This is a genomic window from Actinoplanes sp. NPDC051494 (genome assembly GCF_044454705.1).
Taxonomy (GTDB): domain Bacteria; phylum Actinomycetota; class Actinomycetes; order Mycobacteriales; family Micromonosporaceae; genus Actinoplanes.
This window is the reverse complement of the sequence record NZ_JBITDZ010000021.1, coordinates 1-56725: the sequence shown is the minus strand read 5'-3', so window position 1 is coordinate 56725 and position 56725 is coordinate 1. Positions and strand designations below refer to the sequence as shown.

The 56725-nt window shown below is 69.7% G+C and carries 55 protein-coding genes, 1 tRNA gene and 2 pseudogenes (1 of these 58 cut by a window edge); 26 read left to right on the top strand and 32 right to left on the bottom strand.

Translation table 11 applies throughout. The annotated features are described in order from the left end of the window. On the top strand, window positions 1-321 hold the final stretch of the coding sequence (locus ACIA6A_RS40855; RefSeq protein WP_396103536.1) for an arabinofuranosidase catalytic domain-containing protein. It extends 1173 nt beyond the left edge of the window; the window shows 321 of its 1494 coding nt (coding positions 1174-1494); its start codon lies beyond the left edge, outside the window; it ends in the stop codon at window positions 319-321. A 6-nt stretch (window positions 322-327) separates the two neighbouring features. Here the strand turns inward: ACIA6A_RS40855 and ACIA6A_RS40850 are convergent, their stop codons facing one another. The 5 genes from ACIA6A_RS40850 to ACIA6A_RS40830 are packed head-to-tail and all read right to left on the bottom strand — an operon-like array spanning window position 328 to window position 2752. After that, entirely contained in the window at window positions 328-1026 is a 699-nt protein-coding gene (locus ACIA6A_RS40850) for a WXG100 family type VII secretion target (protein ID WP_396103535.1), read from the bottom strand. Beyond that, window positions 1026-1340, bottom strand: a complete 315-nt coding sequence (locus ACIA6A_RS40845) for a type VII secretion target (protein ID WP_396103534.1) — start codon at window positions 1338-1340, stop codon at window positions 1026-1028. The genes ACIA6A_RS40850 and ACIA6A_RS40845 overlap by 1 nt, the downstream gene beginning before the upstream one ends. Continuing rightward, complete coding sequence (locus ACIA6A_RS40840) at window positions 1333-1731, bottom strand: YbaB/EbfC family nucleoid-associated protein (protein WP_396103533.1); 399 nt, start codon at window positions 1729-1731, stop codon at window positions 1333-1335. Before ACIA6A_RS40840 ends, ACIA6A_RS40845 begins: the two co-directional genes overlap by 8 nt. Then, window positions 1728-2093, bottom strand: coding sequence for a hypothetical protein (locus ACIA6A_RS40835; RefSeq protein WP_396103532.1), 366 nt, complete (start codon window positions 2091-2093; stop codon window positions 1728-1730). Before ACIA6A_RS40835 ends, ACIA6A_RS40840 begins: the two co-directional genes overlap by 4 nt. Window positions 2094-2095: 2 nt before the next feature. Then, complete coding sequence (locus ACIA6A_RS40830) at window positions 2096-2752, bottom strand: hypothetical protein (RefSeq protein WP_396103531.1); 657 nt, start codon at window positions 2750-2752, stop codon at window positions 2096-2098. Window positions 2753-2905: 153 nt separating this feature from the next. Here ACIA6A_RS40830 and ACIA6A_RS40825 point away from each other — a divergent pair, with 153 nt between their 5' ends. From ACIA6A_RS40825 to ACIA6A_RS40815, 3 genes are all read left to right on the top strand, one after another. Next, window positions 2906-3775, top strand: coding sequence for a hypothetical protein (locus tag ACIA6A_RS40825; protein WP_396103530.1), 870 nt, complete (start codon window positions 2906-2908; stop codon window positions 3773-3775). A gap of 177 nt (window positions 3776-3952) precedes the next feature. Continuing rightward, window positions 3953-5131 (top strand): hypothetical protein, encoded by a 1179-nt coding sequence (locus ACIA6A_RS40820; protein ID WP_396103529.1) that lies wholly within the window; start codon window positions 3953-3955, stop codon window positions 5129-5131. A gap of 49 nt (window positions 5132-5180) precedes the next feature. After that, window positions 5181-6416 carry a hypothetical protein gene (locus ACIA6A_RS40815; RefSeq protein ID WP_396103528.1) on the top strand — a complete coding sequence of 412 codons (1236 nt, stop codon included), beginning with the start codon at window positions 5181-5183 and terminating at the stop codon, window positions 6414-6416. Window positions 6417-6505: 89 nt separating this feature from the next. On the opposite strand, the gene ACIA6A_RS40810 is transcribed toward ACIA6A_RS40815, so the two are convergent. After that, a complete protein-coding gene (locus ACIA6A_RS40810) occupies window positions 6506-7507 on the bottom strand; it encodes an SEC-C domain-containing protein (protein WP_396103527.1) in 1002 nt (333 codons plus the stop codon). 174 nt (window positions 7508-7681) lie between these two features. Between ACIA6A_RS40810 and ACIA6A_RS40805 the strand changes: the two genes are divergently transcribed. The 5 genes from ACIA6A_RS40805 (at window position 7682) to ACIA6A_RS40785 (ending at window position 18022) form a co-directional block, all read left to right on the top strand. Next, window positions 7682-11350: a DUF4132 domain-containing protein gene (locus ACIA6A_RS40805; protein ID WP_396103526.1), complete on the top strand. Its 3669-nt coding sequence runs from the start codon at window positions 7682-7684 to the stop codon at window positions 11348-11350. Between the two features lie 85 nt (window positions 11351-11435). After that, window positions 11436-12575 (top strand): AAA family ATPase, encoded by a 1140-nt coding sequence (locus ACIA6A_RS40800; protein WP_396103525.1) that lies wholly within the window; start codon window positions 11436-11438, stop codon window positions 12573-12575. 4 nt (window positions 12576-12579) lie between these two features. Beyond that, the gene (locus tag ACIA6A_RS40795) at window positions 12580-14976 is read left to right on the top strand and encodes a DUF5682 family protein (RefSeq protein ID WP_396103524.1); all 2397 of its coding nucleotides are present in this window, start codon (window positions 12580-12582) and stop codon (window positions 14974-14976) included. Continuing rightward, complete coding sequence (locus ACIA6A_RS40790; RefSeq protein WP_396103523.1) at window positions 14973-16094, top strand: VWA domain-containing protein; 1122 nt, start codon at window positions 14973-14975, stop codon at window positions 16092-16094. The genes ACIA6A_RS40795 and ACIA6A_RS40790 overlap by 4 nt, the downstream gene beginning before the upstream one ends. Next, window positions 16091-18022 (top strand): hypothetical protein, encoded by a 1932-nt coding sequence (locus ACIA6A_RS40785; protein WP_396103522.1) that lies wholly within the window; start codon window positions 16091-16093, stop codon window positions 18020-18022. The genes ACIA6A_RS40790 and ACIA6A_RS40785 overlap by 4 nt, the downstream gene beginning before the upstream one ends. A gap of 4 nt (window positions 18023-18026) precedes the next feature. Here the strand turns inward: ACIA6A_RS40785 and ACIA6A_RS40780 are convergent, their stop codons facing one another. The 7 genes and pseudogenes from ACIA6A_RS40780 to ACIA6A_RS40750 all read right to left on the bottom strand — a co-directional run bounded on the left by ACIA6A_RS40780 (window position 18027) and on the right by ACIA6A_RS40750 (window position 23412). Next, a complete protein-coding gene (locus ACIA6A_RS40780; protein WP_396103521.1) occupies window positions 18027-18155 on the bottom strand; it encodes a hypothetical protein in 129 nt (42 codons plus the stop codon). After that, window positions 18146-18301, bottom strand: a pseudogene (locus tag ACIA6A_RS40775) (SAM-dependent methyltransferase); the annotation flags it as partial. The pseudogene ACIA6A_RS40775 and the gene ACIA6A_RS40780, both read right to left, overlap by 10 nt. Before the next feature lie 13 nt (window positions 18302-18314). Further along, window positions 18315-19781, bottom strand: coding sequence for a glycoside hydrolase (locus tag ACIA6A_RS40770; RefSeq protein WP_396103520.1), 1467 nt, complete (start codon window positions 19779-19781; stop codon window positions 18315-18317). 154 nt (window positions 19782-19935) lie between these two features. After that, on the bottom strand, window positions 19936-21099 hold the full coding sequence (locus ACIA6A_RS40765; protein ID WP_396103519.1) for an endo-1,4-beta-xylanase: 1164 nt from the start codon (window positions 21097-21099) through the stop codon (window positions 19936-19938). Between the two features lie 290 nt (window positions 21100-21389). After that, window positions 21390-22250 (bottom strand): tetratricopeptide repeat protein, encoded by an 861-nt coding sequence (locus ACIA6A_RS40760; protein ID WP_396103518.1) that lies wholly within the window; start codon window positions 22248-22250, stop codon window positions 21390-21392. Further along, on the bottom strand, window positions 22247-22669 hold the full coding sequence (locus tag ACIA6A_RS40755; protein ID WP_396103517.1) for a hypothetical protein: 423 nt from the start codon (window positions 22667-22669) through the stop codon (window positions 22247-22249). The genes ACIA6A_RS40760 and ACIA6A_RS40755 overlap by 4 nt, the downstream gene beginning before the upstream one ends. Window positions 22670-22701: 32 nt before the next feature. After that, entirely contained in the window at window positions 22702-23412 is a 711-nt protein-coding gene (locus tag ACIA6A_RS40750) for a MarR family transcriptional regulator (protein WP_396103516.1), read from the bottom strand. A gap of 223 nt (window positions 23413-23635) precedes the next feature. Between ACIA6A_RS40750 and ACIA6A_RS40745 the strand changes: the two genes are divergently transcribed. The 4 genes from ACIA6A_RS40745 to ACIA6A_RS40730 are packed head-to-tail and all read left to right on the top strand — an operon-like array spanning window position 23636 to window position 27398. After that, a complete protein-coding gene (locus ACIA6A_RS40745; protein ID WP_396103515.1) occupies window positions 23636-24307 on the top strand; it encodes a DUF4097 family beta strand repeat-containing protein in 672 nt (223 codons plus the stop codon). 13 nt (window positions 24308-24320) lie between these two features. Further along, the gene (locus ACIA6A_RS40740) at window positions 24321-25379 is read left to right on the top strand and encodes a serine hydrolase domain-containing protein (protein ID WP_396103514.1); all 1059 of its coding nucleotides are present in this window, start codon (window positions 24321-24323) and stop codon (window positions 25377-25379) included. Between the two features lie 19 nt (window positions 25380-25398). Beyond that, a complete protein-coding gene (locus ACIA6A_RS40735; RefSeq protein WP_396103513.1) occupies window positions 25399-26331 on the top strand; it encodes a hypothetical protein in 933 nt (310 codons plus the stop codon). Next, the gene (locus tag ACIA6A_RS40730) at window positions 26247-27398 is read left to right on the top strand and encodes a DUF4132 domain-containing protein (RefSeq protein ID WP_396103548.1); all 1152 of its coding nucleotides are present in this window, start codon (window positions 26247-26249) and stop codon (window positions 27396-27398) included. The genes ACIA6A_RS40735 and ACIA6A_RS40730 overlap by 85 nt, the downstream gene beginning before the upstream one ends. 9 nt (window positions 27399-27407) lie before the next feature. Here the strand turns inward: ACIA6A_RS40730 and sthA are convergent, their stop codons facing one another. The 6 genes from sthA to ACIA6A_RS40700 all read right to left on the bottom strand — a co-directional run bounded on the left by sthA (window position 27408) and on the right by ACIA6A_RS40700 (window position 34335). Next, the gene (sthA, locus tag ACIA6A_RS40725; RefSeq protein WP_396103512.1) at window positions 27408-28811 is read right to left on the bottom strand and encodes a Si-specific NAD(P)(+) transhydrogenase; all 1404 of its coding nucleotides are present in this window, start codon (window positions 28809-28811) and stop codon (window positions 27408-27410) included. 33 nt (window positions 28812-28844) lie between these two features. Further along, window positions 28845-29360 carry a hypothetical protein gene (locus ACIA6A_RS40720; RefSeq protein WP_396103511.1) on the bottom strand — a complete coding sequence of 172 codons (516 nt, stop codon included), beginning with the start codon at window positions 29358-29360 and terminating at the stop codon, window positions 28845-28847. Between the two features lie 80 nt (window positions 29361-29440). Next, entirely contained in the window at window positions 29441-31630 is a 2190-nt protein-coding gene (locus tag ACIA6A_RS40715; protein WP_396103510.1) for an ABC transporter permease, read from the bottom strand. A gap of 3 nt (window positions 31631-31633) precedes the next feature. After that, window positions 31634-32380 carry an ABC transporter ATP-binding protein gene (locus ACIA6A_RS40710; protein WP_396103509.1) on the bottom strand — a complete coding sequence of 249 codons (747 nt, stop codon included), beginning with the start codon at window positions 32378-32380 and terminating at the stop codon, window positions 31634-31636. 75 nt (window positions 32381-32455) lie between these two features. Continuing rightward, entirely contained in the window at window positions 32456-33115 is a 660-nt protein-coding gene (locus tag ACIA6A_RS40705; protein WP_396103508.1) for a response regulator, read from the bottom strand. Further along, window positions 33103-34335, bottom strand: a complete 1233-nt coding sequence (locus tag ACIA6A_RS40700; RefSeq protein WP_396103507.1) for a sensor histidine kinase — start codon at window positions 34333-34335, stop codon at window positions 33103-33105. Before ACIA6A_RS40700 ends, ACIA6A_RS40705 begins: the two co-directional genes overlap by 13 nt. Window positions 34336-34445: 110 nt before the next feature. Between ACIA6A_RS40700 and ACIA6A_RS40695 the strand changes: the two genes are divergently transcribed. Next, window positions 34446-34625, top strand: a complete 180-nt coding sequence (locus ACIA6A_RS40695) for a hypothetical protein (RefSeq protein WP_396103506.1) — start codon at window positions 34446-34448, stop codon at window positions 34623-34625. A 100-nt stretch (window positions 34626-34725) separates the two neighbouring features. Continuing rightward, a complete protein-coding gene (locus ACIA6A_RS40690) occupies window positions 34726-35679 on the top strand; it encodes a beta-ketoacyl-ACP synthase 3 (protein ID WP_396103505.1) in 954 nt (317 codons plus the stop codon). A gap of 99 nt (window positions 35680-35778) precedes the next feature. Here ACIA6A_RS40690 and ACIA6A_RS40685 read toward each other — a convergent pair whose 3' ends face one another. From ACIA6A_RS40685 to ACIA6A_RS40650, 8 genes are all read right to left on the bottom strand, one after another. After that, window positions 35779-36543, bottom strand: a complete 765-nt coding sequence (locus ACIA6A_RS40685; RefSeq protein WP_396103504.1) for a hypothetical protein — start codon at window positions 36541-36543, stop codon at window positions 35779-35781. Beyond that, window positions 36543-37112, bottom strand: coding sequence for a SigE family RNA polymerase sigma factor (locus ACIA6A_RS40680; protein WP_396103503.1), 570 nt, complete (start codon window positions 37110-37112; stop codon window positions 36543-36545). Before ACIA6A_RS40680 ends, ACIA6A_RS40685 begins: the two co-directional genes overlap by 1 nt. 634 nt (window positions 37113-37746) lie before the next feature. Further along, window positions 37747-38313: a PIN domain-containing protein gene (locus ACIA6A_RS40675; protein ID WP_396103502.1), complete on the bottom strand. Its 567-nt coding sequence runs from the start codon at window positions 38311-38313 to the stop codon at window positions 37747-37749. Window positions 38314-38322: 9 nt separating this feature from the next. After that, window positions 38323-38793: a helix-turn-helix domain-containing protein gene (locus ACIA6A_RS40670; RefSeq protein WP_396103501.1), complete on the bottom strand. Its 471-nt coding sequence runs from the start codon at window positions 38791-38793 to the stop codon at window positions 38323-38325. A 39-nt stretch (window positions 38794-38832) separates the two neighbouring features. Continuing rightward, on the bottom strand, window positions 38833-39312 hold the full coding sequence (locus ACIA6A_RS40665; protein WP_396103500.1) for a DEAD/DEAH box helicase: 480 nt from the start codon (window positions 39310-39312) through the stop codon (window positions 38833-38835). Window positions 39313-39736: 424 nt separating this feature from the next. Next, window positions 39737-40876 (bottom strand): hypothetical protein, encoded by a 1140-nt coding sequence (locus ACIA6A_RS40660; RefSeq protein WP_396103499.1) that lies wholly within the window; start codon window positions 40874-40876, stop codon window positions 39737-39739. Then, window positions 40873-41187: a hypothetical protein gene (locus tag ACIA6A_RS40655; protein WP_396103498.1), complete on the bottom strand. Its 315-nt coding sequence runs from the start codon at window positions 41185-41187 to the stop codon at window positions 40873-40875. The genes ACIA6A_RS40660 and ACIA6A_RS40655 overlap by 4 nt, the downstream gene beginning before the upstream one ends. A gap of 88 nt (window positions 41188-41275) precedes the next feature. Further along, window positions 41276-41347 (bottom strand) — tRNA-Lys (locus tag ACIA6A_RS40650). Window positions 41348-41550: 203 nt separating this feature from the next. Here ACIA6A_RS40650 and ACIA6A_RS40645 point away from each other — a divergent pair. From ACIA6A_RS40645 to ACIA6A_RS40625, 5 genes are all read left to right on the top strand, one after another. Next, window positions 41551-43074 carry an FG-GAP-like repeat-containing protein gene (locus ACIA6A_RS40645; protein ID WP_396103497.1) on the top strand — a complete coding sequence of 508 codons (1524 nt, stop codon included), beginning with the start codon at window positions 41551-41553 and terminating at the stop codon, window positions 43072-43074. Window positions 43075-43289: 215 nt separating this feature from the next. Beyond that, window positions 43290-43787, top strand: a complete 498-nt coding sequence (locus tag ACIA6A_RS40640; RefSeq protein ID WP_396103496.1) for a YcxB family protein — start codon at window positions 43290-43292, stop codon at window positions 43785-43787. 211 nt (window positions 43788-43998) lie between these two features. Next, window positions 43999-45690, top strand: coding sequence for a hypothetical protein (locus tag ACIA6A_RS40635; RefSeq protein WP_396103495.1), 1692 nt, complete (start codon window positions 43999-44001; stop codon window positions 45688-45690). Window positions 45691-45868: 178 nt separating this feature from the next. Continuing rightward, window positions 45869-46351 (top strand): hypothetical protein, encoded by a 483-nt coding sequence (locus tag ACIA6A_RS40630; RefSeq protein ID WP_396103494.1) that lies wholly within the window; start codon window positions 45869-45871, stop codon window positions 46349-46351. A 217-nt stretch (window positions 46352-46568) separates the two neighbouring features. After that, window positions 46569-46973, top strand: coding sequence for a hypothetical protein (locus ACIA6A_RS40625; RefSeq protein WP_396103493.1), 405 nt, complete (start codon window positions 46569-46571; stop codon window positions 46971-46973). A 61-nt stretch (window positions 46974-47034) separates the two neighbouring features. Here the strand turns inward: ACIA6A_RS40625 and ACIA6A_RS40620 are convergent, their stop codons facing one another. Next, entirely contained in the window at window positions 47035-47925 is an 891-nt protein-coding gene (locus tag ACIA6A_RS40620) for a hypothetical protein (RefSeq protein WP_396103492.1), read from the bottom strand. A 478-nt stretch (window positions 47926-48403) separates the two neighbouring features. Here ACIA6A_RS40620 and ACIA6A_RS40615 point away from each other — a divergent pair, with 478 nt between their 5' ends. Both ACIA6A_RS40615 and ACIA6A_RS40610 read left to right on the top strand, forming a co-directional pair. Next, window positions 48404-48715, top strand: a complete 312-nt coding sequence (locus ACIA6A_RS40615; RefSeq protein WP_396103491.1) for a hypothetical protein — start codon at window positions 48404-48406, stop codon at window positions 48713-48715. 54 nt (window positions 48716-48769) lie between these two features. Beyond that, window positions 48770-49102, top strand: a complete 333-nt coding sequence (locus ACIA6A_RS40610) for a hypothetical protein (protein WP_396103490.1) — start codon at window positions 48770-48772, stop codon at window positions 49100-49102. 21 nt (window positions 49103-49123) lie between these two features. On the opposite strand, the gene ACIA6A_RS40605 is transcribed toward ACIA6A_RS40610, so the two are convergent. Then, window positions 49124-49393, bottom strand: a complete 270-nt coding sequence (locus ACIA6A_RS40605) for a hypothetical protein (RefSeq protein WP_396103489.1) — start codon at window positions 49391-49393, stop codon at window positions 49124-49126. On the opposite strand from ACIA6A_RS40605, the gene ACIA6A_RS40600 reads away from it, so the two are divergent. Beyond that, the gene (locus ACIA6A_RS40600; protein WP_396103488.1) at window positions 49384-50064 is read left to right on the top strand and encodes a phytase; all 681 of its coding nucleotides are present in this window, start codon (window positions 49384-49386) and stop codon (window positions 50062-50064) included. The two genes, ACIA6A_RS40605 and ACIA6A_RS40600, sit on opposite strands and share 10 nt — an antisense overlap. Here ACIA6A_RS40600 and ACIA6A_RS40595 read toward each other — a convergent pair. Then, window positions 50027-51145: a glycosyltransferase gene (locus tag ACIA6A_RS40595; protein WP_396103487.1), complete on the bottom strand. Its 1119-nt coding sequence runs from the start codon at window positions 51143-51145 to the stop codon at window positions 50027-50029. The two genes, ACIA6A_RS40600 and ACIA6A_RS40595, sit on opposite strands and share 38 nt — an antisense overlap. After that, window positions 51142-52066, bottom strand: a pseudogene (locus ACIA6A_RS40590) (glycosyltransferase). The gene ACIA6A_RS40595 and the pseudogene ACIA6A_RS40590 overlap by 4 nt, the downstream one beginning before the upstream one ends. 133 nt (window positions 52067-52199) lie before the next feature. On the opposite strand from ACIA6A_RS40590, the gene ACIA6A_RS40585 reads away from it, so the two are divergent. From ACIA6A_RS40585 to ACIA6A_RS40575, 3 genes are read left to right on the top strand one after another with little or no spacing between them, the layout of a single operon-like run. Continuing rightward, window positions 52200-53978 carry a LamG-like jellyroll fold domain-containing protein gene (locus ACIA6A_RS40585; RefSeq protein WP_396103486.1) on the top strand — a complete coding sequence of 593 codons (1779 nt, stop codon included), beginning with the start codon at window positions 52200-52202 and terminating at the stop codon, window positions 53976-53978. A gap of 25 nt (window positions 53979-54003) precedes the next feature. After that, the gene (locus ACIA6A_RS40580; protein WP_396103485.1) at window positions 54004-55428 is read left to right on the top strand and encodes an FAD-binding oxidoreductase; all 1425 of its coding nucleotides are present in this window, start codon (window positions 54004-54006) and stop codon (window positions 55426-55428) included. Between the two features lie 49 nt (window positions 55429-55477). Continuing rightward, entirely contained in the window at window positions 55478-55864 is a 387-nt protein-coding gene (locus tag ACIA6A_RS40575; protein ID WP_396103484.1) for an STAS domain-containing protein, read from the top strand. On the opposite strand, the gene ACIA6A_RS40570 is transcribed toward ACIA6A_RS40575, so the two are convergent. Continuing rightward, entirely contained in the window at window positions 55801-56589 is a 789-nt protein-coding gene (locus ACIA6A_RS40570; RefSeq protein WP_396103483.1) for a hypothetical protein, read from the bottom strand. The genes ACIA6A_RS40575 and ACIA6A_RS40570 overlap by 64 nt on opposite strands. Between the last annotated feature and the right edge of the window lie 136 nt (window positions 56590-56725).

Genomic DNA, 56725 nt, shown 5'->3' with positions numbered 1-56725 from the left:
CTCGGCAACACGTGCCAGCAGTGGCGTTTCACCAACGTCGGGGCCAACAAATGGACCATCACGAACGTCAACGCGGGCAAGGTGCTCGATGCGGTCAACTGCGGCCAGGCCCTCGGCACAGCGGTCAACCTGTGGGACTCCCTCGGCAACCTGTGCCAGCAATGGGCGGTGATCCCCGCCGGCAACGGCCGTTACGAACTCGTGGTCGAGAACAGCGGCATGGTCCTCGACAACGTCAACTGCGGCACGGCGAACGGCACCAAGGCAGACCTGTGGATGTGGCTCAACAACACCTGCCAGCTCTGGGCCATCGCCCCGTGAGCCGAGCTATCCCATCAGGCGCGAAAGGTTGGTCAGGCTGCTGACCAGGGCCGTCGTGTAGCTGAGAATCCGGGCCGCCCATTTCACGACCGCGGACGCGATCTGGGCGGCAACCACCGGAATGGTCACCACCAGCAGCGACTCGGCGGCCCACACGATCACCCGGGCCACCAGATCGGCGATCAGATCACGCACGATCTCGCGGGTGAACCGGACCAGATTCCCCGCGGCCTGGGTGGCGGACGACATCGTGTACGACAGCAGCCCCAGCCCATCGAGCGCATCGACGTTGCTGGCCATCAGATCCTGGTACGTCTCGGCCGCCGGTCCCTGCCAGTCGGGCAGGTCACCGGCGAGCCGGGACTGCAGTTCCGCCGCCATCGCCTGCAACCTGCCACCCATGTTCTCCCACGTGGCCGCGTGCGAAGCGACCCGGTCCGGAATGCCGGCGAGCTGATCGAGCACCTCACGCAGCGGCTCGAAATACTCCATCGCCCACCCGAGACCGTTCGAGAGCAACGCGCTGAACGGATCCAGGACGGTGGCCGCGGCCTCGACCGCGAAAGCCCCACCGGCAAGCGCCTGATCAACCCAGCTGCCGCTGTCCACCGCCTGGTGAAGGCCCTGAAAACTCTCGGCGAGCGATGCGCCGGTCACTCCCGTACGCGTCGAGGTGACACCGGCGACCAGCGAACCGTCGGTCATCAGTGCGCTCGTCCGGCCGTACGGATGCGCTCCGCGGCCTTTTCGTCGATCCTGTCGTAATCCTGGCCGGTCGCCACCAGGGCGTCCCCCACCAGCCGCAGGCTCTCTTCGACATAGGAGATGAGCTCATCCTGCCGCCGGTGCCGCCCCTCCAGGATCCCGGAGATCCAGCCGCACAGAACTCCGTACGCGGCATCGTCTCGAGCAATGGCCGAACTGGCCACCCGCACCGACCCGAATTGCGCCGCCACGGCATCCACATTGGCTGCATGAGCACGAATCTGCTCAGCATCGACGGCAAATCCCTCAGCCATCACTCACCCCCGGCCCTCGCAATTGCCGCTCCATCCGATCGGCGACAGCCCGGGCCGCGACCGACTCGCTGCCCATACTGTCCGAGATGATCTGCCGGGTCCGCTCAGCGGCCTTGGACCGAGCCACCTCGATCGCATTCAACAGGGCCCGCGAGACCACATCCGGAGCGACCCGCTGAATCCGCTCACTGAACCGGACATCGACCAGCACGCCGGTAGAATCAATGGTGACCTCGGCGAAGCCGTTCTCGTCCTCCGCGGTGACCCGCAGCTGCCCGAGCCGGTCACTCATCGCCTGTGTGTCGGCGGCGACCCGATCAATCCGGGTCTTCCAGCCCCGCAGATAGGCCATCGACTCATCCGGATCGAGAAACGCACCCCCGTCACTCATCGCGCCCCCGACTCAGCCTCGTCGACGACGGACCGGACCAGCTGAGCAAGCTCACCGAGAAACCGCGCGGCGCCCTCGTCGGAGGGGTCATCAAGGACCCAGTTACCTTCCCAGCCGATCAGTCGGGCCAGGACCCCCGGAGCCGGCCGATCCGCAAGGACGGCCTCGATAGCGCTCAGATCCTGGCGGAGAAGAGTGACGTTGAACCCCGCGGCGTATCTGAGCTCCGCGTGCACCTCGTCGATGCTGTCGGCATCCGGAAGATACCGGCCGACGAAGTCCTGCAGGGTCTTCATCGCCGAGCGCGCGTTGAGCTCCGCCATCCGCACGCGAAGCGGCTCAGGGAGGCTTGACGTGTCCATACTTACAGTGTCCCCGACGGATACGCGGTGATGACGTAAGGCTCCGGTGGGTCCGACCCGGGCACAATCTTGATCACCAATTTGACGAAGCTCGTCGCTGCCCGATGCGCGGCGGGCTCTCCCGGCTGGCCCATGGTGGTGTTGTAGTAACCCTCACCGACCCGATGCCCCGCATCGAAGCTGGAAACATGGGCACCCCCAATTGCCAGATCGCTGCGGATGCTCTCCCAGTTGTGCCGCAAGTAATTGTTGATCTCACGGTTCATGGTCACCGGGTCGTCCCATTTGTAGGACCAGTTCTCCCGTTTGTTCCATCCGGCGTCCCCGTAGATCCGGCCCTCGACGGTTTTGGTCTCCGGGTCCCGCTCCAGCGGGATGTCGGAGCCATGTCGATCAAGGGTGTGCGCGCGAAATCCCGGGCCGAGGTTTTCGCCACCGTAGGCGTCGTCGTTCGCTGACATGCTGACTGTCGGCGGTGACTCCCCGAGCCGCTCGTAGCGATTCATGATGTCGGCCATCGGATCCGCGCTGCTGGGATCCGCGCTGCTGGGATCGGGTGCGAAGGAACCGGAGTTCGCGCCGTCGGAGTTCCGGCCCGGTCGGCCCAGTTGCGCCACCTGGCCCGTCTCCGCATGCGCGGCATCAACGTTCGCGGGCACACCACGTGCACGCCCGCCTCTTGATCGTGCCGTCGCCATCGTCTGTGCAGCGTACGTGGGCCGGCAACCGAACCGCACCCCTGAAGAACTCTAAGTAAGCGAGCAACTACCGATTGCTGAGGGCAGCTCGCCGAGAAGACCCTGAGGAGACCCATGCGCCTGCGTCACCGTGCCGCTGTCATCACTGCCGTCGCCGGTATCGCCCTGACCGGGGTGGCTGTCGCCGGGCCGGCCATGGCGGCCACCAGTGCCCCCGTCAAGGCCGCGGCCAGTGCGCCGACCCGGGCGTTCAGCGCCGAGGGCACCGTTTCCGGAGTGAGCGTCCCCAAGGGCACCGTCACGGTCGCCGGGGCCAGCGGCAGCAGCACCACCGTCGCGGTGGCGCCCAATGCTGTCGTCTCGGTCGACGGTGACACCGCCAAGCTGGCGAAGCTGCCGGTCGGCGCCCGGGTGAAGCTTTCCGGCAACGTCACCGACGGTGTCTCGGTGGCCAGCCGGGTCGACGCGACCAGCACCTGGCCGTTCGCCACGATCGGGTCGGTCGCCGCGGTCAACGCGAGTGCCTCCACCGTCACGGTCAAGCGGATCTCATTGAGCAGCAGCACCGCCACCACCACCGATGTCATCCCGGTCGCCGCGAAGGCCGCGATCAGCCTCGACGGCCGTACGGTCGCGCTCTCCGCGCTGCCCACCCGCGCGCATCTCCTGGTCACCGGCACGGTCACCAACGGAACGTACGCCGCCAGGTCCCTGACCGCGGTGTCCCGTTGGGATCTGAGCCTCTCCGGCACGGTGTCCGCGGTGGATGCCGCCGCCGGCACAGTGACCGTCACCACAGGGTCACCGGCCACCGCGGTGAAGCTGAACGTGGACCCGAAGGCCACCATCAAGGTCAACGGCGCCAAGGTTTCCCTGTCCAACCTGCCGATCGGGGCCACCGTGGGCCTGACCGGCACCGAGACCACGGTCGGCACCTCGATCTCCGGTATCGACGCGAAGGTCGCCAGCTCAAAGACCAAGTGACCCCGGCCCGACCCACGCTTGTCGGACATGACTCCCCATAATGGAGTCAACTTTGTGAATTGACGGGGCGACCGATACGGCGCTCAGTGGTTATGATTCGCCGCCATGACAGTCAATGGGGGACATCCGTTTACCTCGACGAGGTGGCGGACGGGCGCGGCGGCCTTGACTGTCGGCTTGTCCGCCCTCGTCGTGCCCGCTCCGGCCCAGGCCGCGCCGGGTGATCCCGAGCCGGTGACCATCGCCTACGAGCGTGGCCTGCTCGCGGGCCGGGGTGACGTCTCCCGCAACACCAGCACGCTGGCGGTCGAGAACACCGGGGACGACCCGATCTACGGCATCCGGCTCTCCATCGGGTTCCCGGCCGGCTTCGGATTCGCACCACTACCGGGCGCGCGGAACTGCGCGATCGCCGGCGAGAGCCTCGAGTGCTATTTCGCCGTGACGTTGGCTCCGCACACCGAATACACGGTCGATGTGCCGTTCACGGTCGAGGACCGGTATCCGCGCGACTCCACGTACAACGACTATTACCAGTGGCAGGTCGGCGGCCTGACCAATCCCACCACCGGGTCCGGTCCGGAGTTGGCGCTGAGCCCCGCGGGCGCGCCGATCCCGGCCGGGGCACCGGCGCAGAAGATCGACGCCGCGGGCAGCAAGCCGGGTTACTTCATCGACTTCAAGCGCATCGGTGGCGCCGATCCGGATCTGGCCGCGGTGGCGCCGACCGGCCCGGTGACCGGTGCGGTGGGTGCGACGGTGCGCCCCACGATCGGCGCGCGCAACGACGGCACGGTGGTGACCGGTTACCGCAGGCGGCACGAGGACGGCCGGCCGAGCGGATCGACCCGGTTCGTGACGGTGAACCTTCCGGACGGCGTCTCGGTGCTGTCCGCTCCGGACTTCTGCCACCTGAGGGGGGCCGAGCCCGACGACGAGCCGTACCGGGACAAGAAGGAATTCACCTGTAACGGCGAGAAGGAACTCAGCCTGGGTGCCACCGCGGAGTTCCCGTTCGAGCTGCGCATCGACGAGCCGCTGACCGACGCGAAGGTGACCGTCGCCGTGGCGCTGGACGCCGACCGGACGCCGGCGAACAACACCGCCAGCTTCTTGATCAACTCTGCTGAAGGGACCGGCGGCGCACCGGTGCCCACCACCCCGGCGGCCACGACCCCGGCCATCACCACCCCGGCCACCGGCGCGACCGTTCCGGTGGCCGCCGGGGAATCGCTGCCGGTGACCGGCACGCCGATCGCTCTCGTCACCGCCACCGGCACCGCACTCGCCACCGGCGGTGGCCTCGCGCTGCTGCTCGCACGTCGCCGCCGCACCCGCTTCACCGCCGGCGGCTGACCATCTCGGCCTGCTTGCCTCGTCCATCCACAGGGGAGAAAACGATTCCGTGAAGTTGCAACGAACGCTCATAGCGGTCCTGGCCGTCGGCTTCGCCGCGCTGGCCGCACCCATGCCGGCCCAGGCCGCGCCCGGCGACCCCGAGCTGGTCACGATCTCCTACGGGGAGACCAACTTCGGCGGCCGGGGCGACGTGCTCGACCACTCGGTCACGCTGTCGATCGAGAACACCGGGGACAACCCGATCTACGGCGTCCGGTACGCCTTCGAGTTCCCGCAACATTTTGGGGTCAAGCCGGTCGCCGGACCGAAGAACTGCTCGACGTCCGGCTACGACCTGGAGTGCTACTTCGCGGTGACGCTGGCGCCGCACACCACGTACAAGGTCGACATGCCGTTCCAGATCGAGGACCGGTATCCCCATCCCGACGGGCATCGCGTCTGGATCGAGACGGACCAGTGGTTCCTGGGCGGGTTGACGAAACCCGCGAGCGGGACCGGTGCGGAGCTGGAGCTGCAGCCGAAGGGCGAGCCGATTCCCGACGACGCACCCGCGCAGAAGATCGACCGGGCCGGCAGCAAGATCGACAACACCATGTACATCACCCGCAGGGGCGGCTCGGACCCGGACCTGGCCGCCGTGGCGTCGACCGGCCCCGTGACCGGCGAGGTGGGCGACACCATCCGGCCGACGATCGGAGCACGCAACGACGGCCCGGCCGGGGTCGGCTACGCCATCATCAACGACGACTTCAACATGCCGGCGAAGACGGCTTTCGTGCAGGTGAAGCTGCCCGAGGGTGTGTCGGTGCTGTCCGCGCCGAGGTCCTGCCTGTTCAGGAGCATGCAATCGCCCGAGGTCGACGGTGAGCCCTACGCGGACCGGAAGGAATTCACCTGCGCCGACGAGGGGCCGCTGATGCCCGGTGCCACCCTCGAATACCCGTTCGACCTGCGCATCGACGAGCCGCTGGAGGACGCGAAGGTCACGGTCACCGTGGCGGTGCCGGACGACAAGACCACGCAGAACAACACCGCAGGATTCCTGATCAACCCGAGCGGAGCGGGGGCGAGCACACCGGCCACCACCGCGCCGGCCACGGCCGTCCCGACCACCGAGGTCGCACTGCCGGTGGCCGGTGCCCCGGCCGAGGACGACACGCTGCCGATCACCGGCACGCCCGTCGCCCTGATCACCACCACCGGCGCCGCACTCGCCGTCGGTGGCGGCCTCGCGCTGCTGCTCGCACGCCGCCGCCGGATGCGCTTCACGGCCGGCAGCTGATCGCCCGGAGCACAAACGGACGAGCCGGCGGCTGACCGCCTGAAGCACAAGCCGCCGGCTCGTCGTGGGACGAGCCGGCGGCTGACCGTTCAGGAGCGGGATCGCGGCAAGCAGCACTTCTTGTACTTGTTCCCGGAGCCGCACCAGCAGGACCCGTTGCGCTCCGGCGGCCAGACGATCCGGCCGGGGCCGGAGGCGAGCTGGCGAGCGTACGCGGCCCGGATCTTTGCCTCGGCCGGGTCGCCGTCGGATCCCGCGGACCTGGTCAGCCCGGCGACCGAACCGCGGTGCAGACCCTGGTCGACGCCACCCCGACGGACCAGTTCCCGCTCCAGGCCGGCGCGGTGCTCGTCCCACGTCTTGCCGTAGGTCTCCGCCAGCGCGGGCCACTGGGTAATCAGGGCGTCGAACTCGTCCTGCGGCCAGAACACCAGGTCACCGGCGGATTCCGCGGCGGCACGGGCCGCGGTCTGGGCCAGCTTGGTCTCCAGCCGGTCGGCCAGGTTGTCATGCGCGTCGTGCGACCGGCCGAGGGCGTGGCGCACGCGGTGCCGCTGCTGCAGCAGGAAGAAGAGCAGCCCGGCGTCCTCGGCGCTGCCCGGCTCGGCGGACTGCTCCGACGACGTGCGTTCGGCCAGCGTGGTCTGCACCGCCTCGGTCAGCCACTGCTCGGCGAGCCGGTTGTGCCCGCCGACCGCCAGGGCCGCGCTGACATAGGCCGCCGCGTCGGGGAACTCCGTGAGCAGCGGGCGCAGGAGCTCGAGCTCCGCCAGCGCCTCGTCCCCGCGACCGGAACGGAACAGGATCCGGGCACGCAGGGCACGAGCACCCGCCGCCTCGCTGTCTTCCCGGTCTTTGTACGCCTCGACCGCACGTTCGGCGTGCCGCAGGGCGGCATCGTGCTTCGACCGGCTCTCCGCGATCTCCGCGGCCACCGTCAGCGCGTATCCGGCGTCGTCCGGGTCGGCCAGCCGGCCCGCGTCCACCGCGTCGGCGAGCTGGGTCGCGACACCGAGCGGATCGGCCGCACCGAGCGCCGACTGCCGGATCTCGCCGAGTTCGGCTCTGGTCACATCATCTTTGATCGCCACGCCGTCACGGTACTGCGCCGCGTACCCCCGCCGCCGTTGATCTGGATCTCATTCCCGGACGGCGGGGGCGGTTCGAATTTTCTGTCGTACCGGACCGCTAACGTTCCGCCCATCGCTGCCGACGGCTTGTCGTCGCAGCGTGGCGGTCAGCGTTGTCGGGACGAAGGTTGGCGCATGCGTAGTTTCGAGTTCGTCGAGGGCACCTCGGCGAAGTTCTGGGAGATCAGCACCGAGGGCTCCGACGTCACCGTGCGGTGGGGCCGGGTCGGCACGGCCGGGCAGACCAAGGTCAAGACCATGGACGACCCCGCTTCTGCCGCGGCCCACGAGGCCAGACTCATTGCCGAGAAACTCCGCAAGAAGTACGTAGAAACGGCCCCCACAACCGCAGCGACGGTGCCGGCGAACCACGGCGTGCCTACGGAGGTCGCATTCGCGAAGCCCCCGGCCGCTGCCGCGGAGTCCCCGGTCGTGGTGGCGGAGCGGGCCCCGATCGACGAGGACACGTTCGTCTTCCCGCCGGCGTGGCACCGGCACCGTTACGCCCGCCGGGGCAGCACCGGCATCGGCCGTTTCGTGCCGGCGCAAAAGGCGCGCACGGTCGTGGACGAGGAGATCGCCGGTGTCCCCGGCAGTGTGACCAAGGTGCTGGAGTCACCGACGACCGACACGGCCGTCGCGCTCGAGGCGGTGGCCTGGCGCGAGGGGAAGCCGGAGGCCACTCCGCGTGGTGCCGCCGCCGTCGCGGCGGCCGCCGGTCTCGGTAAGTGGCAGGACCGGGACCGGCTGGTCTCGTTCGCGGACGTGTGGATCGCCGAGCACGGCCTGCGGTTCGCCGCGCAGGCCGCCGCCGAGCTGATGTCGATGACGCTGATCGACGACCACGCCCCGCCCGGCCACCATTACGCCAACCGTGACCAGATGATCGGTGTGCGCCACATGCACGCCGGCGAGGTGCGGCGCAGTTACTACTACACCGACATGCAGACGCAGGTGACGCTCCGGGTCCGGCAAGCTCTGGCGGCTGCCTCCGACGCCGAGTATGCCGAGGTCGTCGCCGCGCTCACGCCGTACCGGGGCGGCCACTCGTATGCCCGGGCGGCCACCTCGGCGCTCGTCCCGACCCAGCACGACTGGGTCGAGGAGGACGTGGCCGCCGCTGTCGCCGACGGCGACGATTACCGCGCCGGCATCCTGCTCACCGCGATCCGGTCCGCGGCGCACGCCGACGCGCTGGCCCCGGTCGCCGCCGGGTGGATGGTGTTCGGCTCTCTCGCGATCCTGACCACGCTGGTGGACGGCGCCGGGGTGAATGCCGCGGGTGCGCTGTTCAGCTGGCTGGAGCATGGCGACGCCGACTCCCAGCGCCGGATCCTGTCCGTCCTGACCGCGCTGCCCAGCGACGACGTGATGCGCGGCCTGATCGAGCGGGTGGACGTCAAATACGTCGCGCCGGCCCTGCTCGCCGCCGCCGAGCGGTTCCCGGCCCGGGCGCTGCGCCTGCTCGCCGAGGGCGCGTCGAAGCGATCGGTCGCCGACCTGCTCCGGGCCCACGTGCTGCTGCACCCCGAGCTGATCGAGCGGGTGCTGCCGGGGCTCACCCCGGCGGCCGCCGAGCGGATCGAGGTCATCGCCGCCGACGCCGAGGCGCTGGTCGTGGCCCCGCTGTCCGCGGTGCCGCCGCTGCTGGCCGACCCGCCGTGGCTGCACCGCGGCAAGGTCGCCAAACCCGTGGTGATCGACGGCCTGACCTGCACCGATCCGGCGGCTCTCGAGTGGGCCGCCGGCGAGCGGGAGGCCTGGGCCGAGGTGTCGTTCTACCGGTACAGCTACCAGCGCGACTCCGAGAGCTGGAAGCGCCGCGCTGAGCGGATCATGACGAACAAGTGCTCGTGGCACGAGCCTCCGACGTTCTTCCTGGAGGCGCCGGAGGAGATCGCCCGGCCGGTGCTGTCCCAGTGGCGCCCCCGGGACACCTGGCAGGCCGGGGGCTGGTTGCGGGCCATGAGCGCGCGTTTCGGGCTCGACACCCTGCCGTTGGTCCTCACCGTGGGCCGCGGCAGCCCGGCTGAGGTGGCGCCGGTGCTCGCGCCGTACACCTCCCCCGAGGTCGCCATGCAGATGGCCGAGTGGCTGTCCCGGCTCAAGAAGGCGCGGCCCACCGCGCTCGCCTGGCTGTTGCGGCACCCGGCCGAGGCCGCCCGCGCGCTGGTCCCGGTGGCTCTGGGCAAACCGGGGCTGCCCCGGCGGCAGGCCGAAAGCGCGCTGCTGGCGCTGCGGACCCACGACCACGCCGACACGGTGCGCGCAGCCGCGGCGACCTACGGTCCGGAGGCCACCGCGGCGATCGACACGTTGCTCGCCGCGGACCCGCTCGCCATGCTGCCGGCCAAGGTGCCGGCGATCCCGTCCTGGGCGACACCGGGCCTGATGCCGCCGGTCAAGCTACGCGACGGTTCCGGGGTGCTGCCGGTCGACGCGATCAACAACCTGATCATGGTGTTCGCGCTCTCCCGGATGGACGAACCGTATGCCGGTCTGGAGATCGTGAAGGAGACCTGCGATCCGGCGAGCCTGGCCGAGTTCGGGTATGCCATGTTCCAGCGCTGGCAGACCTCCGGGGCCGACTCCAAGGAGAACTGGGTCCTCGACACCCTCGGGCTCGTCGGTGACGACGACATCGTGCGCCGGCTCAGCCCGCTGATCCTCACCTGGCCCGGCGAGGGCGGGCACGCCAAGGCGGTCACCGGCTTGACGGTGCTGGCGAGCATCGGCACCGACGTCGCGCTGATGCATCTGCACGGCATCTCTCAGCGCGCCAAGTTCAAGGGGCTCAAGGCCGCCGCCGCGCAGAAGATGGACGAGGTCGCCGCCGGGCTGGGCCTGAGCGCCGAACAGCTCGCCGACCGGCTCGTCCCCGACTTCGGGCTCGAGGCCGACGGCAGCATGCGCCTCGACTACGGCACGCGGCAGTTCACCGTCGGCTTCGACGAGCAGCTCCGGCCGTACGTCGCGGATGCCGACGGCAAACGTCTCAAGGCCCTGCCGAAGCCGGGTGTCCGGGACGACGCCGAGCTGGCGCCGGCCGCCTACAAAGCGTTCTCGGGGTTGAAGAAGGATGTCCGGACGGTGGCGGCCGACCTGATCCGCCGGCTGGAACGCGCGATGGTCACCGGCCGGCGGTGGACCGGTGCCGAGTTCCGGCAGCTGTTCGTCGAGCATCCGCTGGTGTGGCACATCGTGCGCCGCATCGTCTGGGGCACCTACGACGGGTCGGGCACGCTGACCGGAGCGATCCGGGTCGCCGAGGACCGCAGTTTCTCCACCGTGGAGGACGACGCGACCACGCTCGCCGACGACGCGTCGGTGGGGGTCGCACACCCGCTGCAGCTCGCGGACGCTCTTCCCGACTGGGTCGAGGTCTTCGCCGACTACGAGATCCTGCAGCCGTTCCCGCAGCTCAGCCGCCAGACGTTCGCACTCACCGCGGAGGAGGCGGCGGGCAGCCGGCTCACCCGCTTCGAGGGGATCACCGTCCCGACCGGCAAGGTCATCGGCCTCGAACGCCGGGGCTGGCGTCGCGAACAGCCGCAGGACGCCGGCATCCAGGGCCGCATCGAGCTGGACGTCGACGCGAAACGCCAGGTCGTCATCGACCTGGACCCCGGCATCGCGGTCGGTGCCATGGACATCTTCCCCGAGCAGAAACTCGACATGATCTTCTTGTGGGACGGCACCGGCAGCCGCTGGGGCGCCCGCAACGAGGGCCACGCCCCGCTGACCGGCCTCGACGCCGTCCTCGTGTCCGAAGTCATCCGCGACCTGACGGAGATCACCGCATGAGCGACTGCACCGAACATCGCCCACCCTGCGCCGCAGACGGCCGCAACAGTGAGGGCCAGGAGCACATGCGAAAGGAAAGCAGAGCATGAGCCGCCTGCCACGTCCCTCTGTCGAGGATTCCTTCATCGAGGTCACCGAGGCCGCCGACCAGGTGCAGCGGCCGCCGGCCGAGGTGAAGTACGCCGACGAGCTGGCCCGGCTCGCCGCCGCGGACAGCGCGGCCAAGCCGCCGGGCTGGGCGCTCAGTGTCCAGGCGGCCCGCCGCTTCGTGGTCGGCGACGACAAGCTCGGTGTCAGCCGCAAGTTCGTCGGTGACCCGTCGCTGATCGACCGGGCCCTCATCACGCTCGCCACCAGCCGCGGGCTGATGCTCGTCGGCGAGCCGGGCACCGCGAAATCACTGCTGTCCGAGCTGCTCGCGGCCGCGGTCAGCGGCGACTCGACGCTCACCATCCAGGGCGGTGCCGCGACCACCGAGGACCAGATCCGCTACTCCTGGAACTACGCGCTGCTGGTCGCCGACGGCCCGTCGACCCGGTCGCTGGTGCCCGCGCCGCTGCTGCGGGGCATGGCCGAGGGGCGCACCGTGCGCTTCGAGGAGATCACCCGGTGCCCGCTCGAGGTGCAGGACTGCCTGCTCTCCCCGCTCTCCGACCGGGTGCTGTCGGTCCCCGAGCTGACCGGCCCGGACGCGATGGTGTTCGCCCGGGACGGTTTCAACGTGATCGCCACGGCCAACACCCGTGACCGCGGCGTCAACGACATGAGTTCCGCGCTCAAGCGCCGCTTCAACTTCGAGACGGTGTTCCCGATCGCCGACTTCGGCACCGAGCTGGCCCTGGTCGCCGACGAGGCCGCCAAGCTGCTGCGGCGCTCCGGCGTCACGGCCGAGCCCCGGCGCGACGTCCTCGAGGTGCTGGTGACCACGTTCCGCGAGCTGCGGACCGGGGAGACCGCCCGCGGCGACTCGATGGACCGGCTGTCGTCGGTGATGAGCACCGCCGAGGCGGTCTCGGTCGCCCACGCGATCGGGTTGCGCGGCTGGTTCCTGCGCGGCGAGGCCGGCAACGCCGAGGACCTGGTCGCCAGCCTGGCCGGCACCGCCGCGAAGGACAATCCCGAGGACCTCGCCAAGCTGCGCCGATACCTGGCCCAGCAGGTCAGCTGGCGGGGCGGCGACCAGTGGCGGGCGCTGCACCAGGCCCGTCACCTGCTCCCGGGCTGATCCCGTGCCGGTCACATTCATCGGTGTCCGCCACCACAGCCCGGCCTGCGCCCGCCTCGTCGCAGCGACCATCGACGAGCTGAAGCCGGCCTACGTGCTGATCGAGGGTCCGGCCGACCTCAACGACCGCATCGACGAGCTCCTGCTCGGCCATGAGCTCCCGGTCGCCGTGTTCACCAGTTACCGCGACGACGAACGCCGGCACGGTTCGTGGGCACCGCTGTGCGCGTACTCGCCGGAGTGGGTCGCGCTCACCGAGGGCCGGGCGGCGGGCGCGGAGCTGCGCTTCATCGACCTCCCGGCCTGGCACCTGGCGTTCGAGGGGCGCAGCAACCGGTACGCCGACGCCGAGCTGCGCTATGCCGACGTGATGGACCGGCTGTGCCGCAGCTTCGACGTCGACAACGTGGACGTGCTCTGGGACCACCTGTTCGAGATCGCCCCCGACGAGGGTCTGGCCGAACGGCTCTCCACCTACTTCGACCTGCTCCGGGGCGAAGCGGCGGCCGGGGAGTCCGACACCGCCCGGGAGGCGTACATGGCCGGGTGGATCCGGGCCGCGGCCGCGGATGCCGGTGACCGCCACGTCGTCGTGGTGACCGGCGGCTTTCACCGGCCGGCCCTGGTGGCCGCGGTGGCCACGGAGCAGGGCGAGGCGGCATGGCCCGAGGTACCGCACCTGCCGGAGGGGGCGCTCGGGGGCAGTTTCCTGGTGCCCTACTCGTTCCGCCGGCTCGACGCGTTCGACGGCTACCAGTCGGGGATGCCGTCGCCGGGCTACTACCAGGAGCTGTGGGAGTCGGGGGCGGACGGTGCGGCCCGGCACCTGGTGGAGTCGGTCGCAGGACGGCTCCGGGAGCGGCGGCAACCGGTCTCCACGGCGGACCTGATCGCGGCCCGGGCCACCGCCGACGGCCTGGCCACGGTGCGTGGGCACGGGCATCCGGCGCGCACGGACGTGTTGGACGGGTTGGCTTCCGCGCTGGTCAAGGAGGCGCTCGACGTACGGCTGCCGTGGTCTTCGCGGGGGACCCTGCGGCCCGGCAGCCATCCGGTCGTGGTCGAGATGGTCGCCGCGCTCAGCGGGACGCGCGTCGGCCGGCTGCATCCCGCCACGCCCGCGCCGCCACTGGTCCACGACCTCGATGCCGAGCTGACCCGGGCCGGGCTCGACGGGTCCGCCGACCTGGAGCTCGACCTGACCCGGGAGGCCGACCGGGCGCGCAGCCGGATCCTGCACCGGGTGCGCGTGCTGGAGGTGCCCGGCTTCAGCCGCTCCTCCGGGCCCAGCACCGGCCTCGACCCGGTGTTGCGCGAGACCTGGACCCTGCGGCCCGACCCGGGCCGGGTCACCGCCGTGATCGAGGCCGGCGCGTACGGCGCGACCCTCGCCGACGCCTGTTCCGCGGTGCTCGCCGAGCGGGCCGCCACCGCCGGCCGGGACGTCGACGACCTGGCCGGGGTGCTGTTCGACGCGGCCCTGGCCGGCATCACCGACGTCTCCGACCAGGCCCTCGCCGACATCGACGCGACCGTGGCGACCGCCGCCGACCTCGGTGCGCTGGGCCGCATGCTGGCCATCGTGCTGACCATGTGGCGCCACGACCGGGTCTTCGGCACCGCGCACAGCACCACGCTGAGCCTGGTCATCACCGCCGCCGTCCGCCGTGTCCTCTGGCTGGCCGAGGGGGTCCGCGGCGGCACGGCCCCGGCGGACCTCCCCCGCATCGCCGCGCTGGCCGCCTGCCGCGACGGCCTCCGGCACGCCGGTAGGGCACTCGGCCTGGACGTGCCCGCGGCCCTCGAGGTGGCGGCCCGGCTGGCAGCGGACACGGAAGCACCTCCGGACCTGCGCGGCGCCGCCTTCGGCTTCCGATGGACGCTGGCCGCCGAAGCCGACGCAGCCGCCGGGGTCGCCGCAGCAAGCGGGGCTGCCGCGGCCGACCGGGCCACCGCAGCCGACCGGGCCACCGCAGCCGACCGGGCCGACGGGGCCGACGGGGCTGCCGCGGCCGACGGGATCGATCCGCTTCGGATGGTCCGGGGAGCGTTCGTGCCGCAGTCCGCCGGGGACTGGCTGGCCGGGCTCTTCGCTCTCGCCCGGGAGGAAGTGCTGCACACCGACGCGGTCGTCGGGCTGCTCGACGAGTTGCTCTCGGCCATGTCCGCCGACGATTTCCTGGTCGCCCTGCCCGCGTTGCGGCAGGCGTTCGAGTTCTTCCCGCCCCGGGAGCGGGAGACCATCGCGGGGCGGCTGCTGGCCCGGCGTGGACTGGCCGGCAGCGGGCGGAGCCTGTTGCGCGGCGGTCTCGATCCCGCCGTCGTCGCGGCCGGGATGGTGCTCGACGAGCAGGTCGACGGCCTGCTGCGACGCGAAGGGCTGATGGGGGAACCGACGTGACCGATCCTGAGCTGGAACGCTGGCGGCTGGTGCTCGGCGAGCCCGCGTCCGCGGTCGGGGCGCTCGGTGCCGACGCCGCCGCCCGGGACGCCGCGCTCGAGTGGCTGTACGGGCGTGACGGTGAGCTGGACCAGCGCGACGTGCGCCGGGGCGGCAAGGCCGGGGGCGACGGGGCTTCCGTGCTGACCACGGTCGACTGGCTCAACGACATCAACCGGTTGTTCCCGCAGGAGACCATCGAGCGGCTGCAACGTGACGCGGTCGAGCGCTACGAGATCAACGACATCGTCACCGACGCCGCGGTGCTGGAGACCATCGAGCCGAACCCGGCGCTGCTGCGGGCCGTGTTGCAGACCAAGCACCTGATGAACCCCGACATCCTGCGGCTCGCCCGGCGGATCGTGGAAGCCGTGGTCCGCGACCTCATGGCGAAGATGGCGACCGAGGTGCGGGCCTCGTTCACCGGCACCCGGGCCCGGCGGCCCAGCCGGTGGAAGCAGGCCCGGGATTTCGACATGACCCGGACGCTGCGCGGCAATCTCGGCCACTACCGCCCCGACGAGGGCCGGCTCTACATCGAGACGCCGCACTTCTTCTCCCGTACGCGGAAGCAGGTTGAGCAGTGGCAGGTGATCTTGTTGGTCGACCAGTCCGGTTCGATGGTCGATTCGGTGATCCACTCCGCGGTGACGGCGGCCTGCCTGTGGGGGTTGCCCGGGGTCCGCACGCACCTGGTCGCGTTCGACACCGACGTGGTCGATCTGACCAGTGAGGTCGACGACCCGGTCGAGTTGCTGATGAAGGTGCAGCTGGGCGGCGGCACCGACATCGGCCGGGCGGTCCGCTACGGTGCCGGGCTGATCGAGCAGCCGCGTCGGGCGATCGTGGTGCTGATCAGCGACTTCTACGAGGGCGGTTCGACGTCGATGCTGATCCGGTCGGTGCGCGAGATGGTCGAGCAGGGCACCAAGGTGCTCGGGCTGGCCGCGCTGGACGAGCAGGCCAACCCCAGTTACGACCGGGACACCGCCCAGCGCCTCGCCGACGTGGGTGCCTCGGTCGGTGCGATGACGCCGGGGCAGCTCGCCGCGTTCGTCGCCGAGCAGGTGGGCCGATGAGGGACGACCTGCTCGCGCTGACCCCGGGGACACTGGCCGAGCTCACCAACCGTGGCCTGGTCAAACGTGCGAGCCGCGAGCTCGAACGGGCCGCCCCGGCGCTGACCGAGGACGACGACGGTACGGTCCACGCCCGCTACGACGACGGCGTGACCACGGATCTGCCACGGGGGGGCCTGGAGCAGGGCACCTGCACGTGCGGTGCGCCGGGCGTGTGTCGGCACCTCCTCGGACTCGTGCTCGCCTACCAGCAGACCCCGGCGGAGGCTGCGCGGGAAACCCCGGCGGCGGACGGATGGTCGCCGGGGGAATTCACGGATGAGCAGCTCGCCGCGCGGATCGGGGAGCGGATGGTGACGGCGGCGCGCCGGGTGGAGGCGGTCGGGTATGTCGCCCGGGTGCACCGGGGGCGGGCGGCCGACCCGGTGCCCAGTGTGGAGCTTCCCACGGCGACGGTGCGGTTCCTCGTACCCCATGACCTGGGTTTCGCCCGCACCGATGCCGCCACCGGGGTGCGCGACGACGTGATCGCGCTGGCGGTCTGGGCGTTCCGGGTGGCCGACGAACGGGCTCCCGGCCAGGCCGATGTCCAGGTGCAGGTCGGCGGCGGTGCGGCACCGGCGGGTGGGCCCGGTCTGGACAGCGCGGTCGCGCTCGCCGGGCTGGTGCTGCGGGAGGGCGCGGTGCACCTCGGTGCCGGGCTCGCCGCGGAGGTGGCGACCGTGCGGCGGGAGCTGGAGGCCGCGAAGATGCGCTGGCCGGTGCTGGCGGTCGAGGACCTCGCCGGTCAGCTCGACGCCTACCGGGACCGCAGCGCGCGGTATCGGCCCGAGGCGCTGGCGGATCACGTCGCGGAGCTGTTCGCCCGCCATCGCGCGGTGACCGGGGGCGGGGCCGGGCTGCGGTCCCGCGTGCTGGGCACGGACGAGGCTTCCGAGACCCCGCTGCGCCGGGCCCGCCTCGACGGGCTCGGGGCGCGGGTGTCCACCGTGGGTGACGAAAAGGTGGTCGACCTGTTCCTGGCCCACGCGGACAGCGCCGCCGTGCTGGTGCTGCGCCGCACCTACGAGACGACCGACACCGGGCCGCAACTCGCGGCACGCCGGGTCGCCGGGGTGACCGTCGGTGCGCTGGCCGGCGGCGCGGTGGTCACCGAGTCCGCGGCCCGCAGCGCCAGCCGTACGGTCCGGCTCGGCACCCGCCGGCTCAGCCGCACCGAGGCGATGGCGTCCCGTGGCTCCTGGCAGGACCTGCCCCGCGCCCTGCTCGCCGACGACCTGGCGGCGCTCTCCGCCGAGCTCGACGCCCTGCCCCCACGGCCGATCCGGGCCCGCGTGCAGGCGGAACTCGTCCGGGTCGTCCCGGTCGCCGAGGTCAGATCGGTCAGCTACTCCCCCGGCGCGCAACGGCTCGACGCGGTGATCACGGACGCCGCCGGGGTGACTGCGATCATCTCGGCGACCCATGCGGCGTGCGCGCCCGGCCGTCTGGACAGCATGGCGAAAGCACTGAACGGCGAGATCCGCTACGTGTCCGGCACGGTCCGACGGGGCGGCGGTGGGCTGCTGATCGACCCGTTCGGCTTCGCGGTCGAGGGCGGTGTCGTCGTGCCCGATCTCGAAGCCGCCGACCGGGGAAGCAACCCGGACGGCGAGCTGCCGCGGCGTACGGATCCGGTGGCGCAGGCCCTCGACGACGCGCTGGGCCTGCTCGCGGAGGTCGCCCACCGCGGTCTGCAGCACGCGCCGGCGACCATGGGTGACCGGCTGCGCGGCGCGTCGGGCCGGCTCGCCGCGGTCGGGATGCGCCGCACCGCCGACGCGGTCACGAACCTGGCGGCGCTGCTCGGCCCGGACCCGGCCGACGCCGCTGTCACCGCGTGGGTCGACGCCTACCTGCGGGTGAGCGTCGCCGGGGATCTGTCCTGATGACTCACGGCTTGCGCGCGACGGCACCGAAAATCGCCGCGTCCACCGGATCCGGCCGCTCACCCTCCGGCCGCCAGTCACCCACCGGCCGCCAGTCACCCACCGCGACGATGCCCGGGTCGATCAGCTCCAAGTCGTCTTCCCGATGTCGAGGAACTGCCGCACCCCGTCCTCGGCGGCCAGGAACCGCACGGCCCGCCCCAGGAACGACCGGTTGGCCCGCGCCGCGATCCGAGCGGCCGGACACGACTCGGCGAGCAGCTGTACCGCCGTGCGGGGTGCACGGACATTCTCAGATGGTGACGCCGTCGATCTGGAGGGTCTGCACCGAGGCCGCCGCGAACGGCACCCGCATCGACTTCGCGCTCACCGCGATGTCGGAACGGGCCACGTAACGGTCGGTCGCGGCCGGGACGGTGGACCAGCGGGTGATCAAGCCGTTACTGCCGCCGGTCACCTGCGCGAAGCCGGACAGGTCGAACGTGAGGGTCTGCGCCACTCCGGTGTTGACGGCGACGATGACCAGACGTCGGGCGGACGCGTCGTACGCCGCGATGGCGTTACCGGCACCGGTATCGATGATCCGCATGCCGGGACGGACATGGCGGGTGAATTGTGCAAGTACGTAGTACTTCGTCTCCACCGCACCGGCGGTCAGCGAGCCCGCGTCGTACCGGATGGTTCCCCACCCGGCGCTCGGGTCCATCACCTGCCAGTAGCACCACGCGGTCGGGTGGAGCCAGCGCCAGTCCAGGCACAGGTTCGCGGCCATGGTGAGCCCGGTGCCGTCGCCGTCGCCGGTCTCGGAGTTCCACAGCACCTTGCCGGCCGCCCGGACGTCGTTGAAGAGCAGGTCGCGGCGTCCGCTGCCACCCTGGTAGCCGTGCACGTTGACCTGGCCGATCAGGGCCCTGGTCCCGGCGTCGAAGCTCGCGAACGTGGTGCGCGCCAGGTCGTAACTGGTCTCGTCGGAGGCCGAGATCGGCACGCCGGACAGGCCCTGGCGGTTCAGCTCGGCCCGCAGCTGCGCCAGGACGGAGCGCTGCGTGCCGGCGTCGATGTAACAGCCCTCCTGGGTGCCGTCGGCCCGCCACCAGCTGGACGACGGTTCGTTGAACGGGTCCACCGTCCGGAACGTCACCCCCCATTCGTCGCGGGCCCGGCGGGCGACGATCGCCAGGTGGGCAGCATGCTGCGTGTGGTTCCACGACTGCAGGTTCAGGCCGCCGCCGGCCGCTCCGGACGGGTTGTGGTTGGCGCACATCCACCACATCGGCGAATTGGCGAACAACTCGCTGATCGCGCCGCGCTGGGTGGCTTTGACCAGGGCCGCCCGCTGTTTGAGGTCGGCGTTCCAGTTCCACGCCGAGGAGGCCGGATCGGCGTTGCGCCAGTCCTGCCAGAAGCCCTCGATCTGCTTGAAGCGCGGGATGTTCGGCGACGCGACCATCCGTTCCCCCGCGACATCGTTGAAGCTGCTGGCTCCGAGGTTGTAGCGCGCGATGGTCAGGCCCAGCCCGGGCAGGCCGGTGCCGTTGTAGGTGACCTGCCGCGTGGTGAAGAAGAGGTCCGCGAAGTCGTCCCGGTCGCCGAAGACGTTGGCCCACCAGGCCAGCGAGGTGCCCCACCCCTGCCAGGCCCCATAATCCGCGGCCGGACTGACGGTGATGGTGGCATCCGCCCTGGCCGCGCCGCCGATCAGCGCACCGCCGAGCGCCCCGGCCGCGGTAGCACCGAGAACAGTTCTCCTGGTGACCATCGTGCCCTCCAGCCGGTCGGAATGATCGCAGCCCCTACACCCGACCCGACCTGTTCGCGTTAACAACTCGGAGGCCAGGCTCGTATGTGAACGAGGTGTTTCGCACGAGTCTCATTTACCGGCACGAGCCTGTCAAGCGACGCTCGTCAATGTCCTACCGGGCGGCCCTCAGGGTGTCGCGAAGGGTGTAATACGCGGGTTTACGCTCGAAGTTGTCGCCCATGACCGTCGCAGCACCCTCGGCAGGAAAGAAGACCGGCACCCAGGAGTACTTGTCGGTGAAACCCCAGATGGTGAAGGAATCGCAGCCGTCGACAGCGAGGCAGGCATTCAGAACGGTCTTGTAGTACGCGGCCTGCGTCTGCAACTGCTCGGCGGTCGGCACACCATCCCCGGGCAGGTCCATCCGTACGTCGAGCTCGGTGATCGCGGTGTGCAGACCAAGATCGGCGAAGCGCTGAAGCACCGCCCTGAGCTGGTCCGGCGCGCCGTAACGCATGCTCAGATGAGCCTGGGACGCGAAACCGTGCAGCGGCACGTGATCAGCCAGCAGCTCCTTGGCCAGCGCCTCGTAAGCATCAACCTTGGCGCCGGGCCAGTCCACGCCATAATCGTTCAGGAACAGCTGGGCCCGCGGGTCGGCCCGGTGCGCCCAGCGGAAGACATCGGCCACGATGCCCGGGCCGAGTTCACGAATAAAGATGTTCTCCTGGCGATAATCGCCGTTCTCATCAAAGATCTCGTTGGCGACGTCCCACTGCTGAATCTTGCCGCGATAGCGTCCGACCACCGTGCGGACGTGATCCTTGAGAATCGCACGCAGCTCCGCCTTGCTGAACGCACCCTCCGCCAGCCACGCCGGATTCTGACTGTGCCAGAGCAGCGTGTGCCCACGAACAACCTGCCCATGCCGCCGGGCGAACGCGACAATCGCGTCCGCCGGGCCGAAGTTGTACGTGTGACGCTCGGGGTGGATGAACTCCCACTTCATCTGATTCTCCGGGGAAACCGAACTGAATTCCTTCCCCAACACCGTCCGGTACGGCCGATCGAAGGTGAACGGATCCGGATAGTCCTGCTCAACATGATGACCACCACCGGCAACCGCGGTCCCGACCCGCAGATCCCGCGGCGCAGCCCGACGCAGAGGCAGATTCCAGCCGTCGGATCGGTGATCCACGATGGACAGCCCACCGGTCGCCGAAACACCCGCCTGCGCCGGCTGGACGCCAGGACCCAACAGCGCCGAGGCGGCAAGAACGGCCACAGCAACACGACATGCCTTTATCAAGATCACTCCCTTGAGCGTGTCGAACACATCACGCCGGTCCTGAAAGTTTCGGACAGGCCGGTCTGAGATTCAACAAAACGCTAAGCGAATAGAACGGCATGCGTCAATGTCTGGCCTGCTTGATCGAGCTTCCGACCTGGATCGGCCAACACCCTTTGCGGCCGAAAGTTACGGACTTTCGATCTCTCGGGCAGTTCGGCACGAACCAAGACACCACGTCGTGTCCGTGGTCGGCGATCGCCAAGGTCGAGCAGTGGCGGGGCCGGATGGCCTGTTTGAGGGGGCGGCACCGGATCATCACGCTGCCGGCCGGTCCGCTACCTCAGGCTGCGGCGGAGGTGGCGCCGTAGCAACGGTGGCACCACCCAGGAGTAGATGCAGTACAGCAGCCAGATCGGGGTGAGCACGAGCACCACCGCCCGGAAGCCGGTCGCTCGCAGGAGCGTTGTCAGGGCGATCCAGGCCAGCCAGGTCTGCAGTGGACCGAAGCGACGCATCGGGTACAGCGGGCGCATCAACGGGTGCTGGGCGACCCGCATCTCCATCGCGACGTCGGTGAGGACCTCGTTGGCCGGCTGGGCGGCTGCCGCCTGGCGGTAGTTGCTGTAGGCCGTACGGGCATCGCCTCGCACGGCATTTGCGGATCCCAGCAGCGCCAGGGCGTACGGGTCCTCAGGATAAGCCGCGACGAATTCCTGACCGATCCGTTCGGCTTCGCGGTCGTCGCCGAGCGCGAACGCCACGCGGACCCGGGTGGCGAACACCACCGCCGCGTGCGGGTCCTCGGCGGCCGCGTGGGCGACGAGCTGGGCGGCCTTGTCGGGCTGACCTTCGGCGACGCAGAGGTCGGCGTAGGCGCAGAGCAGGTCGACGTCACCGGGATCCAGGGCGAGCCCGCCCAGCAGTGCCTGCTCCACGGCCTCCGGGTGGCCCATCTCCTGTTCGGCCTGGCCCAGCCAGAGCAGCAGCTGGGGGTCGGGGCCGCCGGCGGCCAGTCCGGCCCGGGCCGCTTCGACGGCTTCCGGCCAGCGTTTGAGGAGGATCAGCGCGGCGCAGCGTACCTGCATGGCCGGTGGTCCGAAGGCCTCGTCGATCGGCAGTGCGCCGAGTTCCTGGAGTGCCTGTTCCGGGCGGCCTGCCAGCAGCAGATACCGCGCGCGGTCGATCGGGGTGCTCATCGGGTGAGTCCGTAGATGACGCCGAGTTCCAGCAGGCCGCAGCTGACGAGCGCGGCGAGACCGGGCCAGACGAGGTTGGCCGGTTCGGCGCGGCCGAATAGGAAGGCGCGGAACGGCTTGCGCTGCAGAGCCAGCACCAGGAGCCAGACCAGCAGGCCGGCGATGCCACCCCAGCGGCGGACGTCAAAAATCTCGCCACCTGCCGCCACCCGGACGGCGAAGGCGAACAGGCCGGCCGCGCCGATGACCACCAGTCGTTCCGCGGGCAGTCCCAGTCTGCGGCCGTTGACGATGCCGAGCACGGCGGCGGTCAGCGGGCCGCCGAAGAACGCCGGGTACGCGATCGACGTGGGTCGCCACGGTCGCCGGCCGGGCGCGGGGCGACCACCCATGGTCGGGCGGAACAGTTGCTCGTGCATCCCCTGGGTCATCGGCGGCCGGCGGCCGGATTTTAGGGCTTGCCGTGGAGGATCTCGCGGGCCTGGTCGGCGGCGCGGACGATGCTTTCGGAGACGAATTCGACGAAGCGGGCGATGTTCTCCAGGCGGGCGGCGGCCGGGGTGCCGGCGCCGAGGACGTGCACGCCCTGCCGGGCGATCTCGCCGAGGTGGGCGGTGGACCGGGCGCTGGCCATCATCGATTGGTACAGCACGTCGTCGTCGACGACGTAGCGTTCGCGGCGCCGGTCGTCGCGTTCCCGGCGGACGAGGCCCTGGGCCTCGAGCAACGCGATCGCTTTGGAGACGGAGGCCGGGCTGACCTCCAGGCGCGCGGTGAGCTCGGCGGCGGTGTGACTGCCGGTGTCGGAGGTGTACAGGCAGGCCAGGGTGCGGGCGGTCATCCGGGGCAGGCCCGATTGCACGAAGACCTCGGCGAATGTCGCCTCGTAGTCGCGTACGGCCGCCGAGTCGCGTCCGTGGGCCGGCGGGGGCGTGCCAGGGTGCCCGGGCGTGGTCTTCCTGCGGCGGTGGGTGCGGTGTTCGGTGGCGTGCTGGGCGAGGTCACCTCGATATCCGGTGGGGCCGCCGTTGCGCATGACCTCCCGGGTGACGGTCGAGGTGGGGCGGTCGAGGCGCCGGGCGATCTCCGCGTAGGCGAGGCCGCCGGCCAGCCCCTGGGTGATCTGCTGACGCTCCTGCTGGCTGAGCCTGCCTCCCGGCATCGTGCTCTCCTTCGTTCGCCGACGATGCGCCCACAGTAGCGTTCATTTTCAACCCATTGCAACGACGGTCAGCGGTCCCGTTGCGTTAGTTTCCAGACCATTGCAATGGTTGTACGGACTTGAGCTGCGCAAACACGGTAAGCACACTGAAGGTTCGTTGCTCAAAATAAGAACGCAACGTAGCGTTTCCAACATCAGAAACAAACGATCGAAGGAGCGCACGATGCAGAAGTTCGCCACCCCCGCCCTGGTCCCGACCGTGCTCGACATCCCCGCCGGACGGATCCAGTTCATCGCCGCCGACCGCGGCGACACCACGGTCGACATCCGGCCCTTCGACGCCGCCAAGAACCGCGACGTGCAGGCCGCGGAGCGCATCGCGGTCGCCTACGTCGACGGCGTGCTGCGGATCGAGGCCGCCCCGGCGACGAGCCCGCTGCTCGGTTCCTCCGGGTACGTCGAGGTGACCGTCCAGCTGCCGGCCGGCTCGCCGATCGACGTCACGACGGCCAGCGCCGAGCTCCGGGGCGTCGGACGGCTCGGCGACGTCACGTTCGCCGGCGCCGGCGGCTCGGTCAAGCTCGACGAGGCCGCGAGCGCCGACCTGACCCTGCAGAACGGCGGCATCACCGTCGGCCGGCTCGGCGGCTCAGCGCGGCTCAGCACCCAGAAGGGCGACCTGGTCGTCACCGAGGCCGTGGCCGGCACCGTCACGCTGACCACCGAGTACGGCGCCATCTCGGTCGGCGTCGCCCGCGGGACCGCCGCGACCCTGGACGCCGGCACCGCCTTCGGCCGCATCCACAACGCCCTCCAGGCCCCCGGTGCCACCACCGAGGCCCTGACCATCAACGCGAGCACCGGCCACGGCGACATCACCGCCGCGACGGTCTGAACCGGGGATCATCATGTATCAGAAGGCCGTCGAGGCGTTCGTCGACGCCGGTTTCGCCGGGCTGCAGATGCGCGTGCACGACGAACACGGTGAATGGATCGGCAGTGCCGGAGTGCGCGAGCTCGGCGCGACGGCACCGCCCCCGGTCGACGGCCGGTTCTGGGCGGGCAGCGTCGCCAAGACCTTCACCGCCACCGTGGTGCTGCAACTGGTGGCCGAGGGGAAACTCGACCTGGACGGCCCGGTGGCCGGTCACCTGGCCGGCCTCGGGCTCGACGACCGCATCACCGTACGCATGCTGCTACGTCACACCAGCGGCCTGTTCAACTACACCGGTGAGTACTACGCCGACGGGACGTTCGCGCCGGGGATCCCGGCCACCGGCAAGGAGTGGGTGGACGCCCGTCTGATCGGTTATCCGGCGGAGGAGCTCGTCCGCCTCGCGTTGTCCAAGCCGGCCCGGTTCGACCCCGGGACGGACTGGAGTTACTCCAACACCAACTACACGCTGGCCGCGCTGTTGATCGAGCAGGTGGGCGGCGGATCGTACGGCGAACAGACGCACCGGCGGATCCTACGGCCGCTGGGCCTGCGCGACACGGAGCTGGCGGGCGACATCACCGACCTGCCCGAGCCGTACGCGCACGGCTACCACCGCTACCAGGACGGCGACGAGTGGAAGGTGGCCGACGTCTCGCGGCAGAACCTCGCGATGATGCCCGCGGCCGGCGGCGCGATCTCGACCACCCGGGACCTGCACCTGTTCTTCTCCGCACTCAACCGCGGCGAGCTCCTGCCGGCCCCGCTGCTGGCCGAGATGCGCGAGCCGCACGGGCCGATCGACTACGGCCTCGGACTGTTCGTGCAGGACCTGGGCCCGGAGCACGGCGGCATCGTCTACCACCACAACGGCGGTGCCCCCGGCGGCTACGGGGCGCTGATGTACAGCACCCCCGACGGCAGCAGGACCCTGACCGCGGGGTTGACCATGGGCGATGCCGTGATCAACCCGGCGGAGGTGTTCCCGGCGGCGTTGGACACACTCGTCAGAGCGGTGTTCGCCAGGAACTGACCTCTGGGGAGGATGGACGATGACGACCGTCATGGGCTGGGCGGACGGAGAACGGGAGCGGTGGCGGTCGCGGGCCGGGGCGCTGGAGCACGGCCGCGAGCAGCCCGACTGGGTCACCGCGGCGACCGGGGCGGACCGGTTCCTGGATCTGAGCATGCCGCAGGTGTCGTGGCTGGTGGCGAAAGGGCCGGAGGCGTCGGCCCGGGCGCTGCTGGCGACCACGCCACGGCGGCATCCGCAGCAGGTCGACGTGGGACGCGTCGCGGTCGCCCGGATCGAGCTGGATGCGCTGGCGTACGCGCTCAGCGAGGCCGGTGAGAACGCCGACCGGCTCGGGTTCCTGGTGCTGCCGTTCCGCGGACCGGAGGCTGCCGCGCTGGTCGCGGGCTGGCTGCGGCACCTCGGGTCGGCCCGGCTGTGGGCCCGGACCTGGCTCGGCCGGCATCCCGAGGCCGGGGCCCACGCGCTGATCCCGGTTGCGATCGGCAAGCCGGGCAAGGCTCGGCAGAACGCCGACACCCCGCAGCCACCCCGGCCCGGGCAGGCGGCCCGAAAGCGGAAGGCTGCGCCGGTGTGGGCCACGCCGGAGCGGCTGCCGGAGGTCACGTGGGCCCGAGGGGGCGTGCTGCCGGAGGACGAAGTCGTGCGGCTGATCGACGTGTTGACCCGGTCCCGGCTGGACGCGGCGCCGGAGCCCGCGCCCGGGGATCCCGACGGCGAGCTGCCGCTGGTCGTCGAGTCCTCGGCCGCCGCGCAGCCGATGGTGTGCGCGCCGGTCCTGAGGCGGCGCGGCTGTTCGCGGAGTGCGACCCGGCGAGCCTGGCGGCGCTCGGGCGGGCACTGCTGGACCAGTGGCTCACCGACGACATGCCGGCGTCGCAGGCGTGGGTGGTGCTGGCGCAGGCCCACATCGGCGACGACACCACGATGGACCAGCTGGCACCGCATGTGAGGTCGTGGCCGGCACGCAGCCGGTGGGCCCGCGCGATCGACGGGCTCGCGGTGCTGGCCACGGTGGGCACCGACGTGGCGCTGCGGCATCTGCTGGCGATCGAGGAGAACATGGTGGGCGGGCCGACGAACGAGCGGGCCGTCGTCTACCTCACCCAGGCGGCCGCGCTGCGGGGGCTGTCCGTGACGCAGCTGGCGGACCGGTTGGTGCGCACGCATGGGCTGGACGAGGGCATCACGCTGGACTACGGGCCCCGGACGTTCACGGTGGTCACGGACGATCACCTGACGGCGTACGCGGTGGGTGCGAACGGCCGGCGGCTCGCCAGGCCGCCCAAACCGGGGGTGAAGGACACCAGGCCGGAGGCCTATCAGCGGTTTCTGCAGCTGAAGAAGGACCTGCGGACGACCGCCGCCACCCAGATCGCGCGCCTGGAACGGGACATGCTCGAGCACCGGTTCCGCCCGGCGGCGGACGTGGCGGCGGTGCTGCTGCCGCACCCGGTCCTGGGCCCGATCGTCCGGCGGCTGCTGTGGGCCGAATACGACGCGAAGAAGCGGGTGGTCCGGGCGTTGCGGATCGCGGAGGACGGCACGTTCGCGGATCTGCACGACACGACCGCGATCGTCGCACCGGACGCACCGCTCGGCATCGTGCACCCGGCGGAGCTCGGCGCCGACCTGGCCGGCTGGGCCGGCTTGCTCGCCGACTACGAGATCCTGCAGCCGTTCCCCCAGGTGCACCGGCCGGTGGTCATGCTGACCGAGGCGCAACGCGCGGCGACGAGCCTGGCGGGTCCGGGTCCGCTGCCGGCAGATCGGGCCGACCGAGTGGTGGCCCGCGGATGGCGGGGGGACGGTTTCCACACCTCGGGCCGCCCGCACAGCCAGCTCGCCCACCGCCTGCCCGGCGGGCTGACGTTACTGGTCGAGCTGGACCAGGAGCGGATCACCGAGATCTGGGTCGATGACGCCTGGTCGAGTCATTGGCAACTCGTACGCCGTACCCCCATGGGGGTCTGTGATCCGTCCGCCCTGTCGGAATTGCTGGTCGCACTCGAGAGCTGAGGCCGGCCGTCAGCCGTCGATGCGGGTGATGTTGCGGATCTTGTTGGCGGCGTCGAGCGCGGCGACCTTGTACGCCTCGGACAGCGTCGGATAGTTGAAGACCGCGTCGACGAGGTAGTCGACGGTGCCGCCGCAGCCCATGACCGCCTGGCCGATGTGCACGATCTCGGTGGCCCCGGTGCCGAACACATGCACGCCGAGCAGCCTGCCGTCCTCAGGAGAGACGAGAAGCTTGAGCATGCCGTACGAATCCCCGACGATCTGCCCCCGCGCGAGCTCCCGATACCGGGCGATCCCGACCTCGAACGGCGTCGCACTGTCAGTCAGCTCGTCCTCGGTCGCGCCCACGAAACTGATCTCGGGAATCGTGTAGATGCCGATCGGCTGCAGCCGGCCCATGGTCCGGGTCGGCTCCCCGCAGGCGTGGTGGGCGGCGAGCCGGCCCTGTTCCATGGAGGTGGAGGCCAGCGCGGGGAAGCCGATCACGTCACCGACCGCGTAGATGTTCTCGGCCGTCGTACGGAAATTGGCGTCGACCTCGATGCGGCCGCGACGGTCGGCGGTGAGACCGGCCGCTTCCAGCGCGAGGTCGTCGGTCTGGCCCTGGCGCCCGGCGGAGTACATGACGGTGTCCGCGACGATCTTCTTGCCGCTCTTCAGTACGCAGAGCGCGGCGGTCGAGTGCCGTTCGACCGCGGCCACCTCCTCGCCGAAGCGGAACGTCACCGACAGGTCCCGGAGGTGGTACTTCAGCGACTCGATGATCTCCTCGTCGCAGAAGTCGAGCATCTTCTCGCGGCGTTCGACGACGGTGACCTTGGTGCCCAGGGCGGCGAACATGGAGGCGTACTCCATGCCGATCACGCCGGCGCCGACCACGACCATGCTGCGGGGTACGGCCTCGAGGTTGATCACCCCGTCCGAGTCGACGATCGTCCGGTCGTCGAAGTCGACGCTGTCCGGGCGGGCCGGACGGGTGCCGGCGGCGATGATGAACGTGTCAGAGCTGATCTTGGTGTCCCGGCCGTCGCCGCCGTCCACCCAGATGGCGTGCGCGTCGGCGAACCGGCCGGTCCCGGTGATCATGACGATCCGGTTGCGGGCGAGCTGGTTGCGGATGACGTCGGTCTGGCGGCTGATCACGTGCTGGGTCCGGGCCGCCAGGTCGGCGACGGTGATCTCGTCCTTGACCCGGTAACTGCTGCCGTACAGGTCGCGCTGGCTGAGGCCGGTCAAATACAGCACGGCCTCGCGCAGGGTCTTGGAGGGCACGGTGCCCGTGTTGATGCAGACCCCGCCGATCATGTCGCGCCGGTCGACGATGCCGACGCGCTTGCCCAGCTTCGCCGCCGCGATGGCGGCCTTCTGCCCGCTCGGGCCGGAGCCCAGCACTACCAGGTCGTAGTCATACACACAGCTCAGCGTGCAGGATCAACCCGGCTCCCGCTATTGCGTGTTTTCACACATGACCGTGATCGGCGCGTCCGGGCCGGCGACGTGCCCGGGCGGCCACGGCGAGCCGTAGACCTCGGCGCACATCACCACGGTCATCCACGGCACCCAGGTGCCGCGCAGCATCAACGGCGGGTGGCCCTGGAAGTACAGGTTGACCGACCAGTCGAGCGGGTTGGGCCGGACCATGACCAGGTCGCGGAACTCGTAGCCGTCGCCGTCGACCAGCAGCCGTTCGCTGGTGATCGTGACGGCCGGCCGGCCGTGGGACTGCCATCCGGTGCCGGATCCGCTCCACAGCAGACCGTTGTCGGTGAAGACGCCGTCCGCCTGGTAGGTGAGGGCGTCGGCCAGGAAAGCGCCGTACTGCTGCTCGCCGGGGCGCAGCGCGACGGTCGGCATGACGGGGGCCGGGTGCCCACCGCGCTGGACAAACCGCGCGAGCAGGGACATCGAGCGCCATCCGGCGTCCGTCTGCTCCGGGGTGAACGTTCTTGGTGCACTTGTCACGTCTCTGAGCGTGGCATCCCGGCCCGGCCACCACCAGCGAATTCGCTCGGCCGTGAGCTGAACGGGGCATGTACCCTTCGTCACTGCTTCGTCCCCATGTGCTCCACCGGCGGGGTGCGCAGCAGGCGGCGGACCGGCAGGACCGTGGTGAACAGCGCGAGCAGCGTCGTCCCGCCGATCACGGCCACCCAGCCCAGCGGCGGCACGTACGGGACCGGGTCCCCGGTCAGCGCGTCGACCACCGCGGAGAGCGTGGCCGCCGCGATCGTGCCGCCGACGATCAATGCGATGCCGAGCAGACCGGCCTGTTCCGCGTTGACCATCCGGCGGAGCTGGCGGTGGGTGCCGCCGACGAGGCGCAACAGGGAGAGCTCCCGGCCCCGGGCCAGGGCCGCCATGACCATGGTGTTGGCGGCGGCGAGCGCGGCGTACCCGACCATCACCGCGATGAGCAGCTTGTTGAGCCAGGCGCTGAGCGCGAGATCCCGCGAGAGGCCGGAGGTGAGGGTCGTGGAACTGACCAGGCCGGGTGCCTTCAACGTGGTGCCGGGCTCGGTGCGGACCAGCACGTGGGTGTCCACATCGGCGCGGGTGTGCCCGGCGACGGTCTCCTTGGCCAGCGTCACGTCACCGAACCCGAGTCCACGGTCGTAGAGCGCCACCAGCCGCAGCTTGACCGGGGTGCCGTCGCCGAGCCAGAACTCCACGTCGTCGCCGAGCTTCCAGCCCGAGGTGCCGGCCTGCATGGTGGACACGGCCACCGTCCCTTCGTTGAGGTCGTCGAGGTTGCCGGAGCTGACTGCCAGATCCATCGTCTGCGCGGCGCCGACGATGTCGACCGCCTGCGCCGGCACCGGTTCGGCGCTGTCCAGGAACTTGATCAATACCGAGGTCCGCCGTACGCCCGTAGCGGCGCGAACCCCGGGCAGCTCCCGGATGTCCGCGGCGGCGGAGCCGGGCAGCCCCTCCGGCGAGGTCAATGCGAGGTCGGCGACCAGGCCGGCCCGGCTCTGCGAGACCGTGGCGCGCTCCAGGTTGTCCTGCAGGAACCACACGGACCCACCGAAGCCGACCGACAGGACCAGGGAGGTGAGCACGGTGGCCGTACCCCTGGCGTTCGCCCGCAGGTTCGCCGCGGCCAGGTAACCGCCGACTCCCCAGCCGAGACGCAGCACCGGGGTCAGCAGCCGGGCGGCGATCGCGTTGATCCCCGGTGCGAGCAGCGCCACCGCGGTGACGAACAGGTACAGCATGCCGATCGCGCCGGCCTGCGCCGACTGCCCGCTCGACCCGACCGCGAACGCGGTGGCCGAACCGGCCGCGGCGAGCGCCAGCAGACCGAGGACCGCGCGGACCTTGCCCAGGCCGGTGGGCTCCACGGCGATCTCACCCAGCGCCTCGGCGGGCCGGATCGCGGTCACCCGGCGGGCGGCCAGCAGCGCGGCGGCCGCCGCGACGACGACCGTCAGAACGGTCACGACCAGCGCCGACACGGCACCGGGGACCATCGGGAAGCCGTCCGGGACGAAACCACGGTCGACCAGCCGGGACTGCACCCATCGCGTGGCGAGCAGGCCGGCCGGGACACCGAGCGCCGAGGCCACGACGGCGAGCGTGACCGCCTCCGCGACGATCATCCGGCGTACCTGTCCGGGGGTGGCGGCGACGGCCCGCAGCAGGGCGAGGTCGCGCCGGCGGTGCCGCACCGAGAGCCCGATCGTGCCGGCCACGACGAAGATGACGAGCATGGCGACGTACCCGCCGAACGTGCCACCGATCTGGATCAGCAGATCCCGGGCGGCCACCGCGTCGGGCTGTTCGAGCAGCCCCCGGTCGGCACCCGTGTACGTCCTGGCCCCGGCCTCGGCGACGGCCTGCTCCACCGCTGCCCGGTCGGCACCGGGTTCGAACGTCACCGCGATGGTGTCCAGCCGGCCGGCGTACGCGCTGGGCTCGCCCGTCGCCGACGCGACCCCGTCGAGCGCTCGGAGTTCGTCCTCGAGGGCGGCCGGCACCGTGCCACCCTCGGGCAGTGCGGTCGTGGTGCGGGTGACCTCCCCGTCGAAGTCCTTGCCGGTGAGCGTGATGTCCCGGTGCGCGACGACCATGTCCGCGGCCGCGTACCGGTGCGGTTCCGGCTTGTAGCTCAGCCCCGACTCAACCAGCACGCCCATGCTCATCAGGATCAGCACACCGGCGGTGAGGGCGATGAGGGTGGCGAGCGCGCTGCCCGGACGGCGGCGCAGCATCGCGAAGGCAAGCTTGCGCATGACTCAGACCTCCTGGGTGACGCGGGGACCGAGGTGCGCGAGCAGTTCGGCGATCCGGTCGGCGCCGGGCTGCGGCAAGTCGTCGCGGATCCGGCCGTCGGCGAGGATCACCACCCGGTCCGCGTACGAGGCGGCCACCGGATCGTGGGTCACCATGACCACCGTCTGCCCGTGGGCGTCCACCACCGACCGCAGCAACCGCAGCACCTCGGCCGCGGTCCGGGTGTCGAGCGCACCGGTCGGCTCGTCGCAGAAGATGACCTCGGGGCGGGCGGCGAGCGCGCGGGCGATGGCCACCCGCTGCTGCTGGCCACCGGAGAGCGCGGACGGCCGGTGCTTCAACCGGGGGCCGAGGCCGACCCGGTCCACCACCTGGGTCAGCCACCCGCGGTCGGGGCGCACACCCGCCAGCCGCAACGGCAGCAGGATGTTCTCCTCGACGGTCAGCGCGCCGATCAGGTTGAACGCCTGGAAGACAAAACCGATCCGGTCGCGGCGCAGCTTCGTCAGCCGGGTCTCCGACAGCCGGGACAACTCCGTGTCACCGATCCACACCTGCCCCGAGGTCGGCCGGTCCAGCCCGGCGGCGGTCTGCAGCAGCGTGCTCTTGCCGGACCCGGACGGCCCCATCACCGCGGTGAACGTCCCGCGGCCGAACACGATGTCCACGTCGTCCAGCGCGGTGACCGCCTGGTCGCCGCTACCGTAGACCCGGGTGAGTCGCTCGAGGCGAACAGCATCTGTTTTCACAGGTCAAAAGCTATTGCCGCCATCGATCGGAAACTATGACGCCTGCGGGCCGACCGGTGGTACAGCTGGCACTACCTACGCCCGGCGCTGTACGTCCTCGAGGTACCGCAGGACCGCGGTGACCCGCCGGTCGGCCCGGTCCGCGGGGGCCAGATCCAGCTTCGCGAAGATGCTCCGGATGTGCTTGTGCACCGCACCCTCCGTGACGAACAGCCGCTCGGAGATGGCGGTGTTCCCGAGCCCCTCCGCCATCAGCGCCAGCACGTCGCGCTCGCGGGCACTGAGCCGGTCCAGCCCACTGTCCGGCCGGGTCCGGGTCAGCAACTGCCCGACCACCTCCGGGTCGATGGCGGTGCCACCGTCGGCGACCCGGTGCAGGGCCCCGAGGAACTCCTCGACCCGGCCCACCCGCTCCTTCAGCAGATAGCCCAGCTTGGCCGCGCCGCCGGCCAGCAGATCGGTGGCAAAAGCCTGTTCCACGTACGCCGAGAGCACCAGCACCGCCAGCTCCGGATGCCGCCGCCGCGCCTCGACCGCGGCCACGATCCCCTCGTCGGTGTGGGTCGGCGGCATCCGCACGTCGACGATGGCAACATCCGGCACATGGGTGTCGACCGCCGCCAGGAACGACTCCGGCCCGTCAGCCGTGGCGGCCACGTCCAGGCCCTCCGCGCGCAGCAACAGCGCCAGCCCCTCCCGCAGCAGGGCATCGTCCTCGGCGATCACGATCCGCATGGCAACTCCACCCGCATAGCAGTCGGCCCACCGGGTGGGCTGGTCAGGACCAGGCGCCCGTCGACCGCCTCGATCCGCCGCCGGATCCCGCCGAGCCCCGAACCACGGCTCTCGTCGGCACCACCCCGCCCGTCGTCGTCCACCCGCAGCAGCAACCGGTCGCCCTTCTGGTGGACGGTGACGGCGGCACGGGTGGCACCGCTGTGTTTCACGACGTTGGTCAGGGCCTCGGCAACGACAAAGTACGCGGTCGCCTCCACCGAGACCGCGCAGCGTCCCGGCACATCCACGTCCACTGTGCAGGGCACCGCGCAACTCCCGGCCAGACCGGTGAGCGCCCCGGCGAGACCCCGATCGGCCAGCACCGGGGGCAGAATGCCACGGACGACCGTACGCAACTCGGCCAGCGCCTGCTCAGCGGCATCCTGAGCCCGCTCAAGGATCTCCCCGGCCGTCTCCGGATCCCGCGTCAACGCCCGCCGGGCCGCCCCGAGCAGCACAGTCACCGCGACAAGCCGATTCTGGGTACCGTCGTGCAGCGACCGCTCGATGCGCCGCAACTCGACCGCGTGCGCATCCAGCGCGGCGGCCCGGGTGGCGGTCAACTGGGCCACCCGCAACGAAAGATCGGTGTCCGCGTCCACGGCGAGCAGCGCCCGGCCCGGGGCGGCCTGGATCCGGGCCAGCACCGGCCCCAGCCCGATGACCACGGCCACCCAGCCGATCCCGATCAGCCCCACGGCCAGGGCGTCAAGCTCGGTCCGCACCGGAAAACTGATGAACCCCGGCCCACCCTGCTCGGCGTCGACCCATCGCCACCAGAGCGGGAAGGTGATGCACTGCACGGCGTACAGAGGAAGGGAGAGGCCGACAATGCCCATGATGAAACCGAACGTCGCATGGGTGACCACCCACCCGGCCTCCCGCTGGACCGTCCGGTCCCGCACAGCGGGCAGCAGGCCCCCGGGCAACGGCTCCGGCTCGAGAATCACCGGACCCCAGCGCGTGAGACGATCCCGCTCCCGGTTCGCGACCGACCGAAAAGCCTGAAGCATCCCGGGCACCAGCAACAACCCGACGCCGGTCAGGCACATCAGCGCCACAATGATCAGCCACAAAAAAGCCGCCAACGCGAGCAACGAGGTGCCCAGCCCGCCGACAAGCCGCTCCAGGGCATCAACCGAGACGCGGACGCGATCAAGCAGGTAACGCCGTGTCATCCCGGTGACCCTAGGCCACAGGTGGCACGACAAGCAGTACAGCAGGCTGTACTGCTGGCGGCGAGCCTGCGGGATCGCCCGCCGATCCCGAAATCTCTAGCGTCGAAGACATGACTGAATCCCGCGTCTTCCGCCCGGTCCTCTGGCTCGTCCTGATCGCCAGCCTGGCCACCAACGCCGTAACCTCCTCCCAGGGCGCCGGCACCGTGGGCATCGCCTCCGGCCTGGTCACCCTGGCCTGCGCCATCACCCTCGGCATCCACCACTACCGCTCCCGCCGGCATTCCTGACGCGTTCTCCCGCCGACGGCCTCGGCCGGATTCGCTTGGTTACCGGCGAGGAACAAAGTACGGAGAGTGCACCCAGTCGAGCATGCTTGGATTGCTGGTCATGACCCATTCCTTGCAGTGCCGCACCGGTCACCCCGGGTCGCGCATCCTGAGCGTCGCCACGTACCGCCCGCGGACCGAGGTGGGCAACGAGACGATCGCCGCTCTGATCGACTCGAGCGACGAATGGATCCGCCGCCGCTGCGGCATCGAGTCTCGCCGACGCGCCGCCCCCGACGAGGACCTGGTCACGATGGCAGCGACAGCGGCCTCCAAAGCACTGGCGGGCGCGGGTGTCGATCCGCACGAAGTATCGGCCGTGCTGGTGGCGACAATGTCTCACCGGGGCCGTGCGCCCACCGCGGCACCCCTGGTGGCTGACGCGCTGGGCGCCACTGCGGCCGCCGCGATGGATCTGGGAGCGGCGTGCGCCGGATTCCCGTACGCACTTGCGACCGCCGACGCGCTCGTGCGCAGCGGCGCGGCTCGCTACGTGGTCCTGGTCGGCGCCGAGCGCATGACCGACATCATCGACGAGCGCGACCGCGGCACGGCTTTCCTCTTCGGTGACGGCGCGGGCGCGGTGGTCGTGGGTCCGGCGCAGACGTGTGGCATCGGTCCGGTGGTGTGGGGCGCCGACGGCTCCGGGAACGAACTGCTGCGATACGACGGGTCGGGCATCCTGCGCATGGCCGGCCCTGAGGTCTTCCGCTGGGCGACCTCCATCATTCCCGACCTGGCCAAGCGCGCCATGGACGCTGCCGGCATCACCGCGGCCGACCTGGCGGCCTTCATCCCCCACCAGGCCAACCTGCGCATCACCTCGGTCGCCGCCAAGGCCCTGGGGCTCGGCCCGCACGTCACGGTGGCCACCGACATCATCACCAACGGCAACACCGGCGCGGCTTCCATCCCTCAGGCGATGGCAGCCCTGCCCGTCACGAAGGGTCCGGCACTGCTCGTGGGCTTCGGCGCCGGCCTCTCGTACGCGGCTCAGGTCGTCGAACTGCCCTGACCTGCACGGGGTGTCGCGCTTCCCGCACAGCGACTGACGGGGAACGCTTCCGGCCGCGTCGACGAATCGTCGGCGCGGCGGGAAGTACTGCGGTGACTGTCAGTTCTTACGGATCTTGGGGTTGTCGGTCTGCGTGGAGTACCCCTTCTCGGCGTCGGCGACCGCCTCGGGGGTGAGATTGATGCCGGCGGCGACCTCGATCATCTGTTCTTTGGTCAGGCCGGTGCTGGCATCGAACTGGACGGTGAGGTAAACGTGGGGGGACTGGACGACGAAGATCTGGGTGGCCACCACCTCGGTTCCCTCCCTCGGCTCCCCCTCGTAGACGTGGACGTAGCGCACCGCGGCCGGCTTCCCGTTGAGGGTGAGCTGCTCGTCGCCGGCCGGTTCGCTGATGTATTCCTTGTTCTGCAGGTAGACCCCGATCTTGTAGGTGTAGTCCTCGGGGTCGGCCAGCTCCGGCCGGGCCGGGTCCGGAGTCTTGGCCGCCTCCGGTGCGATGAGCAGGTGGTATTCGTTCTGGCTCTGGACGAAGAACCCCTGCGGCACCGTGTCGATGGTGAACAGGCGGGGCTGCTCCCCTGCGTAGCTGACGAGCTTGATCCCGCTGGCCGCGCTGGCCGTGCTGGTGGCACTCTGTGCCGCGACGGGCGGCTTCTCGGCGGGTCCGCCGACCAGACCGGGGCCGAGCGACACCGCGGCCGCGACGGCCGCGACAGCGAACGCCGAACCGGCGGCTACCCGGACGACTCCGTTGCGCCGGACGGCGCTGCGTCCTCGAGCAAGGTCGTCCTCGATGACACCGGCCGGTGTCTCGTCGGCGGGACCGGCCAGGTGCTGCAGGCGGTTGTGAAGATCCATCATCAGATGAGTTCCTGTTCCTTGAGTCGGTTGATCGGTGCAGGCGGGTTACGTGGTGCTGCGGGCTGGTCCAGCGCCACCCGCAACTTGTCCAGCGCTCGGGCGGTCTGGCTCTTGACCGTTCCGGTCGAGCAACCCAGCACCGCCGCTGTCTCGGCAACGTCCAGTTCATGGAAGAAGCGAAGAATGACTGCGGCGCGCATCCGTCGCGGCAACTGACCCAACGCGCGGGACAGCTCCGGATCCAGGTCGACCGGTGCCGACGGTGCCGCGGCGCGGTCAGGCAGCCGATCGGACGGCCGCTCGAATCGCCACCACGAACGACGGCGTTCCCGGAGAAAAGCGTTGACCATCACCCGGCGCAGGTAGCCGTCCGGGTTGTCCGCCCGCCGGAACGCCGCCCAGGAGACGTAGAGCTTGGTCAACGCCGTCTGCACGAGATCTTCTGCCAGGTGCAGATCCCCGGCCGTCAGCAGCCGCGCGGTCTGCAACAACCACTTACGCCGATAGGCCACGAATGCGTGGAACTGCTCGTCGCGCTCGGAGCTGCCCGAGCTGCTGTTTCGTTTCACAACCACACTGACCCCCTGGCACGGCCCAAGGTTGCATGAGGCCGAGACCGGCTGAAAAAGTCTCCACCGGGTGACTGATCAGTTGCCGGGTTCGACGGTGGGTAGCCACCTCACCGGCGTCCATCCCGACCCGGCCCCGTTTCGAGTGCTCCCAGGTCACCGTGTACTTCCCGAATCGGCCAGGGGACCGGGGCATCCACACCATCCGGGACCCGGTCAGCATTCATCTGACCGCATCATGACGCTCGCCGGTATCGACCTCAGCCTGGAGGATCCAGTTACGCAGCTACTCGTGATGCACGCTCAACTGCTCGGCTGGACGCAGGATCGTCGGTCTCGGTTCTGACTCGCGTTACAGGCGCACGGCACGCGCCCTGAACTCGCCGGGGTAGTTCTTCAGTGGTGCCACGGATACTTCCTCGCCATGATCAGTCGATCATGCTTGAGAAGCTCCGCCAACCGGGGGAATAACCCCTCTGACCAGGGTTTTTGGTGGGCCGGACGTTGCACCATGCGAACCGCCCGATCATCGTCACCGGCGATCCACTGCGGGGACGTTTGGCAAGTTCAAGGGGTATTCGGCCAGCCCGTTGGCCTGATTTGTACCCGCCTTCAGCCACCTCGGAGGGCTGCGCTACCAGGCCGGGGGACCAAGATGGCGTCGCACTTCAGCCGCGAATCTGGGCACGCCGGTGCGCTGCAGAAGGACGAGGACCTCCGGCACGGTGTTCGGCGCTCGTCGGTAGGACGCGGCTTGGTGACGGAGCACGTCCATGGTCAAGCCGGGGTAGAGATCGAGTTGGTCGAGGAGGAAGTCGTCGGGGTGGATGGCCGCGATGTCGTAGGGCTTGAGGGCCGGCTCGGGGAAGTCGCGGAGGTTGAAGGTGACGATGACCTCGGCATTGGCGCGTACGGCGGCAGCCAGAACGTGCCGGTCCTTCGGATGGTTCGTCGTACCGTCGATAAGTGACTCGTAGCCAGTGACCAGGGCGTCGGGGAATGACCGGCTCATCTGGCCGATCCGCCGATCGACCCGATCCGGTGGTAGCCCACGCTCGATGAGGTTGCGACGCAGTTCGGCGAAGACGTCGGCCGACCAGAGCGGCCGGTATGCTGAGGCTTCGGCGAGTCGAAGCAGCGTGTCGCACAGGTAGGCCGGGTAGAGCACGCAGGTGTCAAGGAACGCCGGGAACGCCACCATGACCGGCTGTCACCTCGACGGCGGGGAGTCGAGAGTGATCTCGTACAGGTCGTCGTCCTCGGCATCGACGGCCATCTGGTCCAGGGCGCGGCGGCGTTCGGTGCGGGTGCGTTCGGAGTAGTCGAGGATGTCACGCAGCAGGACCCGTCGATGCCGACCGCGCAGGCTGTGCGGAATCTCGCCGTCGGTGAGCAGGCGGACCAGCGTGGGTCGTGAGATGTTGAGCAGGTCAGCGGCTTCCTGGGTGGTCAGCATCGTGTTGTGCGGGGCGATCGAGATGGCCATGCCCTGGGACAGGGCGCCGACGACGTCACGCAGCAGTTCGTAGAGTTCGGCCGGGATGTCGAGCTGCGAACCATCCGGGCCCACCAGCTTCGCTCGGGCGGGGGCCTCGGCGGCAGCCATACCGCGCGCGAAGCGCACCAGGTCGGCGGGGTTTTCCGGCGGCAGAACGGTCCGTTCACGCAGGGTGCTCGACATGGAGCCAGCATACCGCTATTCGAAAAATCCGAAAGGCCGCTACGGCTTGACGAATCCCAGCGCCCGGTAGCCGGGCATACGGCGCTGCAGCGAAACGGCAAGGATCGGCGTCGCCGGATCGTGGTAGTCATGCACCTCCGCGACGTCCTTTCCGGGCGCCGCGCGGATGACCCGGCCGGCGCACTGGACCAGCAGGCCGTCGAAGGAGATCGGCCCGGCCAGGAACAGGGTGTCGAGTACGGGTGCGTCGAAACCTTCGCCGATGAATGGCGTGGTGCCGATGACGAGGATCCCGTCGCCGCCCTTCGCCTCAGCGAGCCGGTCGACTGCAGCACGCCGATCCGCGGCGGTCAGTCCGCCCTGTAACAGGAGTGCTTGATATCCGCGATCCGCGAGGAGCGAAGCCAGAGCTTCGACATGGGCGACCCGGCGGGTCAGCACGAGACAGTTGCGCCCCTTGGTGAGGGCAGCCGCGACGTCGTCGACGATCTGGGCGTTTCGTGCTTCATCCCCGATCATGGAGCGGTGCACGGCCGCCAGTACGCCCGGTGACGACAGGTCCTACTCATCAGCCCGGAACCGGGTCTCGTGCACGAACAACAGGCGACGCGGACCGGCTTCTTACTGCCACACGGCGGCGAGCGTATCCGGGTCCTCGTCGGTCACGGTGTGCCGAACAGGGCCGAGCTGCCAGGTCACGAGTTCACCCAGGCCGTCACGGCGGGCCGGTGTCGCGGTGAGCCCGAGCCAGAACTGCGCGCCGATCCGTTTGACCGCATGGTGTCCTGGCCCCGCAGCTCCAGCAGACGCGACAACCGATGGTTCTCCGCCCGTAACCGCTCCAGCTCACGACGCAGCCGAGCGACCTCGTCGTCAGTCACCGCGTCGACGGATACCACCGGCCAATCGTCACACGCCGGTCACCGCGAACCCGACAGTCGACTCAGCCCAGCCGGGCCCGGTCGAAACGGTCGATCAGGCTCGGCTTACGGGCATGACGCTCCCTCAGCCGCGTCATCTGCTCCGCGAACTCGAAGATCTCGCCCTCCCTTACCGCCAGCGCCTGAAGATCCAGAAGCAGGGTCACCGCCGCGTCATAGTCCTTCGGACGCTTCGTCGCGATCAACTCGTCCACCTGGTTCCAAGTGCGGACCGGGTTCCGTGCCAGCTTGTCCAAGCGATGCTCGCGGGCCGCGTCGGCCGCTTCCTCACGACGCTGACGTTCGGCCGCCTCTCGCTCCCGCTTCTGTTGCTGCCGTGTAGCCCAACGTTCCTCAGCGGCAGCGAGCAAGTCCCCGGCGGTCCGTCCCTCTCCGGCAGGCGACTCCTCCGTCACACCGTGGAACCGCCGCAGCAACTCCGACCGCAGCAACCCGGCATCCCCGCGCAGCACCCGCAGCAGCACCTCGTCCTTGTCCGCGGCCGGCAGGGCCTTCACCCATCGCCGCAGTTCGACTGAGGAGGGCGCCTTCTCGTTCAACGGTCGGCTCGCCGTTGCCGCCGCGTCCAGCAGATCGGGATCCAGGCGAAGGAAGTCGGCCAAGGCCCGCAACGGCCCGCTCAGCTTCGCCAGCCCGGCCGGGACCGCAGGCTCCGGCTCTTCATCATTCAACTCACGGTTCTGCACACACAGCAGCCAGGCCAGATACAGCAGCCGCCGATCTCCGCCGGCCAGCTCCGCCCGGACCGGCACGATCGCCGCGAGCCGTCCTTCCTCGTCCCACCATTCCTCGTCGCCCTCCTCGTCCTCACTTCGAAGATCGAGGATCAGATGGGTACGGGTCGCCCAGGAAGCTGCCGAGTCGCCGACACAGAACCTCTCCGCCGTTTCCGGGTCCAGCACCGCTCGGGGCAGTCTCAACATGATCCGCCGCGTGCCCCAGTTCGCCAGATACAGGTGCGCGTCGAAGTACCGTTCCATCCACTTTGCTGGATCGGCCTTGAGATCGCCCCACTGATAATCGTTGACGAAACTCGATGACGTGATCCGCCCTCGCGACGACACCGCCCGCAACTCGCCCTGCTGCTTCGCCGTCAAAGCCTCGTCAAGCGCTACGAACTCGTAGTACTGGTACTCGCTCACTGTGCGCCCGCCCACCACCGGTACGCCTCGATCCACTGCGCACCATCCGGCACGGGATTCGGCAATGGAAGATCCAGAATCCCGATCGCCTGCCGTAGCCGGCCACAATGGCAGATCGCCACGATCCCCGACGAACGCAGATCCACCTTCCGGACCACCACCGGCACGCCGAGAACCTCGGTCTCGAACGGCACCGCCAAGTCGCCCTCAATCATGGCGAACAGGCCACTGAGCTGCTCAGGCTCGTCGTAGCAATCCACGACCGCCTCGGCGACCAAGGCATCGAGCTCGGCATCACTGAACGAAGACACCCGCGCAGGATAGAGAACCGCCTTCGGCGCCTCGCCAGCAGCCGACGACAGCGAACCACCGGGCTGCGGTTCGCATGCAAGATCAAAGTGGGCCGCCCGGGACTCGAACCCGGAACCTAAGGATTAAAAGTCCTCAGCTCTGCCATTGAGCTAGCAGCCCGCGCTGATCAGGTTACCCGACGGCCATAAGTTAGTCGGGGCAGCCTTGTCTTTCGCGGAACCTGGCACTTGGCCCGACGTGGTCGTGGCCGTGGAGTGGATCGACGAGGAGGACCGACTGCCACTCGCGGGCGGAATTCGCGAACCCCGTGCCTCGTGCTCATCGTTGGAAGGCACGTTCCCCTGATCGGAAGGTGCCTTTCCATGCGTTCCACTGTCTGTGTCGCAGCGTGTTTGCTTGTCCTCGCTGCCCCGGCACTGTCCGCCTCCGCGGCGACCCCCGTACCACCGCCGGTTTCGTTCGTCGCCGCCGGTAGCGTCCCGGTCAGGGCGGGTTTCCTGCTGGGTGACGTGACCGGTGACGGCGACCCGGATCTGGTCACCGGCTCGGCCATCTACCTTGGTGCCGCCGGTGCCACCTTCCGCAAGGGCCCCACCGTCGCCCTGCCCGGGGCGCGCTATCTGGGTGACGTGAACGGCGACGGGCGCGACGACCTGATCGCCGTCGACAGCCCCGCCGAGCTGCTGCACATCGGGTACGGCACGAGTCGGGGCACCTTCACGGCCGGCCCGGATGTCTCCGTCGACCTCGGCCCGGGCCGCCGTGACGCCGGTGCGGTCGTGGTGTCCGACTTCAACGGTGACGGTCACCCGGATCTCGCCGTCGCCCGGACGCAGAGCGGCGTGATCACGATCTTCCTCGGATCGGCCGGTGGCGTCTTCACCCGCGGCGCCGGCGTGGCGCTGACCGTCAGGCATTACATCAACGTGATCGACGCGGCTGACCTGGACCGCGACGGCCACGTCGACATCGTGGCCGATTCCAACCCGGACCACGGCGAGGGACACGGGATCGACGTCATCCGCGGCAACGGCGACGGGACCTTACAGCCCCCACGGTCCATCCTGGGAATTCCGGCGGACGAGCCACAGGTCGGCGACTTCAACGGCGACGGCAACCCGGACGTCGCCTACCGCCGGGACAACGACCTGATGATCGGGCTCGGCGACGGGCAGGGCACCTTTGCTTCCACCGTTCCGATCCCCGTGCCGGTGGCCGACCCACCGCCGTACCGCTGGTTCCCGACATTTGGAGATGTCGACGGGGACGGCCGCACGGACATTGTCGCGGCCGCTGGGACCTCCGACGCGACGGTGTTGCTGAGCCACGTCGCCGCGGACATGGAGTGCACCGCGGGCGGGGGCAGCGTGACCGTCCCGGCCGGCGCGACCATTCGTAGCGACAACCCCGTTCTGCTCCCGCCGGCCACTATCACAGTGAATGGTCGGATCATGACCGTACGGCCGGTCGCCGGCCGTTCCGGCAAGGCCGCCCTGACCGTCACGCCACCCACTGGTCCAGCGCTCTCCTTCACCGTCCGTGCCGGTGCGTCCGGGGACGACAGCATCACCGGCACGGACGGGCGTGACCTCGTCTTCCCCGGCAACGGACGGGACAAGGTCAGCACCCTCGGCGGTGACGACCTGGTCTGTGACGCAGGCGGCGACGACCGGATCACCACCGGTGCGGGCAACGACGTGGCCTCCGGCGGCGTGGGCAGCGACATCATCGTCACCAACGCGGGCACGGACACCCTGCTCGGCGGCCCCGGCGACGACAAGCTCACCGGCGGCCCCGGCGCGGACCGCTTCAGCGGCGGCGTCGGCCGCGACACCGCCGACCTCACCCCAGCACAGGGCGACACCCAGGACGGCACACTCCCCTGACAGCACGCTGACCGGCGTCCCTGAGCGCCGACAGCTCGACCAGGAGCTCCGAAAGGGCGGCCAGGTCGCAGGCGCACAGCGGGATGCGGACGGCGGACGGCTCCTCGATGGAGTACACCCGGCCGCCTTCGCCTCGTTCGCGGCCGGGTCACCCGACCTGAACGCCATCAGCGCCGCGTCCATGTCGGACTCGGTGGCATCTATGCTGCCGCGTTGTGAATGACGAGACGGCCGTGACCTTCCAAGCCCGTACCGAAGAGTGGATGTATCTGGCGATTTTTACCCGCCTGTTCCGGGCCCGAGCCTGGGCCATGGCAGGGGTCGCGTCCCTGGTCCCGATCTTCTGGCTCGTGAAAGGTGATTGGACCGGCGTCGTGATCGGCGTGGTCATTGCCGGTGGCATGGTGTTGTGGGCACCCCGCTATGCGGCCTCGATGGTGGTCAAGCGGGATCCTGCCAAGATCGGACACATCGTTGCGTACCGGGTCGACCACGACGGGATTCACACGACGGCCGGGTTCGAGACCACGTCCTGGCCCTGGTCGAGAATCACCAAAGTCGAGCAGTGGCGCGGCCAGGTGGCTTGTTTCATGGGACGGCGCCGGATCATCACCCTCCCGACCGGCTCGCTGAACGCCGATGAAAAGGCCCGGCTCCTCACTCTGCTGCACACCCGCGGTATGGCCGCCAGGTCGGCGCCCAGCGAGCTATGACCAGCCAAGGCCAGCCTCGGGGCCATCCGCTCGTTCTATAGCGGCAGTCCTGCGGCCCTGGCACACCACTCCGACCGGATTGGGTCAAAATTCGCTCACGGACGCCCTGGAACTTCGTCCTCCCGGCGACGGGTCGTAACCGTTTCGTCGTATCGAGATTTCGCTCTATCGGATACGGTCAATGATCTTCATCGGTGTCATGGGAGAGATCATGCATAAGCGCGCCATCAGGGCGATGCTCGCGGCGGGCGTGCTGGCTGCCGGGTCCGCGGCCTTCATCTACGCCGCTACCGGGTCGGCGTCGGCCGGAACCGGGCCGACCATGCTGACCGAGCAGCAGCGGCACGCGATCGGCGGCTATCACGCCGATCGGATGGTCGTCGACGGGGTGCACCAGCGACTGCTGATCGCCGACGACGTGGCGCACCGCATCCTCGCGGTCAGGTACGACGGCACGATCGCGGCTGAGGTGGCCCTCCCCGAGGGATCCAACGCCGGCGACCTTCGGCTCACGGCCGACTCGAGCCGGCTGTGGGCAACCCTCCCGGGCGCCAACCAGATCGTCTCCTGGGACGCGGCCACCCTCGGCGACGCCACGCCGTACCCGGTCGACGTCCGCGACCTCGGCCACCTCACGCTGGCCGGCGGCACACCCTGGTTCACGTACACCATGAACAACTTCGCCTCGCTCGACCCGGTCACCGGCCAGATCGCCACGCACATCATCGGCAAGGGCAACGATGCGTCGGCGTCGCCTCGGCAACCGCTGATCGCCACCAACCCGGCCGACCCGAACCAGTTGGCGCTGACCTACGCCAACACCCGGACGACGCTCTTCCGCTACGACACCAGTGGCACCATGACGGCGCCGGCCACCACCGAGACCGGCGTTCTCTCCGCGCACAATTCCCTGGAATACACTCCCGACGGCTCGATGATCTACGTGGCCGGCAGCGGCGGCGTCTACTACACCTGGGCCGACGATCTGACCACCATCTCGGCCCGCACCATCGCCCTGGACGGCGCGGCCCGGGTGGCGACCACCAACAGTTGGGTCGCGACCGGCGCCAGTGACCTGCGCCTCTTCCCGGTCGCCGAGACGGCCGCCACCCGTGAGTTCGACTTCCCCGCCGCGGCCACCGTGGTCGACCTCGGGTGGGGGACCGGCGGCGGACAGCTCTTCGCGATCACCACCGACCCGACCGGCGCGCAAAGCCTCTGGGTCATCGACCAGCCCACGTCGACACCGACGCCGACGCCGACCGCTCCGGCTAGGGTCGCGCCGGCACTGAGCCTGAACCGGAACGGGAGCGTCAACGCGTACGGCGCCACGGTGACGATGACGGCGCACCTCGGCGCCACCGACCGGAACCGGACCGTAGAGATCTGGGCCGACCCGTACGGCTCCGACCGGCCACGCACCCTGATCAAGAAGGGCGTGGTGGACGGCGCGGGCAACCTCAGCGTCAGCTACAAGCTGACCCGCAACACCACGTTCAGCGCGGTCTTCGCCGGTGACGCCCGGTACACCGCCCGGACGGTCACCTCGGCGGTGAACACCAAGGTCGCCGTCGCCACCACGGTCGCGAAGCACTACAGCGTCAAGAATTCGTACTACTACGTGCGCAAGACCCGGAACCCCACCTTCAGTACGACGATGACGCCGTACCCGGGACGTACCGAGCGGTTGACCTTCCAAAAATACGCCGGCGGCAAGTGGGTGGCGTGGAAGACCGGCACCTACAAACTGAGCTCGGCCGGCAAGTACACCTACACCCTCACCGGAACCCACCAGACCGCGGTGAAGTACCGGGTCTCGGCCGCGTACCTGACCGGCACCTCCGGCGACCGAGCCAACTACACCTCGTCCGGGGCCTGGAAGTACTTCATCTTCAGCAAATGACGCCCCGATCACCACAAGGCGGGCGGCTTCGTGGCGCCGACTCCCGTGGATGGCCATGCGGTCGTGCCCACATCTCCTCCCCGGGGGATCGGGTTTCCCATTAGCGGCTGTGCGGCCCGGCGAGTCTATCTACGCTCCACGCATGTCCAGGCAATCACTGTTCGACGGAGTCGTTTCCGTGGCCAACTCACAACTGTACGTAGTGAGCGGGGACGACTATCCGGAGGACGACCCGGTGGAGGCGTCGTTCGACGGCCAGCGCAACGGGCTGTGTGGCGCGGCCCGTCCCGGCTTCCTGCTCCTAGCGACCGGGCGTTACACCGGTGACCTGGCGTTCCTGGTCGAACGCCACGACACCGCCCCGCCGCTCGATCCACAGTGGGAGGAGGTCGTGGAGGCGTCGTTCCGTCCGGCGGCCGAGTCGGTGACGCTGGCCGAATCGGGCGCCCCGAGACACCTGCCGCTCGCGCTCGAACGCGTGGACCACCGCGTCCGGTACTGCGCAATCGGCTTCAGCGACACCATCAACGACCCGTACGACAGATCGGGCCATGAGCATCACCTGCTGCAGTTCTGGCCGGCGCCGCCGGATTCCGACCGGGTGCTGCGGGTGACCTCGCCGGAAGCGGCGGAATGGCACAAGCAATTCGGCGGCCACTAGAAGCCGTATCGCCGGCCGCGCTCGCCCCAGCTACGTGCGGGCGGGCGGGCGGGCGGGCGGGCGGTGAGTCATACAGCAGCGGCGCCCCCGACATCGGGTCTCGCACCGGGGTCCTACGGGCCAGCCTTGGCCGCGGACCGAATGGGGGATCCTCGGCCTTGCCGCGACCCCGTAACGTGCTCCCGACATCACTCCACGTTGGACCATGGAGGGCCATGTGAGGGCACGTCACGTTGCGGTGGTCACCGCTGTGCTGGTCGCGCTGGCCGGGTGCGGTGGCGCATCGGAAGCGGCCACCGACACGCCGGCCGCGAAAGCGCCGGCCGCCGCGGCGGCTACCGATTCAGATCTTCCGCCCGAGCCGGACGCCGCGACCGCCAAGGCCTATGTAGCGGCGCTGAAGAAGATCGACCCGGAGATCGTCGGTGACGACGAGGAGCGGGTGATCGGTCGCGGTCGCAACGAGTGCAGCACGGTGAAGAGCAACTCGAATGACGAGGATGAGCTCATCAAGTCGACAAATCAAAGATTCTCGACACCGGACAAACCAGACGGCTTCGGTACGAAGAAAGCGACGAAAATCCTGGCAGCGGTACGCAAATACCTCTGTCCTACCTACTGACGTTCCCGAAACGTGTCGTGGGGGCCCGTCGATGACGAGGCCCCCACGATCATTCAGTCGTTCAGTGAATGTTCCACACGCTCCGGGACGGCGCCCACGCGCTACCCGAACCGCGCGTGACCTTGCAGCTGTACTGGATGTCGTAATACGAGTAGGAGAATCGTTCCTGAGTCATACCCCGGTCCACCGTGACCGTCGACTTCTTAGGAACGGTGACTTCGATACTTTCGCCCTTCACCAACGTTTTCGACAGCGAGATCGAGCCGGTGATCTCCGCCTTGGCCTCCGCGAAGATCCAGGCCTTGGCCGACGCGGAAACGGTCGCCGACGTCCCCATCGTGTACGTGACGGTGTCCGTGATCGTGGCGGTGAGTTTCGCCGCGACGTTCCGGTTGTTCCGGACCTGGGTGCCCGACCCGTACCGGACGCTGTTCTTGGTGTTCTTGACGGTGACCGTGCGCCGCGGCACGCAGGGTCCCATGATCGGGCCGCTGGCCGCCGCCCTGCTGCCGGACTTGGCCGCGACCGGCGTGGTGGCGTCCTCCTCGACCTCGTTCACGTCGGCGAACTGCGGGTCCGCCGGGACGTCGCCGGCCTCGACCGGGTCGTTCTCCAGCTGGTCAGCCGTGGAGTAGATCGGGTTGCCATCGTTGTCGTACCCGATGACCGCCGCCTTGCCGTCCAGGGTCAGAGCAAACTTGTCACCGGCGACCGGCTGGCCATCATAGGGGCGCAGCACGTGGTCCGCGCCCAGCGTCGCGTACCCGTAGAACGTGGTGAAGATCTTCCCGGTGTCGGTGGGGCTGGTGATCAGGAGCGGGATCAGCCCGCTGGGCTCGCGGGCGGTGTCGAGGGCTTCCGGATAGGCGATCCAGGTGTCGAAGGACCCGTCCTCCCAGGAGTATCCCCACCCGATCTCCCGGGTGGCATTACTCTCACTGCCATCGCTCACCGAAACTGTGAGAACCACATCCGGAACAGGCTGCCCAGCTGAATTCTTGACGAATCCGGTCAACAGCACAGCCGGGTCGTCAGCCGCATTGGCAACAGAAGGTGCAGCAGCCACGACGCACATCGCCGACACTAAAACGGCAACACAACGTCGCGCCACCACGGCGCTATTCTTGAACAAGACTTCCCCCGTCCAGTCCGATACGTCGGCCACGTGAACGCCGGCGCTTTTGGTGTCGCCATCTTGAGTCGCCGCAACGATGGACGTCAAGGTTTCGGGGACCACCCCGGCGCGGATGCGGAATTCAGCAAAAGAATTTGATCAAGCCGCTCGGGCCTCCCATTGCTACCGATGCCGGTTCCCCGGGTTCAGCTCCCACTCCCCCTGCCGCGACGGGCTGCGGCCGCAGAAGCCCGGTGTGACGCCGCATCCATAGTGGAACCACCTTGCCTGTTCGGTTCGCCGTCATACTTGATCGATGTTGATCACCAGGCCGATGGTTGCCGGAGCAGTGGTCGCCCTTGCCGGCCATGGCCTTGCGGTCGTAGCCACAATCGCCGTCGCTGTCGCCGCCGCCGGCGGCACGGACGTCGACCTGGACGCCGGGGGGAGATTCGCGGCCGTGGTCTTCATGGCTTGCACTTATGGCGTCGCCCAGATGATCTTGTTGGTCGTCTGCGTCGCATCGTGGAGCCGCCTCGGCTCCGGATCCTTGCCGGGCATCCTCACCGGTTGGGTTCTGGGCATGGCAGCGACCATGTTCTACCTGTGCGGAGGGTTCGGCACCTGAAACTGTGGCGGATCGGCTGAACCGATCCGGGTCCGGGCGCTCTACGTTGACGGGATGCCTGAGACGTTCGAGGTCGACCGGGTCGACCGCATCGCGGACATCCTTTTCGGCGTCGCGACGGCGAAGGGACTGATCGGCTACGGCCCACTCGCGAAGCGGGTGGCCACCCGGGCGGATTTCCTCAGCCAACCACTGGACAAGGTCTCCCGCCGAGCGTTCGACAAGGGTGAGCCCTTGTGGAGCGCGCTGGTCGTCTCCCGCCGCACCGACCGGCCGAAGTTGCGCTTCTACGGCCTGGCCCGAACGATCCGGCCCGAATATGCCGCGCTGGGCGACGAAGAACTGTGGGCGCAGGAACGCGACCGCTGCTACAAAGCGGCCTCCTGAAGCCACGGTCACGGTCACCAGCTACGGCATGAGGTTCGGTTTCTTGACGGTGGCCGCCCATCGGGCCAGGAGTAGCAGGACTGCCACCTCGGCCAGACCCAGGATCCGTTCGACCGTGCCGAGCGGGATGGCTCGCCACCAGCGCACCCCCGTCCAAGGCTCGGACAGCAACGCCCAGAGGATCGGGGTGAAGCAGACCAGCGCGCCCACCCCCGCCACGACAACGAGCAGCCGCCGCCGGGGCAAGCCGGCCAGAATCGCGGCGACCGGCAGGCTCAGAAATGCCACCACGCTGGCCACCCGGTGGATGTCGCCACCGACTGACGGGCCCGCGCACCACCCGGCTGGGTTTCTTCGAGATCGTCTTCCGGGGTGGGAAGGTCTCCTACCGGCAGCGGGAGACGCTCGATCTGCCGTCGACGTTCACACTGCGCGACGGCACGTCCTGGACCCCGTGTGAGGATCCGGGTGAGGGCCCGCAGATCGAGGGCATGGTCATCGATCCGCGGAGCAACGTGCTGTACGCGAGCCAGGAAGATGTCGCCCTCTGGCGGATCGACCTGCGCACCAAGCGCCGCACCGCCGTCGAGTACGTAGCCGAGTTCGGCGCCCCCTACGACGCCGACTGCGCACCAACCGGCCCGGGTGAAGGCGGCCGGATCCACGCCGATGTCGAAGGCGCCACGATCCACGGCGACTACCTGCTCGCGTCGAGCCAGGGTGACAGCCGTTTCTACGTCTACGACCGGCGCACGAACCGCCCGTTGACCAGCTTCGTCGTGACCGACGGCGCGAGGACCGACGGCGTCCAGCACTCGGACGGCGCCGCCGCGGTCAGCACGCCACTGCCCGGCTACCCGGCCGGCCTACTCGTCCTGCACGACGGCGAGAACACCCCGGATGACGGCCGGGTCAGCACCGGATTCAAGTACGTGGACTGGCGCCGGCCCGGGCTGGCATAGCCGCCAGGAATCCCTCGACCGACACTGACCAGGGAAACTGTTCGGCGCGCGCCCGGGCCGCGATCCGCCGGCCCGGGCGTTCGAGCAGCACCTGGACGGCCCGTGCCATCGAGCGGCCGTCGGTGCCCGCCCGCCCGGCGGACCCGATGACCTCGGGGAGCGCGCTCGCGGCGTGCACCACTGCCGGCGTACCCGATGCCAGGGCCTCCAACGCACCCAGCCCGAACGTCTCGATCGGTCCCGGCGCGACAGCGACGTCCGCCGTCGCGAGCAGCGCGGCCAGCTCCGCTCTGTCCCGCAGATGCCCGAGGAACCGCACCGGCAGGCCACGCTCCGCCGCCTCGGCCTGCAAAGACGGCCGCAGCGGACCGCCACCGGCAACGACCAGCACTGCCGGAACACCCCAGGACCGCAGCGCGGCGACCGCATCGAGCGACAACCGCGGCCGTTTCTCCGCCGACAAGCGCCCGCAATGCACCACCAGGACGTTACTCTCGGCCGCCCAGCGCCGCCTCAGCGCGGGGTCATGGCGGTCAGGCGAGAACAAATCAAGATCCACTCCGAGGGGTACGCGCGCCACGTCGCGAATCCCCAGACGCTCGAACTCCGCGGCGGCCCAGCCCGTGGTCGCCAGGATCCGATCGAACTGCGCGGCGCTGCGGGCGTTGAGCCGGTCGGCCACCCAGCGGGCCTGACCCGCTCCGAACAGCCGAAACAGCCCGTCCAAGCTTACATGCGAGACCATCATGGACGGTACGCCGTACGAGCGCGCCCACCGTCCCACCCACCGCAGCGTGCTGCGATGGGAGACCTCGAGCTGGTCGGGTCGCAGCCCTCGCAGCGTGTCGGCGAGCCGGGCCCGGTCGATCAGCACCCGGTACCCGCCCATCCCGGGCACCTCGGGCCCCGGCAACGTGATGACCAGCCCCTGCGACGTCTCGGTCTCGCTGTACCGGATCCCCGGATGCACCAGCACCGCCTCATGCCCGGCCCGCTGATACCCGGCCCCGAGCTCCCGCAGCGCAACCCGCAACCTACCCGACCGCTCAGTAATGAAGTTCGCCAACCGCACGATTCTCATGCCGGCACCAGCGTCCGGGAGAGAGCCGCTTCGTAGTGGGTGATCAGCTCGTCGCCGACAGCGGCCCAGGTGCGGCCCTCGATCGCGACGCGGCCCGCGGCCCCGAGCAGCGCCCGCCGCTCCGGGTCCTCGACCAGGCCCGCGATCGCCGTGGTGAACCCGTCGGCCCGGAACGGCGGCACCAGATGACCGGTCCGCCCCTCGTGCACCAGGTCCAGCGGCCCACCCGCGGCCGGCGCCACCACCGGCAGCCCGCTCGCCATCGCCTCCTGGATCGCCTGCCCGAACGTCTCGTACGGCCCGGTGTGCGCGAACACGTCCAGGCTCGCGTAGATCCGGGCCAGCTGGTCACCGTGCCGGGCACCGAGGAAGACCGCGTCCGGCAGCGCCCGCCGCAACGTGGCCGCGTTCGGGCCGTCGCCGACCACGACCAGCCGTACCCCGGGAAGCCGGCTCGTCGCCGCCAGCAGCTCGACCTGTTTCTCGACCGCGAGCCGTCCCACGAACCCGACCAGCGTCTCGCCGTCCGGGGCCAGCGCCCGCCGGATCGCCGCACTGCGCCGCCGCGGGTGGAACCGCACGTCGTCGACCCCGCGCCGCCACAGGTGGACCCGCCGCACCCCGTGCGCGCCCAGCGCCGCCACCGACTCGGTCGACGGGGCCAAGGTCCGGAACGAGGAGTTGTGCACCGCCCGGATCCAGGCCCAGGCCGCGTTCTCGGTCATGCCGACCCGGCCTCGGCAACGAGGGGATCCGGACCACGGGATAGGGCAGCGCGGGAATCTTCTCCCCCGCCGCGCGCGGCGCGACGACGAGCGGCTCGTGTCCACGCCGCAGCAGGTGTTCGGCCGCCCGCACCACCGAATGGGCGACCCCGTTCACGTCCGGCAGGAAGGACTCCGTCACCAGGGCGATTCGCATGCGCTGAGAATGATCGGCGGTCGAGGCCCGTAAGAGGTGCGGGTCATGGCCGGGAAGGGAACTCGCGGCGACAAGAACGCTGTTCGCCCGTGCTTCCCCTGGCGTTTCCCGTTCCTCGGCGACAGTGATCTTCGTGGAACGACGTCATCTTCTCCGCGCGGCCGTTGCCGCGCCCCTGCTCGCCGCGCCGCTGCCGTTCAGCGAGCTCGCTTCCGCCTCCCCCAAGGAGAACGCGGACACCCGTTTCGCCCTTGCGGTGCTGCCGGACACCCAGTACCTCTTCGATGCGGACAGCTCCGACCCGGCACCGTTGCGCGAGACGTTCCGGTACCTCACCGAGGAACGGTCGGTCGCGTTCATGACGCACCTCGGTGACGTCACCGAACACGGCACCGAATACGAGATCAAGCTCGCCAGCGAGACGTTCAAGCGGATCGACGGCAAGCTCCCGTACAGCGTTCTCGCCGGTAATCACGATGTCAGCGGCGACGACCAGCGCGGGAGTACCGCGTACCTGAAGGCTTTCGGCCCGTCGCGTTTCGCCCGGATGAAAACGTTCGCCGGCGCTTCCCCGGACGGCTACAACAGCGCCCACGTGCTGACCGCGGGCGGCCGCCAATGGCTGATCCTCGCGCTCGACTGGCGCATTTCCGACGCCGGTCTCGCCTGGGCGCAGGGCGTCCTCAAGGCTCATCCCCGCGTTCCGGCGATCGTCACCACCCACGACCTGGCCTACGCCGACGACGCCGGGGTGGCCGCTCTCTCGGGCAACGGCCAGCGTATGTGGGACCGGCTCATCACCAAGAACGACCAGATCTTCCTGACCCTGAACGGCCACTACTGGCCGCCCGGTCGCACCGTGCTCAAGAACGACGCCGGAAACGACGTCCACGTGCACATCACCAATTACCAGGACCGCTATTACGGCGGCGCGGCGATGATCCGGACGTACACGTTCGACATGGCCCGCAGCACCATCGACGTCGAGACGTTCTCGCCGTGGTTCCTCAGCAAGAAGGAATCCGAGCGCACCCCGCTCGAGGCCGAGACCCTGGAACTCACCGGCCCGGCCGACCGGTTCAGCATCGACCTCGATTTCGACGTACGGTTCGCCGGTTTCGCCCCGCCTGTTCTCCCGGCTCCCCGGCCGGCTTCCGCGGTCGTCGACCGGCACACGGTCGCCTACTGGCGATTCGACGGCGCCGGCCAGACGGTCACCGACGGCTCCCGGGTGCGAGACCTGAGCGGGCACGACAACGACCTTTATGTACGCCGACTGGCGAACAGTGGCCCGGAAACGCTGACCCTCTCCACGGAACACCACGAGGGCCAGCCCGCTCACGCCAGTCTCCGTTTCGACGGCGGCAAGAACCCCGACCACGGAGCCATTCTGCGTACGGGCGACCAGGCCCCGTTGAACAGCATGAAATTCCTCGGCGGCTACACCATCGAACTGTTCGTCAAACTGCCCGAGCCGTTCGAGGGCGATCACGCGTGGATGGGCCTGTTCAACTGGGAGGGCCGGATGGGCGACGCGGGCAAGACCAACGGCTACGACCCGCTCGAACCGACCTGCAGCATGAGCCTCTCGGGTGAGCGTTTCCTGCAGTACGTCGTCTATCCGCACGTCGAGGACGCCAGCCCCACCTCGTGGAGCCACGCCCTGCCCGTCGGCCGGTGGATGCACGTCGCGGTCGTCAACAACGGCAGCCGGACCACCGTCTACATCGACGGCTCGAAGATCGCCCGCAACCCGGCCCAGCCGTCGCACGGCATCGCCACCCTCGGCCGCCCGTTCGTCCTCGGCGCCCAGTCCTACGACCTGCGGTACGGCCAGGGCTTCTACGGCTGGATCGGCGACGTCCGCATCACAGACCGGGCATTGCGCCCCAAACAGTTCCTGCGCGCCTGACCTTCGCGCGTCGTAGGGTCGGGGTATGGCGACAACCGTGACCCGCCCGCTCGCGGACGCGCTCCCCGACCTCGACTTCGTCACCGACCCCGATGTCCTGGCCGCACTCAGCCACGACGACGCCGAGTGGGCACCGGTCGGCAGCGCCCTCGCCGCCGTGCGCCCCCGCACCACGGCGCAGGTCCAGGCGGTCGTGGCGGAATGCGCCGCCCGTGGCATCCCGGTCGTCACCCGCGGCGCCGGCACCGGCCTGTCCGGCGGTGCCAACGCGGTCGACGGCTGCCTCGTGCTCGACCTGTCGAAGATGAACCGGATCCTCGAGATCGACCCCGACAACATGATCGCCGTGGTCCAGCCCGGCGTCGTCAACAACGACCTCAAAGCCGCCGTCGCCGAGCACGGCCTCTGGTATCCCCCGGACCCGGCCAGCGCCCCCTGGTCCACCATCGGCGGCAACGTCTCCACCAACGCCGGCGGCCTCTGCTGCCTCAAATACGGCGTGACCCGTGACTACGTGCTCGGTCTCGAGGCCGTCGTGGGCGGGCCCGCCGGTTCCTACGGCACCCCGGTCCGCCTCGGCCACCGCACCACCAAAGGCGTCGCCGGGTACGACATGGTCGGCCTGTTCGTCGGGTCGGAAGGCACCCTGGGCGTCATCACCGAGATCACCCTGCGACTGCGGCCGGCGCGCGCGGAGGCACCTCGTACGGTGGTCGGCGCTTTCGGCAGCATCGTGGCCGCCGGCAACGCGGTCGCCGCGACCACCCGCCTGGGTCTGCTGCCCACCGCCCTCGAACTCCTGGACCGGGCGTGTCTGCAAGCGGTCGAGGAATGGAAGCATCTCGGCCTGTCCGCCACCGCGGAAGCCCTGCTCCTGGCCCAGATCGATACTCCCGGCCAGGCCGGCGACGACGAGGCCGCGGCCCTGACCCGCTGTTTCCTGGACGCCGGCGCAGAATGGGCCGAACAGTCCACCGACGAATTCGAGGCCGAAGCGCTGTTCTCCGCCCGGCGCCTCGCCTACCCCGCACTGGAACGCCTCGGCCCGGTCCTCACCGAGGACGTGTGCGTGCCCCGCTCCGCGGTCCCCCGCATGCTCGCCACGATCGAGGAGATCGCGGCCCGGCACCAGGTGGCCATCGCGACGATCGCCCACGCCGGCGACGGAAACCTGCACCCCCTCATCCGTACGCCATCCGGGGACGAGCAGGCGCGAGCGTCAGCCCAGGCGGCCTTCGAGGAAATGTTGACGGCGGCGATCGCCCTGGGCGGCACGGTGACCGGGGAGCATGGGGTCGGCCTGCTCAAACGGGCCGGACTGCGCCAGGAGCAGGAACCCGCGGTGCTGGCCATGCAGCAGGCGGTCAAGCAAACGCTGGATCCACTGAACCTCTTCAATCCGGGAAAGGTCCTCGGCGATCCCGCTCAGGTGGTCGACGTCACACTCTGACGGGGCTAGGCTTGCGCTCCGGCAAACGTCGGGTGACGGAAGGCAGACCATGTCGAACACCGCGGTCGACGTCCGAACCGACCACGACGGCAGCATCGTGGTCCAGCCCCACGGCGCGATGGACCTCGACTGTGCGGTTCACTTCCGCCAGATCCTCGTCCATACGGTACGAAGGGTCCGCCCCCTGCGCCTGATCCTCGACCTGACCGACGTCCCCGACATGGACCCCATCAACCTGGGCACCCTGGCCGCCCTCTGTGACCTGGCCGACGACCACCAGGTAGCCGTCTTCATGGAACACTCGTCGGCGACGATGGCCACCCAGCTCACCGCCGCCGGAGTCCCACCACAACGTCTCCGCCCCCGGCCGTCTCACCCTCTCGTGACGGTGAGGTCGGAAACCCCCGCGGCGGCGTCGATGTCGAACCGATCCTGAGCCACGTCCCACCCCGGCGCCGAAAACACGGTGCCGCCGGCCACCCCGGAATGGCTGACCCCGTCAACGGTGACCACCGCGGCACCCTGCCGAGCAGTGACCCGAACCGGCGCAGCCCCACCCAGGTGAACCACCATCCGGCCGGCCCCACCGCTCATGGTCACCCGCTGTGTGCCCGAGGCAGCCGGCAGAACGATCTCCGCCCGGCTGGTCCCGGCACTGAGCTCCACATCCCCACCAGGCCCACCACTGAGATCAACGGCCTGCTCACTGGCGCCCCCGGCCAACCGGATCTGCCACCTAACGTCCCGCGCCAGCACCACGGTCACCATTGCCGGACCAGAAAGCCCACTGCCCCGGAGCCCGGCCAGCACGGTGTTCCCGTCAACGGCAACCGACGGCGCGACCTTCGAATCAGCCGGTGTGGCGACACTGAAGAGGTCACCACCGAGGTCGCCCAGGCTGACCCGCACAATATCGGCCCCGTCGACGAGCTGAAAGACCGACGGCGTAGCCGAATACCCGGAGCCGCCCCGCACCTCATGGCCGGCTTCACCCGGGCTGGCCTGCCCGACCCCGTCAGCCTCGGAAGGCTCATATCCGGGCCGATGAGCGGGGTTGTGATCCCGTCCACCGTCATCAGCCACAGAACACCCGCCGACAGCCACGATCGCAGCGACCAAGCCCACCCGCAGCACCCACAAGCGCAGCACCCGGACAATCATGACCGTCTCTTACCCGTACGCCCGATCGTCCACACGACCAGCAAACGCAGAAACGCCCGTCCGAACCTGGTTAAAGGTTCGGACGGGCGTTCCGTCACGTTGAGTCCGGCGGCGTCCTACTCTCCCACACCCTCCC

Bases quoted from the DNA above. Each gene is read 5' to 3' on its own strand.
- ACIA6A_RS40850 (WP_396103535.1), bottom strand. From the start codon at position 1,026: ATGACCGACGGTTCGCTGGTCGCCGGTGTCACCTCGACGCGTACGGGA.
- ACIA6A_RS40845 (WP_396103534.1), bottom strand. From the start codon at position 1,340: ATGGCTGAGGGATTTGCCGTCGATGCTGAGCAGATTCGTGCTCATGCA.
- ACIA6A_RS40840 (WP_396103533.1), bottom strand. From the start codon at position 1,731: ATGAGTGACGGGGGTGCGTTTCTCGATCCGGATGAGTCGATGGCCTAT.
- ACIA6A_RS40835 (WP_396103532.1), bottom strand. From the start codon at position 2,093: ATGGACACGTCAAGCCTCCCTGAGCCGCTTCGCGTGCGGATGGCGGAG.
- ACIA6A_RS40825 (WP_396103530.1), top strand. From the start codon at position 2,906: ATGCGCCTGCGTCACCGTGCCGCTGTCATCACTGCCGTCGCCGGTATC.
- ACIA6A_RS40805 (WP_396103526.1), top strand. From the start codon at position 7,682: ATGCGTAGTTTCGAGTTCGTCGAGGGCACCTCGGCGAAGTTCTGGGAG.
- ACIA6A_RS40800 (WP_396103525.1), top strand. From the start codon at position 11,436: ATGAGCCGCCTGCCACGTCCCTCTGTCGAGGATTCCTTCATCGAGGTC.
- ACIA6A_RS40785 (WP_396103522.1), top strand. From the start codon at position 16,091: ATGAGGGACGACCTGCTCGCGCTGACCCCGGGGACACTGGCCGAGCTC.
- ACIA6A_RS40770 (WP_396103520.1), bottom strand. From the start codon at position 19,781: ATGGTCACCAGGAGAACTGTTCTCGGTGCTACCGCGGCCGGGGCGCTC.
- ACIA6A_RS40760 (WP_396103518.1), bottom strand. From the start codon at position 22,250: ATGAGCACCCCGATCGACCGCGCGCGGTATCTGCTGCTGGCAGGCCGC.
- ACIA6A_RS40755 (WP_396103517.1), bottom strand. From the start codon at position 22,669: ATGCACGAGCAACTGTTCCGCCCGACCATGGGTGGTCGCCCCGCGCCC.
- ACIA6A_RS40750 (WP_396103516.1), bottom strand. From the start codon at position 23,412: ATGCCGGGAGGCAGGCTCAGCCAGCAGGAGCGTCAGCAGATCACCCAG.
- ACIA6A_RS40745 (WP_396103515.1), top strand. From the start codon at position 23,636: ATGCAGAAGTTCGCCACCCCCGCCCTGGTCCCGACCGTGCTCGACATC.
- ACIA6A_RS40740 (WP_396103514.1), top strand. From the start codon at position 24,321: ATGTATCAGAAGGCCGTCGAGGCGTTCGTCGACGCCGGTTTCGCCGGG.
- ACIA6A_RS40735 (WP_396103513.1), top strand. From the start codon at position 25,399: ATGACGACCGTCATGGGCTGGGCGGACGGAGAACGGGAGCGGTGGCGG.
- ACIA6A_RS40730 (WP_396103548.1), top strand. From the start codon at position 26,247: ATGCCGGCGTCGCAGGCGTGGGTGGTGCTGGCGCAGGCCCACATCGGC.
- ACIA6A_RS40715 (WP_396103510.1), bottom strand. From the start codon at position 31,630: ATGCGCAAGCTTGCCTTCGCGATGCTGCGCCGCCGTCCGGGCAGCGCG.
- ACIA6A_RS40705 (WP_396103508.1), bottom strand. From the start codon at position 33,115: ATGCGGATCGTGATCGCCGAGGACGATGCCCTGCTGCGGGAGGGGCTG.
- ACIA6A_RS40700 (WP_396103507.1), bottom strand. From the start codon at position 34,335: ATGACACGGCGTTACCTGCTTGATCGCGTCCGCGTCTCGGTTGATGCC.
- ACIA6A_RS40695 (WP_396103506.1), top strand. From the start codon at position 34,446: ATGACTGAATCCCGCGTCTTCCGCCCGGTCCTCTGGCTCGTCCTGATC.
- ACIA6A_RS40690 (WP_396103505.1), top strand. From the start codon at position 34,726: ATGACCCATTCCTTGCAGTGCCGCACCGGTCACCCCGGGTCGCGCATC.
- ACIA6A_RS40685 (WP_396103504.1), bottom strand. From the start codon at position 36,543: ATGATGGATCTTCACAACCGCCTGCAGCACCTGGCCGGTCCCGCCGAC.
- ACIA6A_RS40675 (WP_396103502.1), bottom strand. From the start codon at position 38,313: ATGGTGGCGTTCCCGGCGTTCCTTGACACCTGCGTGCTCTACCCGGCC.
- ACIA6A_RS40670 (WP_396103501.1), bottom strand. From the start codon at position 38,793: ATGTCGAGCACCCTGCGTGAACGGACCGTTCTGCCGCCGGAAAACCCC.
- ACIA6A_RS40665 (WP_396103500.1), bottom strand. From the start codon at position 39,312: ATGATCGGGGATGAAGCACGAAACGCCCAGATCGTCGACGACGTCGCG.
- ACIA6A_RS40645 (WP_396103497.1), top strand. From the start codon at position 41,551: ATGCGTTCCACTGTCTGTGTCGCAGCGTGTTTGCTTGTCCTCGCTGCC.
- ACIA6A_RS40635 (WP_396103495.1), top strand. From the start codon at position 43,999: ATGCATAAGCGCGCCATCAGGGCGATGCTCGCGGCGGGCGTGCTGGCT.
- ACIA6A_RS40615 (WP_396103491.1), top strand. From the start codon at position 48,404: ATGTTGATCACCAGGCCGATGGTTGCCGGAGCAGTGGTCGCCCTTGCC.
- ACIA6A_RS40610 (WP_396103490.1), top strand. From the start codon at position 48,770: ATGCCTGAGACGTTCGAGGTCGACCGGGTCGACCGCATCGCGGACATC.
- ACIA6A_RS40600 (WP_396103488.1), top strand. From the start codon at position 49,384: ATGCCACCACGCTGGCCACCCGGTGGATGTCGCCACCGACTGACGGGC.
- ACIA6A_RS40595 (WP_396103487.1), bottom strand. From the start codon at position 51,145: ATGAGAATCGTGCGGTTGGCGAACTTCATTACTGAGCGGTCGGGTAGG.
- ACIA6A_RS40580 (WP_396103485.1), top strand. From the start codon at position 54,004: ATGGCGACAACCGTGACCCGCCCGCTCGCGGACGCGCTCCCCGACCTC.
- ACIA6A_RS40575 (WP_396103484.1), top strand. From the start codon at position 55,478: ATGTCGAACACCGCGGTCGACGTCCGAACCGACCACGACGGCAGCATC.
- ACIA6A_RS40570 (WP_396103483.1), bottom strand. From the start codon at position 56,589: ATGATTGTCCGGGTGCTGCGCTTGTGGGTGCTGCGGGTGGGCTTGGTC.